This window comes from Agrococcus sp. BE272, from assembly GCF_031457935.1.
GTDB lineage: Bacteria > Actinomycetota > Actinomycetes > Actinomycetales > Microbacteriaceae > Agrococcus > Agrococcus sediminis.
This window is the reverse complement of sequence record NZ_JAVDXL010000001.1, coordinates 1226765-1283491: the sequence shown is the minus strand read 5'-3', so window position 1 is coordinate 1283491 and position 56727 is coordinate 1226765. Positions and strand designations below refer to the sequence as shown.

The window sequence follows — 56727 nt, the reverse complement described above, 5'->3', positions numbered from 1 at the left end:
GCTCGTCGCCGAAGCGGCCGAAGATCGAGGCGCCCGCGAGGTGCACGACCGCGTCGACGCCCTCGAGCAGGTCGGGCGCCGGCGCATCCGGATCCCACCGCCGCTCCCCCGCGCCCGGCTCGTGGCGCACGAGCCGCACGACCTCGTGGCCGCCGGTCGTGAGGAACGCGGTCAGCTGGGTGCCGATGAGGCCGGATGCGCCGGTGACGGCGACCGTCATGGGCGCGGCCGAGGCGGCGGCGTGGGCCGCGAGGTCGTCGGCGAGCTGGCGGTGGCGGTAGACGAACATCGGGCGCAGCGCGCGCGAGCCGATCTGGGTGTCGACGGCGTCGATCACGCGCGTGCCGGTGCCGGAGGCGGTCTCGACCGGCTCGAAGCGGTGCTCGTGGCGCCAGCGGATGGGCCCGAGCGGCATCGAGGCGAGCCCATCGGGCACGCGCTCGTCGACGAACGCGCGGCCGGGCACGAAGCCGGCAGGGTCGTGCTGCGCGACCCAGACCAGCCCGCCCGGGAGCGCGAGCTCGGCGCGCCCGTCGGCGAGCGACTCCGCCTCGCGCTGCACGCGGCCGGGCATCCACGGCGGCAGCATCCGCGGGAAGGCCCCGGGGCGCTCGTGCCAGGCGAAGACCTCGTCGACGCCCGCGTCGACCGTGCTGGAGTGCTCGATGCCCATGGCCGCACGGTACGCGTCGAGCCTGTGCATCCGCGCGGCGGAGCACAGGCTCGACGAGGTGGGCGCCGGGCGCCTGTGGGGCTAGAGGCCCGAGCTGTCGGCGGGGCGCTCGATGTCGCCCTCCCAGCCCTTCTCCGCGGCGTGACGGGCCGGGGCGGCCTCGGCGAGCTCCTTGAAGCGCTTGAGGTCGTGGCCGATCTGGATGTCGTCGACCTGGAGCAGCGCGCCGGCCTGCTCGACGATGCCCTGCGGCTTCCAGTCGATCTGCACGTTGACGCGCGTGGTGTCGTCGTCGATGCGGTGGAAGGTGACGACGCCCGCGTGCGTCTCGCCGTCGAGGCTGCGCCAAGCGACGCGCTCGTCCATGTGCTGCTCGGTGATCTCGGCGTCGAACTCGCGCTCGACCCCCGCGATCGACACGACCCAGTGGAGGCGGTCGTCGGTCTGCTGCGTGATGGACTCGACCCCGCTCATGAACTTCGGGAAGTCCTCGAACTGGGTCCAGAGGGCGTACACGGCGCTGATCGGCGCCTTGACGTCGATGCTGTCGGTGACCTGGGGCATGGTGATGCTCCTCTCGTTGGGTGGTGGAGGCAGGCTAGGCCGCCTTCTCGAACGCTTCCTGCACGAGCGTGCGGAAGCGCAGCAGATCGCAGCGGATGGTGCGCTCGTCGAGCGGCTTCGCATCCGCCGGCGCGCGGTCGTCGCCGCGCGGGGCCCAGACGACGCGCACCATCATGCAGGTGCGGCCGTCGTCGAGGTCGGTGAGGTCGACCCACCACCCCATCGTGGCGAGGTCGACGCTGACCCACGCGATGCGGCGGTCGGGCACCTGCTCGGTGATGAGCGCGTAGAAGCTCGGCTCGACGCCCTCGATCGAGACGCGCCAGCGCAGCCGCTCCTTCGTCTCGGCGAAGACCGAGTCGACGCCGGTCATGAAGCTCGGGAAGCGCTCGAAGTCCGTCCACATGCGGAAGACCTCGTGGCGCGGGGCGTCGATCTCCAGTCGTTCGTCGACCTGCAGCATCGCTTCCTCCAACCAGCCGCCCGTGGCGCTCGGCCCGGGAACGTCCGTTGTCCCCCAAGGCCCCACCATGGCACCGGATCCTGAACGTCACCAGAGGGCGCGTCCCGGCGTGTCCGTGAGCATCGCTCGACCGGGACGGGCATGTGGAGACCGGCGGCACCGCGCGCATCCGCCCCGAACGTAGGATTGAGGCATGTCCAAGGTCCTCTCCTCCCTGCCCGTCGGCGAGCGCGTCGGCATCGCCTTCTCGGGCGGCCTCGACACGTCGTGCGCCGTCGCGTGGATGCGCCACAACGGCGCCGTGCCCTTCACGTACACCGCCGACATCGGGCAGTACGACGAGCCCGACATCGACGCGGTGCCCGGCCGGGCCGGCGAGTACGGCGCCGAGGCCGCGCGCCTCGTCGACGCGAAGGCCGCGCTCGTCGAGGAGGGCCTCGTCGCGCTCGCGACCGGCGCGTTCCACATCCGCTCGGGCGGGCGCACCTACTTCAACACCACGCCGCTCGGCCGCGCCGTGACCGGCATGCTGCTCGTGCGCGCGATGAAGGAGGACGACGTCGAGATCTGGGGCGACGGCTCCACCTACAAGGGCAACGACATCGAGCGCTTCTACCGCTACGGACTGATGGCCAACCCGGCGCTGCGCATCTACAAGCCGTGGCTGGACGCGCGGTTCGTGCGCGAGCTCGGCGGCCGCAAGGAGATGTCGGAGTGGCTCGTCGCGCACGGCTACCCCTACCGCGACGCGACCGAGAAGGCCTACTCGACGGACGCGAACATCTGGGGCGCGACGCACGAGGCGAAGACGCTCGAGCACCTCGACACGTCGATGGAGATCGTCGAGCCCATCATGGGCGTGCGCTTCTGGGACGACGCGGTCGAGATCCCGACCGAGGACGTCGCGATCCGCTTCGAGGCCGGACGCCCCGTCGCGATCGACGGCCAGGAGTTCCCGGATGCGGTGGCGCTCGTGCAGGAGGCCAACGAGATCGGCGGTCGCCATGGCCTCGGCATGAGCGACCAGATCGAGAACCGCATCATCGAGGCGAAGAGCCGCGGCATCTACGAGGCGCCGGGCATGGCGCTGCTGCACATCGCCTACGAGCGCCTGCTGAACGCCATCCACAACGAGGACACCGTCGCCACGTACCACGAGCAGGGCCGCCGGCTCGGGCGCCTCATGTACGAGGGCCGCTGGCTCGACCCGCAGTCGCTCATGCTGCGCGAGTCGATCCAGCGCTGGGTCGGTTCGTCGGTGTCGGGCGAGGTCGTGCTGCGGCTGCGCCGCGGCGAGGACTACACGATCCTGGACACGCGCGGCGAGGGCTTCTCGTACCACCCGGACAAGCTGTCGATGGAGCGCGTCGGCGACGCGGCCTTCGGCCCGGAGGACCGCATCGGGCAGCTGACGATGCGCAACCTCGACATCGCCGACTCGCGCTCGCGGCTCGAGGGCTACGCCGCCGCGGGCCTCATCGAGGGCGAGACGAAGGCGCTGCTCGGCGCGCTCGAGGCGGGTCGTGCCGAGGAGATCATGGTCTCCCCCGACGCCGACCCCGAGGCGCTCGAGCAGTGGAACGACCGCGCCGCGATGGACCTCGGCACGGACTGAACCGACCGGGGCGAGCGGGCGGGGCGCGGGCATGAGGCTCCTGCTGGTCACCGCCGGCTCGCGGGGCGACGTCGAGCCGTTCGTCGCCCTCGGCCGGCGGGCCGTCGCGCGCGGGCACGAGGTGCTGCTCGTCGGCCCCCGGGGCACGGCGGCGCTCGCGTCGGAGGCGACCGGCGTCGAGGTGCGCGAGCTCGACGTCGACTACCGGCGCATGATCGAGGAGCAGGGTGGCTCGCCCGTGCGCGCCATGCGCGCCTTCCGTCGCGTGGTGCGTCCTGCGATGCGCGCGGTGATCGTCGACAGCGCCCGCATCGCCCTCGAGCACGCCCCGGATGCGATCGTGCACCACCCCAAGGTGCTGTCGGCGCCGCTCGCCGCCGCCCGCGTCGGAGCGGCGAGCGTGCTCGCCGAGCTCGTCCCGTCGGTCACCCCGACGTCGGCGTTCCCGGCCGCCGGCACGCTGCCGGCGGGCCCGGCCGCGCTCAACCGCGCGAGCTACCGGTTGACGGCCGCCGCGGGCGCGATGTTCCGCGGCGAGATGCGCGAAGCCTCCGCGCTGCTCGGCGACCCCGTCGCACCGCCGCGCACCGGCGCGACGCTCGTGCCCGTGAGCCCCACGCTGCTGCAGCGCCCCGCCGACTGGCCGCCGTCGGTGCACCTGACCGGGGCGTGGGCGGAGCTCGGCGGCAGCGCCCCGCTCGATCCGGAGCTCGAGCGCTTCCTCGAGGGCGGCGACGTGCTGTCGGTCGGCTTCGGCTCGATGGCGTCCGGCGACCCGCTCCGCCGCGGTGCCGCGTTCGTCGAGGCGGCGCGGGCGCTGGGCCTCCGCACGCTCGTCATGCGCGGCTGGGGCGGCGCCGACGTGCCGGCGCATCTGCTCGGCGCCGACGTGCTCGCGGTCGACGCCGCGCCGCACGAGCACGTGCTGCCGCAGGTGCTCGTCGCCGCGCACCACGGCGGCGCCGGCACCGCGCACGCGACCGTGCGGGCAGGCGCGCCCTCGGTCGTGATGCCGTTCCTCGCCGACCAGCCGTTCTGGGCCGCCGCGCTGCACCGCCGCGGCCTCGCCGCGGCGCCGGTGCGGCGCGGCGCCGACGCCCGTCGGCTCGACGCCGCGATCGAGGACGCCCTCCGCTGCCGCGACCGGGCCGCGGAGGCCGCGCGGCGGATGGCACGCGAGGACGGCACGGGCGCGGCGGTCGACGTGCTCGAGGCGCTCTCGCGCTGAGCGCGGCGAGCGACGCAGCCGCGCGCCGCAGGGCCGGTCAGGCGCAGGCCGGTCAGGCGCAGTCGGGCAGCGCGGCGAGGTAGCTCGCGAAGCCGCCCCGCACCCGGCTGCGGGTGCGGCCCGAGGTCACGACCGCGGCGCGCTCGACCGCGTCGGCGACGGCACCGGCCCCGCGGAGGCGCGCGACGAGGTCGACGTCCTCGTGCAGCCGGACCGGGGCGAACCCGCCGACGCGCGCCAGCGCATCCGCCCGCACCCCGAGGTTCGCCCCGTGCACCGACGCGCCCACCGGGAGGTGGTCATGCGCCGCGCGCCAGGCGGCGAGCGCACCGGGCGGCAGGTGCGCGGCGTCAGGCTCGACGCGACCGACGAGCAGGTCGGCGCCGGCATCGGCGGCGCCGGCGTGGTCGAGCAGCCACGAGCGCGGCACGACGCTGTCGGCGTCGGTCGTCGCGATCCAGTTGCGGCCGTCGGCGGGATCGGCGCCGAGGCCGTGCTCGACGCCGCGCTGCCGGGCGACGCCGACGGCGGCGGCGTCGATCTCGAGCACGTCGGCGCCCGCGGCGCGCGCCACGGCGGCCGTGGCGTCGGCGCACGCGTCGGCGACGACGACGAGGCGCACCTCGATCTCGGGCCGCGCCTCGGCGAGCGCCGCCGCGGCGGCGTGCACGCTCGCGACGCACGCGGCGACCGTCCCGGCCTCGTCGCGCGCCGGCACGACGACGAGCAGGCGGCGGATGCGCGGGGCGCTCACGCGGGCACCAGCACGTCGACGAGGAAGCGCTCGTCGCGGTGCTCGACGATGCGGCGGAGGCCCGGCACGCCGACGGCGAGCGCGTGCACCTCGTCGGCCGAGGCGAGGAGGTCGTCGCCCTCGCCGCGCCAGTGGCACAGCACCATGTGCGCGCCGCGGTCGCGCGCCTGCTCGACGAGCCCGCGGAGCACCCGCGGCTCGACGTAGGAGCCGATCTCGCTGAGCACGACGAGGTCGACGGCGGCCGCTGGGAGGCCGTGCTCGACCGCGCGGTGCTCGATCCAGGCGTTCGCCGCGCCGGCGATCGTGCGGCGCGCCTCGGCGAGCGCGGGGATCGAGGCGTCGACGCCGAGCGCGCCGTCGCAGCGGCCGGCGAGCTCGGCGGTGAGCGTCGCGGTGCCGCAGCCGACCTCGAGCGCCAGGCGGTAGCGCTCCTCGGGCAGCGCAGCGAGCACGACCTGCCGCTTGCGCCGCTCGTACCAGGAGTCGCGGGTCGACCAGGGGTCGCCCTCGCCCGCGTAGCGGTCGTCGAAGGCCGTCGCGGCGGCGGGCGGCGCGAGCAGCAGCCACTCGTCGCCCGCGAACCGCTCGAGCATCGTCGGCGTGAGCACGGCGCGGTCTGCCGGGTGCGGCGAGAGCGGCGCCACCTGCGAGCGGTGCGCGGCGATCGCCGTCGCCTTCGCCGCGCGCGCGGCGTCGTCGAGCGGCACGCGCCGCAGCGCAGCGCCGTCGAACAGCCCCGGCTCGCCCCACAGCCACGACCAGATGGGAGCCCAGGCGCACACGCGGCCGAGCTCGCGCGCGACCGCGGCCGACGCATCCCCCACCGCCTCGTGATCGGGATGCCCGTCGTGCGCCCAGGGCGCGATGACCAGGCCGTCCTCGGGCAGCGCCGCGACGAGCGGCGCGATCGCCGTCACGAGCTCGCGCCGCCGCTCCTGCAGCGCGCCGTCGGGCAGCCCGAGCCGCACGATGCGGGCGCCGAGCCCCGCGAGCGACGCCTCGTGCTCGGCGCGCCGGAGCCGCGCGAGCGCGGTCGGGTCGACGGTCGGCGAGCCCGGGTGCGAGCCCTCGCCGTCGGTCGCGACCACGACGGTGACGGCGGCGCCGCGGCGCGCGGCGGCGAGCATCGAGCCGTAGGCGCCGAGCACCTCGTCGTCGGGGTGCGCGGCGACGACGAGCAGCGCGCTCGGCTCGGCCTCGAGCACCGGCGCCTCGCGGAGCGCCGCGCTCGCGAGCCAGTCGGCGTGGGCGGTGCCGGCGTCGGCGCCGTCGAAGCGCGGCGGCCCGCCGGCGGGCCCGGTCGCGCTCACCACGGTCGCCCCGCGCGGTCGGCGACGAGCGCGGCGCCGAGCGACGCCTGGTCGCGCTCGGCGTGGTGCTGCCGCACGTAGAGCTGCAGGTCGGCCACGCGGCGGGCGTGCTCGGCGTCGAGCGCGAGCGGCCCGGGGCCGAGCGCCCTGCCGACGCGCGCGAGCACCTCCTCGACCGCGCGCGCGACGATCCCGCGGGCGCGGAGCGCGAGCATGCCTGGGTCGTCGACGTCGCCCGCGTCGATCCGGCGGGCGGCGTCGGCGAGCGCCAGGCGGGAGGCGGTGAGCGCCTCGTCGACCGCGCCCAGGTGCGCGAGCCGCAGCGGCGCATCCCCCGCGCCGTCGAGCAGCCGCCTCGCCACGGCCACCGCGCCGCCGTGCCAGCAGGCGGCGACGCCGATGCCGCCCCACGCGAAGCCGGGGCGGCGCAGGTACCAGCCGGGCTCGCCCACCGGCGTCGCCGCGGCGCCGTCGAAGCGCACGGGCCCGGAGGGGATGCCGGTGAGCCCGCGCGCGTGCCAGGCGCCGGCGACGGCCTCGACGCCGGGCTGCTGCAGGTCGACGTCGACGAGCACGCGCTCGTCGCCCTGCCACGCCGAGACGAGCGCGCGGTCGAGCCGGTCGGCGAGCGAGCACCACGGCTTCTCGCCCGTCAGCCGGCCGCCCTCGAGCTCGAGGCGCATGCCGGGGCCCTCGGCGGCGAAGACGCCGTAGGCGCCGGGTCGCGGCTCGACGCCCGCCTCCGCGAGGATCGCGATCGCGTCGAGGTGCGGCTCGACCGCCCGCGCGACCTCGAGGTCGTGGGCGCCGAGCGTCGCGAGCGCCTCGAGCCGCTCGGCGGTCGCGCCGGCCGCGGGCAGCGGCACGGCGGCGGCGAGCGCCGGCCCGGCCGCGAGCGCCGCCGCCACGTCGCTCGGGAGGGCACCCGACGCATCCGCCGCGAGCGCCGCGCCGGTGCCGCGATCGATCGTCACCGCCGCCGTGGGCGAGGGGTCGGCGCCGGCCGCCTCGACGGCGGCGGAGCGCGGGATCGGGGCCGGGTCGGCATGCGCGTGCATCCCCCCATCCTCCCCCGGTCGTCCCCCAAGGCGGCTGTGCTGTACTGAGCCGGTGGGCGACGCGCTCGAGCTGTTCTCCCCCGCGACCAGGGCGTGGTTCACGGGGGCCTTCGCCGCTCCCACCCCCGCGCAGCAGGAGGCGTGGACCTCGATCGCGCGCGGCGACCACACGCTCGTCGTCGCCCCGACCGGCTCCGGCAAGACGCTCGCCGCCTTCCTCTGGTCGATCGACCGGCTGCACCGCGAGGACGCCGAGCCGCACGCCGAGCGGGAGCCCGGCGTGCGGGTGCTCTACGTCTCGCCGCTCAAGGCGCTCGCCGTCGACGTCGACCGCAACCTTCGCGCGCCCCTCGCGGGCATCGCCGCGCAGGGCCGCGCCGACGGCGCCGAGCCGCCGCCCATCCGCATCGGCCTGCGCACCGGCGACACCCCGCAGGAGGAGCGCCGCGCCCAGGCGAAGCACCCGCCGGACATCCTCATCACGACCCCCGAGTCGCTGTTCCTGCTGCTCACGAGCCGCGCCCGCGAGACGCTGCGCACCGTCGAGACGGTGATCGTCGACGAGATCCACGCGGTCGTGCCGACGAAGCGCGGCTCGCACCTCGCGCTCAGCCTCGAGCGGCTCGACGCGCAGCTCGCGCGGCCGGCGCAGCGCATCGGGCTGTCGGCGACCGTGCGGCCCGTCGAGGAGGTCGCCGCGTTCCTCGGCGGGCCGGCGCCGGTGACCGTCGTCGCGCCCCCGAGCGACAAGCGCATCGAGCTCACGATCACCGTGCCCGTCGACGACATGACCGACCTGCGCGCGCCGCAGCAGCGCGAGCGCGCCGGCTCGCCGCCGACCGGCAGCGCCTTCGGGGCCGTCGACCAGCCCGAGCAGCAGTCGATCTGGCCGCACATCGAGCGCGAGGTGCTCGAGCTCGTCGACCGGCACCGCTCGACGATCGTCTTCGTCAACGCGCGCCGCGCGGCCGAGCGGCTCACCGCCAAGCTCAACGAGCTCGACGCCGAGCGCCTCGACGCGCTCGAGGCGGAGGCGGCGGATGCGCCGGAGGGCGCCGGGGACGGCGTCGTCCTGCGCGACGTGGCCGAGCACATCCGCCTCCGCCTCGCCGAGCGCGCCGCGGCGCGCGAGCACGGCGAGAGCGCCGAGGCGGAGGCGCCGCCGCTCGCGCGCGCCCACCACGGCTCGGTGTCGAAGGAGCAGCGGGCCGAGATCGAGGACCAGCTGAAGTCGGGGCGGCTGCGCTGCGTCGTCGCCACCTCGAGCCTCGAGCTCGGCATCGACATGGGCGAGGTCGACCTCGTCGTGCAGGTCGAGTCGCCGCCGAGCACCGCGAGCGGCCTGCAGCGCGTCGGGCGCGCCGGCCACTCGGTGGGCGACGCCTCGCGCGGCGTGATCATCCCGAAGCACCGCGCCGACCTGCTGCACGCGACGGTCGTCGCCGACCGGATGGCGCGCGGCGAGCTCGAGCCGATCCGCATGCCGCGGCACCCGCTCGACGTGCTCGCGCAGCAGACGGTCGCGGCGGCCGCCATGGACGAGCTCGACGTCGACGCGTGGTTCCAGACCGTTCGCCGGGCGGCGCCCTTCGCGCAGCTGCCGCGCGGCGCGTTCGACGCGACGCTCGACCTCGTCTCGGGCGTCTACCCGAGCGACGAGTTCGCCGAGCTGCGGCCGCGCGTCGTGTGGGATCGCGAGGCGGGCACCCTCACGGGGCGGCCGAGCGCGCAGCGGGTCGCCGTCTCCTCCGGCGGCACGATCCCCGACCGCGGCCTGTTCGGCGTGTTCCTCGCGGGCCAGGAGGGCAAGCCCGGCGCGCGCGTCGGCGAGCTCGACGAGGAGATGGTCTACGAGTCGCGCACCGGCGACGTCTTCGCGCTCGGCGCGACGAGCTGGCGGGTGGTCGACATCACCCACGACCGCGTGCTCGTCGTGCCCGCGTTCGGCGAGGTGGGCAAGCTGCCCTTCTGGCACGGCGACGCCGAGGGCAGGCCCGCCGACCTCGGCGCATCCATCGGCCGCGCCACCGCGGCGCTCGCCGCCGGCACGGGCATCGACCTGCCGCACTCCGACGAGCGGGCGATCCGCAACCTCGACGCCTACGTGCGCGACCAGCTGACCGCGACCGGCGCGGTGCCGACCGACGCGCAGCTCGTCGTCGAGCGCTCCCGCGACGAGCTCGGCGACTGGCGGCTCATCGTGCACTCCCCCTGGGGCCGCCGCGTGCACGCGCCGTGGGCGCTCGCCATCGACCGGCGGCTGCGCGAGGACCGCGACCTCGGCGCGGCCGCGATGGCCTCCGACGACGGCATCGTGATCCGCATCCCCGACTCCGACGCCGAGCCGCCCGGCGCCGACCTCATCCGCTTCGAGCCCGACGAGCTCGAGCGCATCGTCGAGACGGAGGCGGGCGGCACGGCGCTGTTCGCGAGCCGCTTCCGCGAGTGCGCGGCGCGGGCGCTGCTGCTGCCGAAGCGCGACCCCGCCCGGCGCGCGCCGCTGTGGCAGCAGCGGCAGCGGGCCGCGCAGCTGCTCGACGTCGCGAAGCGCTACCCCGACTTCCCCATCGTGCTCGAGGCGCTCCGCGAGGTGCTGCAGGACGCCTACGACCTGCCGGCGCTGCGGTCGATCGCCGAGCGGCTGCAGCACGGCGACATCCGCGTCATCGAGGTCGAGACGCCGAGCCCCTCCCCCTTCGCGCACCACCTGCTCTTCGGCTACGTCGGCGCGTTCCTCTACGAGGGCGACGCGCCGCTCGCCGAGCGCCGGGCCGCCGCGCTCACGCTCGACCCGGCGCTGCTCGCCGAGGTGCTCGGGCAGTCGGCGCTGCGCGAGCTGCTCGACCCCGCGATCGTCGAGCGCACCGAGCTCGAGCTGCAGCGCCTCGCGCCCGACCGGCGCGCGAAGGGCGCCGAGGGCGCGGCCGACCTGCTGCGGCTGCTCGGCCCGCTCACCGCCGCCGAGCTCGCCGAGCGCCTCGAGGGCGACGACGGGCCGCTCGACGAGGCCGCCGCGACGGCGCTCGCCGACGGACTCGTCGCCGCCCGCCGCGTCGTGCGCGTGCGCATCGGCGACCGCGAGCCGTACGCCGCGATCGAGGATGTCGCCAGGCTCCGGGACGCGCTCGGCGTGCCGCCGCCGCAAGGCGTGCCCTCGGCGCTGCTCGACACCGTCGCCGACCCGATCGGCGACGTCGTCGCCCGGCACGCACGCACGCACGGGCCGTTCACGGTGGAGGAGGCATCCGCCCGCCTGACGCTCGCGCCCGCCGTCGTGCGGTCGGCCCTGCGGGCGCTCGAGGTGCAGGGGCGCGTCGTGCCCGGCGCCTACCGCGCGCACGGCACCGGCGAGGAGTGGATCGACGCGCAGGTGCTCTCGCGCCTCAAGCGCCGCAGCCTGCAGGCACTGCGCAGCGACGTCGAGCCCGTCGACCACGCCGTCTTCGCCGACCACCTGCTCGCCCACCAGCGCGTCACGCGCCCGCTCACCGGCACCGACGGGGTGCTCGAGGCGATCGACCGGCTCGACGGGGTGCCGCTGCCGCTCAGCGCGCTCGAGACGCTCATCCTGCCCTCGCGCGTGAAGGACTACCGGCCGTCGATGCTCGACGAGCTCACGGCCGCCGGCCTCGTGACCTGGGCGGGCGCGGGGGCGCTCACGGGCCGCGACGGCCGCGTCGTGCTGCGCCCCGCCGACACCGTCGAGCAGCGCCTCGACACCGCGCACGACGACCCCGACGCATCCGCCCTGCTCGAGGCGCTCGGCGGCGGCGGCGCGCTCTTCGCCAAGCAGCTGAGCGACATCCTCGCCTTCGACCTCGCGAAGCTCGGCGAGGTGCTGTGGCCGCTCGTCTGGGCCGGGCGCATCACCAACGACACGATCGCGCCGCTGCGCGCGCACCTGCTCGGCGCCCGCGCGCGCACCGCGCCCGCGCCGAGCCGCCGTGCCGCGCCGGTGAGCCGCCGGCGGCTCGCGACTGCGCGGCCCATGCGCACCGAGGCGCTGCCGACGCTCGCGGGCCGCTGGCTGCTCGCCTCGGCGCCCGCCGGGTCGGCGACCGAGCGCGCCGCGCAGACGGCGGATGCGCTGCTCGCGCGCTACGGGGTCGTCACGCGCGGGAGCGTGGTCGCCGAGGACGTGCCGGGCGGGTTCCACGGCGTCTACCAGGTGCTCAAGGCGTTCGAGGAGGCCGGCCACACCCGCCGCGGCTACTTCGTCGACGGGCTCGGCGCCGCGCAGTTCGCCGACTCGCCGGTCGTCGACGCGCTGCGGGCGCGGCAGTCGAGCGGCCCGTCGGATGCGGTGGCGACCGTGCCGGCCGTCGACCCGGCCAACCCGTTCGGGGCGTCGCTCCCCTGGCCCGAGCCGCGCGGCGACCAGCGGCCCGCCCGGCGCGTCGGCGCGCTCACCACCATCGTCGGCGGTCGCGCCGTGCTGCACCTCGAGCGCGGCGGCCGCTCGCTCGTGACGTTCACCGACGACGAGGCGACGCTCGTGCGCGCGCTCGAGAGCCTCGTCGACGCCGTCGTGCGCGTGAGCCGCAAGCGGCGCGTGATCGAGGAGGTCGACGGCCGCTCGTCGCTCGACCACGACGTCGCCGCGCTGCTCGAGCGCGCGGGGCTGCGGCGCACGCCGCGCGGCTTCAGGATCGGGCCGTGAGCGCCGCTGCCGCTGCGGCCGGCGGGGGCCGCTGATGCCCGAGGGCGACACGATCCACCGCGCCGCCGTGCGGCTCGGCGCGGTGATGGCCGGCCGCGAGCTGACCAGCAGCGACTTCCGCGTGCCGGCGCTCGCGACCGCCGACCTCGCCGGCGAGCGCATCGAGGAGGTGCGCAGCGTCGGCAAGCACCTGCTCATGCGCGGCGAGCGGTGGACGATCCACTCGCACGCCGGCATGGACGGCCTCTGGCACGTGCTCGAGCCCGGACGCCGCGCGCCCGTCGCGACCCACACCATCCGCGTCGTGCTCGCGACCGCCGAGCACGAGATCGTCGGGTCGAGCCTGCCGGTGCTGGAGCTGCTGCCGAGGGAGCGGGACTGGGATGCGGTGGCGCACCTCGGGCCCGACCTGCTCGACCCCGCGTGGGACGACGCGATGGCCGCCGAGGCCGCACGCCGCCTGCGGGCCACGGGCGCGCCCGTCGGGGTGGCGCTGCTCGACCAGCGCGCGGTCGCCGGGCTCGGCAACGTCTACCGGGGCGAGCTGTGCTTCCTGCGCGGGCTGCACCCGACGACGCCCATCGCCGAGGTCGCGGTCGAGCCGCTCGTCGCGCTCGCGCGGCGGCTCATGGTCGCGAACCGCGACCGGGTCGAGCGCACCTTCACGGGCGACACGCGGAACGGCCGGCGCACGTGGGTGTACGGCCGCGGCGGGCGGCCGTGCCTGCGGTGCGGCACGCGCATCCGCGACGCGATGCTCGGCATGGAGGACGGCATGCTGCGGCAGGTGCAGTGGTGCCCGAGGTGCCAGCCGGAGGCGTAGCCGCACCTCGCCGGCCTCTCCGCCGCACCCTCCGCCGGTCGAGCCGTGCTGTCGCCGCACCCTCCGCTGGTCGAGCCGTGCCGTCGCCGCACCCCCTCCGCCGGTCGAGCCGTGCTGTCGCCGGAGGCGACTGCACGAGTCGAGACCACACCGTGGCCGGCCCCTCCGCCGGTCGAGCCGTGCTGTCGCCGGAGGCGACGGCACGAGTCGAGACCACACCGCCGCCGGACGCGGTGGTCTCGACTCGCTCAGCGCCCTGCGGGCGCCGAGCGGCTCGACCAGCGGGTGGGCGCCGAGCGGCTCGACCAGCGGGCTGGGAGGCCCCTACTCGGCCACCGGCGCGTGCACGCGGACCCACTCGTGCATCACGATCGCCGCCGCCGCGGCCGCGTTGATCGAGCGCGTCGAGCCGAACTGCCGGATCGCGACGTGCGCATCCGCCGCCGCGATCGCCGCCTCCGTCAGCCCCGGCCCCTCCTGCCCGAAGAGCAGCGCGCAGCGCTCCGGCAGCGGCGCCGCATCCACGGGCACGCTGCCGGGCGTGTTGTCGACGGCCACGACGACCAGGCCCTCCCCGTGCGCCCACGCCGCGAACGCATCCGCGCTCTCGTGGTGCTCGACGCGCTGGTAGCGGTCGGTGACCATCGCGCCGCGCCGGTTCCAGCGGCGCTTGCCGATGATGTGCACGGCGGATGCGGTGAAGGCGTTGGCGGTGCGCACGATCGACCCGATGTTGAGGTCGTGCTGCCAGTTCTCGATCGCCACGTGGAAGGGGTGCCGCCGGGTGTCGAGGTCGGCGACGATCGCCTCGAGCCGCCAGTAGCGGTAGGCGTCGACGACGTTGCGGCGGTCGCCTTGCTCGAGCAGCTCGGGGTCGTAGCGGTCGTCGGCCGGCCAGGGGCCGGCCCAGGGCCCGACGCCGACCTCGAGCTGGGGCTCGTCGAGGGGGTCCACGCTCCCAGGCTAGGCGTCAGACGATGATGTGGTCGTCGCGGTGGGAGCGGCGCGGCAGGCCCGGCAGCAGGCGGCGCGCGACCGACCCCGGCACGGGCCGCGCGGCGTGCGACCGGTACGCGGCGGCGACGCCCCACCCGCACGCGAGCGCGACCGCCCACCACGGCGGCGCGAGCGGGGCGACCGCCGCGGTCGCCGCGTCGGCCGGGGTGGGGATGCGCTCGCCGGTGACGATGATGCGGTGGCTGTTGACGCCCAGCGGCGTGCAGGTGACGAGGCTCACGAGGTCGCGGCCGCTCTCGGGCAGCAGCAGGTCGGTGTCGCCGGGCTCGATGACCTGCACCTCGCGCACCGCGTAGGAGAGCACCTCGCCGTAGACGTCGACCTCGAAGACGTCGCCGACGACGACCTCGTCGAGGTCGGTGAACAGCACCGACTCGGGCAGCCCGCGGTGCCCGGTGAGCACGCTGTGCGTGCCGGCGCCGCCGACCGGCAGCGCCGAGCCCAGCAGGTGGCCGATGCCGCGGCGCAGGGTCGCCTCGTCGGTGCCGTGGTGGATGGGCAGGTCGACACCGATCGAGGGCACGCGGATGCGCGCCATCACCTCGCCCGGGCCGAGGTCGAGCTGCTCCTCGTAGGCGGCGACGATCGCGCGCTGATCGGCGAGCGGCGTGCGGCCGTAGGGGTCGATGAGCGCGCCGCCGCGGAGCGACGCGTTGTAGTCGCGCGCGGCGGCGAGCTCCTCGAGGCGCCCCTCGGGCCCGAGCTGCTCCATGACGTCGGCGTAGGCGTCGACGCGGCCGCGCTGCTCGAGCTGCGAGAACCAGCTGGCCGCCGTGGGGTAGAGCAGCACCGCGACGCCCACCATCGCCATGACGGCGACGGCGAGCGTCGACCGCGGCGCCCGGCGACGCCCTCGGGCCCCTGACACGGGCACGGGATGCGCCGCGAGCGGGGAGGCGAGGGTCGTCACGGTGCTCCTGCGGTCGGGGCGGGATCCGCGCCGGGGTCCGGGCGCGGATGCGGTGCAGCCCCGCGGCGGAGGGGTGCCTCTGCCGCGGGGCCGCGAGAGGATCAGGCCTGCTGGTCGGCCGTGCGGCGGCGGCGCACGAGGGCGACGCCGAGGGCGAGCAGGAGCAGGCCCGCGCCGCCGATCAGGAACATCGTCTGGCCGTCGCCACCGGTGACGGGGAGCGCGTAGGCGGGCGCCTGCTCGTTCTCGACCGTGACCTCGATGGCGTCGGAGCTGCCCGTCGCGACCTGGAACGCGTGCACGCGGTCGGCCTCGGCGGCCGGCAGCAGGTAGCCGGCGGGCGCCTCGATCTCGACGAGCTGGTACTCGAGGGCGGTCGTGCCGTCGGTGCGGAGGCCGGGGATGCGGATGAAGCCGTGGGCGTCGGTCGTGTACCGGATCGGCTCGGTCGTGCCCTGCTGGAGCAGCGGCACGCCGTCGGCGTCACGCAGCTCGAAGACCGCGCCGGCGAGGCCGCGGCCCGGGAGCGCGCCGTCGGGGGTGGTGCCGTCGTGCTTGAAGAGCTCGACCGCGCCCCAGGCGTCGGTGCCGGCGGCGGCCGGGACCGTCGCGCCGTTCACGGAGACGGCGGCGTCGCCGACGAGGCGGCCGTCGCCGAGCGCCTGCACGGTCGTCTCGTAGGCGACGTCGACTGCGGCGCCCGGGCTGGCGATGAGGGCCTGGAGGCCGGGGGCGAGGAAGGTGACGGTCAGCGTGCCGCCGGCCTCGCCGGCCGCGGGGGCGGCGATCGTGTAGTCGACGCCCTCGACGAGGGTCGTGCTGCCGAGCGCGACGACGAGCGAGCCGTCGACGAGCGCGACGCGCGGGTCGAGCTCGGTCGTCACGGCGTAGGCGTCGAGGCCCGTGCCCTGCGTCGCCTTCGGCGCGCGCGTGGCGATGGTCCAGCCGATGCGGGTGCCGACGACCTGGTGATCGGCGTCACTCGCAGCGATGGTCGCGAGCGCCGTGGTGCTCTTGGGGTAGACGTGCACGTCGTAGAGCCAGTCGCTCGTCGCCTCGACCGCCTGCGGCAGGACGACGAGGAACGGCTCGGCGGGGATGACGACGGCGGGGGCGCCGGGCGTCGCGGCCGGGGCACCCGACTGCTGCACGACGTACAGCCCGAGGGGCAGGCCGGTGAAGGCGGTCTCGCCGGTCGCGCCGGTGGTCTGGGGCGGCAGCGCGTCGAGCGCGTAGGGCGACGCCGGGTCGGTGAGCCCGCTCGCGGTCAGCGTCGGCACGAGCTCCCAGAAGCCGTCGTCGCGCGGGTCGAGGCCCGCGACGCGGCTCACGGTGTACTCGACGCCGGCGATCGCCTCGAGGCCGTCGACGGCGGCGGCGTCGAGCGGCTCGCCGGTGCCGATCGAGCCGTCGGCTGCGGGCTGCTCGAAGGCGTGGACGACGATCGAGCCGGTCGCGGCCGGGTCGGCGTCGATGGTCGAGGCGGCCGACGCGGGTGCCGCGGCGCCGAGGACGGCGACGGTCGCGATCGCGACGGCGCCGACGCCGGCGGCGAGGCGCGCCGCTCGGCGGGTGGAGATGGTTGCCATGGTGGCGGTTCCTTCCTGGGGTGATGCAGAGGTCTGGGGTGATGCGGAGGTCTGGGGCTCGGGCCGGGCCTGGGGGTCGCGGATGCGCCAGCCGCGTCGCGCGCGGACGGCGAGGACGCCGGTGGCGAGCAGCAGCAGCGCGAGGCCGCCGATCCGGTAGGCGTCGGCGCCCAGACCGCCGGTGAGCGGCAGCACGAGCGGCAGGGGCGCGGCAGCGACGAAGCGGTAGATCGCGGTGCTGCGCGCGTCGACGACCGCCGTCGGCGAGGCGACCGCCTCCCACGCGCGCTCGTCGAGCTCGCCGGCGGCGCCGACGGCGCCCGTGTAGCGCTCGAGGCGCAGCGGCACGTGGAGCGCGTCGGAGGCGGCGGTGAGCTCGTAGGCCCGGCCGGGCCGCACCTCGATGGCGCTCGCCTCGGCGAGCGCGTCGGTGCCGGCGCGGGTCGCGGCCGGCAGCGACGGCGTGCCCGCGGCGGGGGTCGCCGTCAGCTGGAAGTCGGCCGGCTGCAGCGAGCCGCCGCCCTCGACGCGCTGCAGGAGCACGAGCTGCGCCGTGGAGTGCACGATCGTGCAGGTGACGCTCGCGCCCTCGGGCACGACGACGCTCGAGCCGGTCGCGGCGACGGCACTGCCGGCGGCGTCGGCGCAGCGCCATGCCTCGCCGTCGACGAGCTCCGGGGCGTAGGTCGCGGGGCCTCCGGTCGCGCTCAGCGCGTAGGCGATGCCCGGGGTGACGGCGGCCGACGCGCCCGTGGTCCCCGACGGGCCGGCGAGCGATCCTGCGGGGCCGGCGGCCCCGAGGGTCCAGCTCGAGGCCGCGGCGCCGCCGATCGCCTCGGTCACGAGCGTCAGCGTCGTCGGCATCGCCCGGTTCACGAACCGGCAGTCGACGGTCGAGCCGGCCGCGACGCCCGGGACGCTGCCGCCGGTCGCGCTCGCGAAGGCCACGGTCGAGGTCGCGCCGCCCGGCGCGGTCACCGTGCACGAGGCGCTCACGAGCGCGAAGCCCGGCTGCTGCACCTCGCCGACCGCGATCGAGGCGACCGAGGCGGCGGTGCTGTGGCGCACCGTCCAGCGGGCGGCGCCGTCGGTGCCGGTCAGCTGGCCGCTCGGGGAGGCGGCGGGGGCCTGCGCCACGGCGCCGGCGGTGGCCGAGGCGGAGGCGGTCACCGCCCAGCCGGCACGCGCCTGCCGCGCCCCGCCCGACGCATCCACCACGTCCTTCCGCACGATCACGGTCGTGACGAGCGGGGTGTTCGTGAAGGTGCAGACCACCTGCGCGCCCGTCGCCCCGGTGGTCGCGGGGATCGTGACGGCCTGCGATGCGCCGGAGCCCGAGGGGGCGGCTCCGGTGCACGCGAGCGAGGCGCCGTAGGCGGCGGCGTCGATGGCGGCGCCCGAGCCCATGAGCTCGCGCACGGTGTAGGTCTGGCCGGCGCGCACGGGCGCGGTCGCGATCGTCGCGGCCTGCACGCCGAGGGCGTCGCCCGCGGTCGTGGCGGTGCGGCGCACAGCGCCGTCGGCGGTGCGCAGCTCGAGGCGGAACTGGTCACCGGCCTGCGCCCGGCCCACGACGTCCTTGCGGATCGTGAGGCTCGGCGGCGTGCCGCAGCTGGCGAGGTCGGTGCTCGAGCCGCCGATGCTGAGGGGGGCCACGTCGAGCTGCGCGAACGTGAGCGGGTCGAACCGGGCCGCGGATGCGTCGTCCCCGAGCACGACCGAGCCGTCGGGCGTGAAGGCGACGCCGTTGACGCCCGTGAGCGCGCCGAGCGTGTGCGGGCCGCTCGCGGTCGCGGGCAGCGCGCCGCCGGTCGCGGCCGCGACGGATGCGGCGGGCACCGCATAGGTGGTCACGCTCGAGCCCGAGGCGGAGACGAGCACGAGGTTGCCCGCGGCGTCGAACGCCAGGTCGCCGTTGCTGCCGGAGGAGCTCACGACGCCGGTGTCGATCGTGCCGACCGTCGAGAACGCGGAGGTCGCGGGGTCGAAGCGGTGGATGGCGAAGGCGACCGTGCCGGTGGCCGCACCCGTGACGCCGAAGTAGTAGCGGCCGTCGTGGCCGACGGCGCCGGCGACGATCGTGCCCGTGCCCGGCGGGTCCCACGCGGTGCCCGGCAGCCGCTGGAAGCCGTCGGTCGTGCGGTAGCGCAGGATCTGCACGACCTGGTCGCCGCTGCGCTGGAGCGCGAACATCGCCTCGCCGTCGGCGCCGATGCCGAGCGCGTTGACGTCGCCCGCCAGCCCGCTCCAGCCGCCGAAGCCCGCGCTGGTGCCCGTGCTCGAGACGGAACGCACGTCACCGGTGCGCGAGACGGCGTAGGCGGTGCCGGCCGCGCAGGTGGCCGCGGGCCACGAGACGGGGCCGGTGCGGCGCACGACGACGTCGCCGAGGTCGCGGGTGCCGTCCCAGCTGTTGCTCGGCTGCGTCACGAGCGGCGTGGCCGAGACGAACTCGTACCCGGCGGGCGCCGAGACGGGGGTCACCCGGAACGAGCGGTTGCCGGTGCCGAAGGCGACGACCTGCAGCTCGCCGCCGTCGGGATCGCGGTCGCCCGAGCTGCATGAGGCGGCGCAGTCGGCGATCGTCGTCAGCCCGTCGGTCCAGGAGCTCGGGTTGCCGCCGTTCTCGGAGCCGACGGTGAAGGCGGCGCCGGGCACGCGCGCGCCCGCGGCGTCGACGACCTCCCAGTAGAGCGTGCCGCCGAGGCCCGACTCCGGCCCGGGCACGGCGCTCGCGGCCGTCGGCGCGAGCACGACCGCCAGCAGCACGGCGACGCAGGACGCCGCGAGCGCCGCGAGCGCGCGGCGGACGGCGGACATCCGTGCGGGCATGGCGAGGAGACCTTCGTGACAGGTTGGGTGCATCGGGATCGCGGCGTGCGCATGCGAGCGCGCTGCCTCGCGGACCCCGGCGCTGGGGTGCCATCAACGTATTGAGCAACCCTCAGCGCGAACGGGAGTTGGCTGGAGGATTCCTCAAGATCAGCCGATGCAACCTCAGGCTTCGCCCAGGATGATTCAAAACCGAACGAATTCGGATGTTCACGCCGCCGACACACGCCGCCGCGTAGCCTGATGCCATGCGCACCCGTGCCGACATCGAATGCTGGCTCACCGACATGGACGGCGTGCTCGTCCACGAGGAGCGGCCCCTCCCCGGCGCCAAGGAGCTCCTGCAGCAGTGGCAGGACCGCGGCGTCGAGTTCCTGGTGCTCACCAACAACTCGATCTTCACGCCCCGCGACCTCGCGGCGCGCCTCAAGGCATCCGGCCTCCACGTGCCCGAGGAGCGGCTGTGGACGAGCGCGCTCGCCACCGCCGACTTCCTGCACGACCAGATGCCGGGCGGCTCGGCCTTCGTGATCGGCGAGGCGGGCCTCATCACCGCGCTGCACGAGATCGGCTTCACGATGCGCGAGACCGACCCCGACTTCGTGGTGATCGGCGAGACGCGCTCGTACTCGTTCGAGGCGATCACGAAGGCGATCCGGCTCATCGCCGGCGGCGCGCGGTTCATCTCGACCAACCCCGACGCGACCGGCCCGAGCGCCAACGGCATCCTGCCCGCGACCGGCGCGATCAACGCGCTCATCACCAAGGCGACCGGCCGCGTGCCCTACATCGTCGGCAAGCCCAACCCGATGATGTTCCGCTCGGCGCTCAACAAGATCGGCGCCCACTCGGAGGTCACCGGCATGATCGGCGACCGCATGGACACCGACATCATCGCGGGCATGGAGGCGGGCCTGCACACGGTGCTCGTGATGACCGGCATCTCGGACCCGTCGCTCGTCGAGACCTACCCGTTCCGCCCCGACGAGATGCTCGAGGGCGTCTTCGAGCTCGTCGAGCCCGACGTGCCCGAGTCGGAGCTCGACGAGCCGCGCGCCGACGTCTGAGGCGCGATCCCCGTTCGCCGACCGGCCCTGTTCGCCGACCGGCCCGGTTCGCCGACCGGCTCTGTGCGCGGCCGGCCGGATAGTCCGGTCGGCGCCGCACAGAGCCGGTTGACGGACGACGAGTGGGCGGATGCGCGGGGGCGCGCGGGTGCTCAGGCCTCCGAGAGCAGGCGGATGACGAGCGCCCCGAAGGCACCGGCCGCCACGGCGACCGCGAGCGCCGCGGGCGCGACCAGCTGGTCGACGGGGCGGTGCGGCACCTCCCGCGCGTCGAGGCCGTCGAGGCGGATCCAGCCGAACAGCGCCGCGCGGCCGCGCCGCACGACCATGCCGCCGAGCGCGAGCGCGAGCAGCGCGGCGACGCCCGCGACGAGCAGCCACGCCCACGCGATCGTCGCACCCGGAGCCGCCTGGAACGGCGCGAGCGCGAGCGCGCCGAGCATCACCGGCAGCACCCACCACATGGTGGGCGGGCCGAAGCCGCGCGCGACGACGATGCCGAGCAGCGCGCCGACGGCGAGCACGACGACGCCCATGAGCAGCCCGCCCCAGCCGGCCACCTGGCATACGGTCTCGGAGTGCACGCCGCACGCGCCGTCGTCGAACGAGATGAGCAGCCCGCCGGCCTTGGCGGCCGCGGCCGCGCCGAAGCCGACCGCCGCCCACGACGTCACGAGCCCGAGCCATCCGGTGCCGGGCTCGCCCGCGACGATCCGCGGGGGCGGCTTGAGGAGGCGCTCGGCGAAGCTCACGCCTCCACGCTACGCCGCCTGCCGCGGCGCGGCCTCGCCCGAGGCGGCCCCCGCGTTCCGGTACCGATCCGCGGGTGCCGGGCTCGCGCATCCGCAGATCGGTACCGGAGACGGTCGGCCAGCGCCTAGGGTCGGGGGCGTGATCCCCAGCGACTGGATGCCGCACCGCCGCGCCGACGGCGAGGTGGTCGGCTACGTGCGCGAGGCCGGCGACGGCTTCCAGCCGATCGACCTGCTCGGCAGGCCGCTCGCCGAGCCGGGCGACTGGCTCGCCGCTGAGGAGCTGCTCGACGCGCACAGCCTCGCGTGGCTGACGGATGCCTTCCTGCTGTCGGTCGACGGAGCCGACGTGCGGGTGCGGGTCACCGAGCTCACCCCCGAGCTCGTGCGCGTGAAGCTCGACGACTTCGGCGCAGTCGGGCCGGGCGAGCCGCAGCGCTGGGAGCTGCCGGTGCCGACCGACGCGCTGCGCACCGCGCCGCCGCTCGCCGAGTGGCCGGGTGCCTAGGCGGGCTTCAGCAGCCAGGCGATGAGCAGCATCACCGGCAGCGACAGCAGCGTCGTCATGAGCACGATGTCGCGGGTGATGACGGTGCCGCGGTCGTAGCGCAGCGCGTACTGGTACATGTTCTGCGCGGTCGGCAGCGCCGCCATCACGGTGCACGCGTAGACGAGCTGCTCGTCGAGGCCGAACGCGAAGCGCGCGAGCAGGTAGGCGATCACCGGCATCGCGGCCGACTTCAGCGCGACGGCGAGCCACACCTCGCGGCGGCCCGTGCCCGGCTGCAGCGGCCGGTCGCCGCCGAGCGAGATGCCGAAGGCGAGCAGCATGAGCGGCACCGCGGCGCCGCCGAGGATCTCGAGCGGGGCGAGCACCGGCTCCGGCAGCTCGATGCCGAGCGCCGAGACGGCGGCGCCGAGCGCGGCGGCGATGAGCATCGGGTTGCGCAGCGGCTGCGTGACGATCGACATGAACGACGCGCGCCCGGCGGTGAGGATGTCGAGCGTCGCGAGCAGCAGCGGCGCGAGCACGAGCAGCTGCAGCAGCAGCATCGGCCCGACGAACCCGGCGTCGCCGATGACGTAGATCGCCACAGGCAGGCCGATGTTGTTGACGTTGGAGTACCCGGATGCGGTGGCGGCGAGTGCGATGCGGCTCGGGTCCTTCGTGAGCCACAGGCGCGCGACGAGCGTGTAGACGAGGGCGACGGCGACGAAGGCGAGCAGCGCCACGGCGAGCACGCTCGAGAAGAGCAGGCCGACGTCGGCCTCGCTCAGCACCATGAACAGCAGCGCGGGGCTCGCGGCGAAGAAGGAGGTGCGGTTGAGCACCAGCCGGCCCTCCTGGTCGACGACCTTCAGGCGCGCGAGCAGCCAGCCGACGAAGATGACGAAGCCGATGGTGGCGAAGCCGATGAGCACTCCGCCCACGTGACCTCCCGCATCCGCCTGTCAGACATCAAGTGTGGCACGGCGGATGCGCCCGCCGATCACTGCGGAGAGAGTCCGAGGTCGTCGAGCGCGATGGCCGCGCGGTACTCGACGCCCGCCGCCTCGATCGCCGCCTGCGCGCCGGTGGCGCGGTCGACGATCACCGCGACGGCGACCACCTCGGCGCCGACCTTCCGCAGCGCCTCGATCGCCTTCAGCGGGCTGCCGCCGGTGGTGGAGGTGTCCTCGAGCACGACCACGCGCTTGCCGGCGAGGTCGGGGCCCTCGATCTGGCGGCCGCGGCCGTGGTCCTTCGGCTCCTTGCGCACGACGAAGGCGTCGACCTCGAGCCCGCGGGCGAGGCCGCGGTGCAGCACGGCGTTCGCGAGCGGGTCGGCGCCCATCGTGAGCCCGCCGACCGCGGCGACGTCGGGGATGTCGGCGATGAGGTCGAGCAGCACGTCGCCGATGAGGGGCGCGGCGCGGTGGTCGAGCGAGAGCTTGCGCAGGTCGATGTAGTAGTTCGCCCGCTTGCCGCTCGTGAGGGTGAAGTCGCCGTGGAAGACGGCTTCGTCACGGATGAGCTGGATGAGCTGGTCGCGCGCGGTCACGTCCCTAGGCTACGGCCGCCCGCGTGCGGCGGCGGTCAGGAGGCGCGGGTGGGCGCCGGCATGAGGTCGCGGCGCGGCTCGCAGCCCGTGCGGGGCTCGCGGCCCGTCCAGGCGGCGAAGCGCTCGGAGCGCGTGGCGTCGGCGGGCGGCTCGATGGCCGGCTCGAAGATGCCCGGGCCGCGGATGGCGTCCTCGTCGGCGCCGTCGCGGTACGCCTCCATCCACTCGAGGAGCTCGGCCGGGAACTCGAGGTTGTGCGCGAGGCCGACCCGCGCCGCGCCCCAGCGGATGTCCCACGCGTGGAGGGCCATGTCGAGCGTCGGCATCGGCAGCGCCGCGAAGCGCTCCTCGTCGGCGTCGTGCGCGGCGGAACGGAGCCGCATCGCGAGCTCCTCCCACTGCTCGACCGCCTCGAAGTCGCTGCCGCCCGCCATCACCGCGTCGTGCGGCGTCTCCGGGCTGTGCTCGCCGCGGGCTGCGCCGAGCAGCGCGGAGCCCGCGTGCTCGGCCTGCACGCCGGTCACGTGGCGGATGACGTCGGCGATCGACCAGGCGCTGCAGGCCGACGGGAGGCCCAAGCGGTCGGCGCCGGCTCTGGCCTCTGCCGAGAACAGATCGAGAGCCTGCAGGTAGCGGTCGCGCGCGATGCCCATCCCTCCATGATGCCCTGTCCCCCGCGCTGCGCCCCGATCCGCGCCCCGGCCCGCGCGATCCCGGGCGACCGGAGCGCCCGCGCGTGACGACGCATCCGCCGCGCCCGTAGGCTCGATCCCATGCGCATCGCCACCTGGAACGTGAACTCCGTGCGCGCCCGCACGGCCCGCATCGTCGACTGGCTCGAGCGCAGCGACGTCGACGTGCTCGCCATGCAGGAGATCAAGTGCAAGACGGAGCAGTTCCCCTACGAGGCGTTCGAGGCGGCCGGCTACGAGGTGCAGGCGCACGGCTTCAGCCAGTGGAACGGCGTGGCGATCGCCTCGCGGCTGCCGATGAGCGACGTCGAGCGCGACTTCCCCGGCCAGCCCGGCTACGCGAACACGGGCGACCCGGTGGTCGAGGCGCGCGCCATGGCCGCGACGGTCGAGGGCGTGCGGCTGTGGAGCCTCTACGTGCCGAACGGCCGTGAGCTCACCCACGCGCACTACGGCTACAAGCTCGAGTGGCTGCGGGTGCTCACGGGCCTGCTCGACGAGTGGCGCGGCCAGCCGCTCGCGCTCATGGGCGACTTCAACATCGCCCCGCTCGACACCGACGTGTGGGACATCGGCGTCTTCGACGGCGCGACGCACGTGTCGGAGCCCGAGCGCGCGGCGTTCGGGGCGCTGCTCGAGGCGGGCCTCGTCGACGTGGTGCGCGACCGTGCCCCCGGCTACACCTACTGGGACTACAAGGCGGGCCGTTGGAACAAGGACGAGGGCATGCGCATCGACTTCGTGCTCGGCAGCCCCGAGCTCGCCGAGCTCGTCTCGCGCGCCCGCATCGACCGCGACGAGCGCTCCGGCGACGCGCCGAGCGACCACGTGCCGGTGGTCGTCGACCTCGACCTCGAGACCGAGCTCGACGACGACCGGCCGATGATCTTCTGATGGCGGATGCGTCGGGGGTCGCCGCGTCGTCGGCGATGGCGGGTGCCGCGTGAGCGCCGAGGAGTGGGACGAGCTCGAGCCGGAGCGCGAGTGGACGCCCGCCGACCGGCTGCGGCTCGCGGCGTGGGTGCTGATCTTCGCGAACCTGCTGGGCGTGCTGCTGCTGTCGCCGGTCGGCGACAGCGCGATCGTGCAGGCCGCGGAGGCGGCCGGCACGGATGACGGCCCCGGGCGGCTGACGTTCTGGGTGTCGGTGCTGGGCGTGACGCTCGTCGGCAACGCGATCGGCGCCGCGGCCGCCGCGACCCGGCAGCGCTGGGCGCTCGTGCCGCCGCTGCTCGCGGCAGCCGGGTGCTGGGTGGGCTTCGCCGCCGCATCCGCCCTGGTCTGAGCGCGGCGCTCCTCGCGGGAGGCCATGCGTCGAGCGACCTCTGCGTCGGCGCAGGGTCTGCTGATGATTGCCTCAAGCGGCCGGTGCCGGGCCGTGTGGGCCGCCGACGGAATGGGAGAGTGGACCCAGTTCGAGTTCCGCTCACAGGACAAGAGCTGGGCGAACGCCCCGACCGTGATGCAGCACGCCGGTCGGGGCGTCTTCGTGTCGGGGTGGTGCTGCGCTACGCGACGCTCGGCGGCTGCGGCTGCTGGGCCGGCCGGCCGTCCTCGGCGAGCGACGCCTCGAGCTCGGCGAGGCTGTCGCCCGAGATGCGCGCGAACCGGCTCGCCACGGCGACCACGAAGGCGCACACGAGCAGGATCCACGACGAGACCATCGCGCCCGTGCCGATGCCGGACAGGTCGATGCCCGAGACGCGCGTGGTGAACGTCATCAGGAACATGAGCATCCCCACGAGCGTCGCGGCGCCGGGGAGCCAGAAGGCCGAGACCACGCGCCAGTGGGCAGATCTGGCGATGACGAGCGCCGCCCACACGAGCGACGGCAGCCACGTGACCGCGCCCCACAGCAGCGTGGCCGATCCGAGGCGATCCGAGGGCAGGACGGCGTTCCACACGAGTGCGGCCGTCGCGGAGGCGTGCAGCACCAGCGTCACGGCGACCAGCGCACCGGTGACCGCGACCGGCCTCGTGGCGCGCGTCGTCTGCATGGGCCTCCCCTCCCTGGCAGCGACAGTAGGCGGGGCCGCCCACTCGGCGCCACCTTCCGATGCCGCAATCTTCCGAATTCGAACGAATCCGGCGCGTGAGGGATGCTCACGCAAAGGAATTGCGGCCGACGGCTGGCATCCGCGCCGCGCTCGAAACGGGCAGGAAAGCCGGGGCTGGCCACAAGATACGTGCGCGAAGGCGCCCATACGCTGGATTCACGCACCGATCCCGCGCCCCCAGCGCTCCGATCGCACCGCCGGATCACCGGCGCCGACACCGCCCAGGAGGCTCCCATGACGATGACCCAGGCCACCGCCGCCGACCTCCGCCAGCACCCCGCCTGGCTCCGCATCAAGGCGGCCGCGACGGCGCTGCAGCCGCTGCAGTCGAAGAACGGCTCCATCGAGGACGCCGCCCACCACGACGCCGCCCGCGCCCACGTCGCCGAGCTGGCCCAGGGCATCCGCGACATCGCCCCCGAGTTCCCGCACGACGCCGACTACCTCGCGCAGGCAGCGCTCGACTTCGAGCGCTGGGCGGCCGAGGGCTTCAGCGAGCCCGACTTCTTCGACGCCCTCGTGCGCTTCCAGCCGCAGCAGCACCGCGTCGACGGGCTGCAGCACCTCGTCATCTTCCCCATGTATACGCAGAACGGCTCGAGCGACCGGCTCGTCGAGGCCGTGCTCGTCGAGGTGATCTGGCCCGAGTTCATCGCCGAGCTCGAGGCCGGCGACTACGGCAACGCGCTCTTCGTGCCGCTGCGCTTCATCGACTTCACCGCCGGCTACGACACCAACTCGGCCGTGCTCTTCCCCGAGACGGTCGCGATGCGCGAGATCCCCGCCTTCACGTGGGGCGCGATCTTCCAGGACCGCGAGGCCGCCCGCTTCCGCCGCGTCGTCGAGGCCGCGTGCGAGGTCACGAAGCTCGAGCTGCCGGCCGACGCCGCCGAGATGCTCGCCGACCAGCGCCTCGCCGAGGAGACGTTCGTCATGTGGGACCTCATCCACGACCGCACCCACATGCGCGGCGACCTCCCGTTCGACCCGTTCATGATCAAGCAGCGCATGCCCTTCTTCCTCTACTCGCTCGAGGAGCTGCGCTGCGACCTCACGGCCTTCCGCGAGTCGGTCGCGATCGAGCGGCGCATCGCCGCCGACGAGCAGGCCACCGACGCCGACCGCGACCTCGCCAAGCACGCGAAGCTCGTGCAGTACGCCGTCATCTTCGACCGCATCTTCCGCTTCGCGATCACCGGCAGCCGCACCCGCAACTACGACGGCCTCGGCGGCCAGCTGCTCTTCGCGTGGCTGCACCAGCACCGCGTGCTGCACTGGACCGACACGCAGCTCGCCTTCGACTGGGACGAGGTGCCCGACGTCGTCAACAAGCTGGGCGAGGCGATCGAGCACCTCTACTGGCGCTCGATCGACCGGCCGAAGGTCGCGCACTGGCTCGCCGCCTACGAGCTCGTCTCCTCCGTCGTGGAGCCGCACCCCGCATCCGCCTGGAAGGCCGGCGAGCTGCCGCTCGACGGCACGCCCCGGCAGCTGACCGACCTCGTGATGGACGACGAGTTCCCGCTGTCGATGTTCTACGAGGCGTTCGAGAAGAAGATGCGCGACGTCATCACCTCGACGAAGGGCATCACGGCCGAGACGGTCTGAGCCGAGCCCGCCGATGCGGCCCGTCCCCGAACGCGAGGACGGCCCGCATCCGCTGTACCCCGACTGCCCCTTCCGCGCGTGGGCGCCGCGTCGTACGCTCAGCACGATCGCACAGGGCGACGCGAGGAGTCACGGGATGGCGACGATCGCCGCCTACACGAGCCCTGCGATCGGGCACCTGTTCCCGATCGCAGGCATGCTGCTGGAGCTGCAGCGACGCGGGCACCGCATCCGCCTCCGCACGCTCTCGAGCCAGGTGCGCGCCATGCGGCAGCTCGGCTTCGACGCCGACGCGATCGATCCGGCCATCGAGCAGATCGAGTTCGACGACTGGCACGCGCGCACCCTGCTCGAGGGCCTGAAGCGCACCGCCGAGATCTTCTGCAGCCGCGGCGAGCTCGACGGGCCCGACGTGCAGCAGCTGCTCGACGAGGCGCAGCCCGATCTCGTCATCACCGACATCAACACGTGGGGCGCCGCCGCCGTCGCCGAGCGCGCACGCCTGCCCTGGGTGGCGTTCTCGCCCTACACGCCGGCGATCGTCTCACGTGGCTGCCCGCCGTACGGCGCGGGCCTGCGCCCCGCGGTCGACACGGCCGGGCGCCTGCGCGACGCGCTGCTCGAGCGCACCGTCACGGGTGTCGCCGTGCGGCTCGTCATGCCGCGCATCAACGGCATGCGCGCGAAGGTCGCGGGGCTGCCGCACGTGCGCTCGGTCGACGAGATGCAGCGGCTGCCGCCGCTCACCCTCGTGACGACGGCCGAGCCGCTCGAGTACCCGCACGACGACTGGGAGCCGCGGCTGCGCATGGTCGGCCCGACCTCCTGGGAGCCGCCCACCGCGCCGCCCGGGTGGCTCGCGGGCGTCGAGGGTCCGCTCGTGCTCGTGACCACCTCGAGCGAGTACCAGGGCGACACCGAGATCGTGAGGGCGGCCGTGCACGGGCTGCGCGACGAGCCCGTGACGGTCGTCGTGACGATGCCCGCGCGCGTGCGGCTCGGCATCGACCTGCCCAGCAACGCGCGCATCGTCGACTTCGTGCCGCACTCGGCGGTGCTCGAGCGGGCCGTCTGCGCCGTCACGCACGGCGGGATGGGCGTGACGCAGAAGGCGCTCGGGCTCGGCGTGCCGGTCGTGGTCGTGCCGTGGGGGCGCGACCAGCACGAGGTCGCCGCCCGCGTCGAGCACGCCGGCTGCGGCGTGCGCGTCAACCGCGGGCAGCTGACCCCGGAGCGGGTGCGGGATGCGGTGCGCCGCGCCACGCGGATGCGCGCGGGCGCCGAGGCGGTCGCCGCGGGCTTCGAGGCGGCCGGCGGCGCCGCCCGCGCCGCCGAGCTGGTCGAGGAGCAGCTGGCGCTGCAGCGGCGATGAGGCAGGCGCGCTCGCGGATGCCGCCGGCGCCCCATGCCCCGGCTGTCAGCGCCTGCGGCTAGCGTGGAGCGCACGCGGAGGCCACCGGCGCCGCCGCGATCCCCGATGTCGGGCTCCCGCGCTGGCGCGGCGAGGCCCCCGGTGCGCCAGGAGGTGCTGCGTGGCGCTGATCGCCGCCTACACGAGCCCCGCCATCGCGCACGCGTTCCCGTTCGCCGGCATCCTGCTCGAGCTGCAGGGGCGCGGGCACCGGATCCGGATGCGCACGCTCGCCTCCGAGGTCGACCGCATGCGCATGCTCGGCTTCGACGCCGACGAGATCGACCCCGCGATCGACCGCATCGAGTTCGACGACTGGCGGGCGCGCAGCCCCCTCGACGCCCTGCTCCGCCTGAGCGAGCTCTACTGCGCCCGCGGCGCGCTCGACGGCCCCGACCTGCAGCGCCTCATCGACGACTCGTGCCCCGACATCGTGCTCACCGACGTGAACACGTGGGGCGCCGCCGCGGTCGCCGAGCGGTCGGGGCTGCCGTGGATCGCGATCTCGCCCTACACGCCGGTGCTGCGCTCCCGCGGCCTGCCGGCGTTCGGCCCGGGCCTGCGGCCCGCGCGCGGCCTGTTCGAGCGCATGCGGAACGCCGCCATCGGGCGCGCGGTGCTCGACGTCGCGACCGCCCGGGCGATGCCGGCGATCAACGCGCTGCGCGCGAAGGTGGCCGGCCTGCCGCCGCGCGCCGACTTCGACGAGGTGCTGCGCCGGGCGCCGCAGATGCTCGTGACGACCGCCGAGCCGCTCGAGTACGCGCACGTCGACTGGGAGCCGCGCATCCGCATGGTCGGGCCCACGAGCTGGGAGCCGCAGGCGCCCACGCCGGCGTGGCTCGACGAGCTCGAGGGGCCGATCGTGCTCGTCACGACCTCGGGCGACTACCAGGGCGACACCGACATCGCGCGCGTCGCGCTCATGGCGCTCGCCGACGAGCCCGTCTCCGTCGTCGCGACCATCCCCGGCGACGCCCCGCTCGGCTTCGAGCCGCCCGCGAACGCGCGCATCACCCGGTTCCTGCCGCACTCCGCGGTGCTCGAGCGCGCGGTCTGCGCGGTCACGCACGGCGGGATGGGCGTGACGCAGAAGGCGCTCGGCCTCGGCGTGCCCGTCGTCGTCGTGCCGTGGGGGCGCGACCAGCACGAGGTCGCCGCCCGGGTGGAGCACGCCGGCTGCGGCGTGCGGGTCAACCGCGGGCAGCTGACGCCGGAGCGGGTGCGGGATGCGGTGCGCCGCGCCCGGGAGATGGGTGCCGGCGCGGCGGCGGTCGCGCGCGGCTTCGCGGCGGCAGGCGGCCCAGCCCGCGCCGCCGACCTCGTCGAGGAGCAGCTGGGGCTGCAGGCGCGGCGCTGACGCCGGAATGCCCGGGCCCCGGAATGCCCTGGCCGCCCGCCGGGTTGCCCCAAGCATCCGCTGCTCGACCTCCGAGAGGAACCCCATGGCGCAGATCACCGTCCTCGGCGCGACCGGCTTCGCCGGCGGCCACATCGCCCGCGAGGCCGCCGCGCGCGGCCACGAGCTGACCCTCGTCTCGCGCTCGACCCCGCAGGACGCCCCCGAGGGCGCCCGCGTCGTGCGCGGCTCGGTGCTCGACGGCGACGTGCTCGCGCAGGCGCTCGACGGCGCCGAGGTGGTCGTCGGAGCCCTCTCGCCCCGCGGCGACATGGAGGGCAGGGTGGCGGATGCGTACGCCGACGTGGCCGCGCGGCTCGCGGGCACCGGTGCGCGGTTCCTCATCGTCGGCGGCTACGGCTCGCTGCGCGACGCCTCGGGCCGCCGCATCGTCGAGACCGACGCGTTCGCGCCCGAGTACCGCCCGGAGTCGCTCGAGCTCCTCGACGCGTACGAGCGGGTCGCCGCGACCGCCGTCGACTGGACGTACATCTCCCCCGCCGGCACCTTCGGCGCGTTCGTGCCCGACCAGTCGCGGCGCGGCGAGTACCGCACGGGCGGCGACACGGCGATCGTCGACGCCGACGGCGTCTCGGCGATCTCGGGCCCCGACTTCGCGCTCGCGGTCGTCGACGAGATCGAGTCGGGCGCGCACCGGCGCGAGCACATCTCCTTCGCGTACTGAGTCGCGCGAGGGCCACGCATCGCGCACCTGGGCGAGCGCGGCCGCGGCGCGTATCGTCGGGGCATGAGCCTCATGGCGCGGGTGCCGAAGCGCACCCGGGTGCGCGAGGCGGCGCTCGGCCTCGCCACGCTCGCCCTGCTGCCGCTGCTGCTCGACCTGCCGCGCTGGATGCTCGCGGGCGTCGGCCCGATCACGACGCAGAGCGCGTGCCCGGCCGTGCCCGGGCCGGGCGGCTGCACGCCGGTCTACGCCGCGCGGGTCTCGGCCGTGATCGACGCGCTCGCGATCGCCGCGCCCGTGCTCGCGCTCGCGACGGCGGTGACGGTGCTCGTGCTCGTCGTGCAGGGGCGGCGCGCGTGGATGCTGGGGCTCATCGGGGCGGCGCTCACCGCCGCCGCGGTGCTCGTGCGAGTCGACCTCGCGACGGTCAACGCCGGCTCGGCGTGACGGGGCAGACTGTCTGCATGCGCATCCTCATCGCCGGCGCCACGAGCGCGCTCGGGCACGCCACCGCATCCGCCCTCATCGAGGCGGGGCACCACGTGATCGCGGTCGGCTCCGACGCGGGGCGCCTCGGCATGGTCGACGCGAGCGAGCGCTTCGCGTGCGACCTGACCGACCTCGAGGCGGTGCGGTCGCTCGCCGAGGAGGTGGGCGAGCTCGACGGGCTCGTGCACCTCGTGGGCGGCTGGCGAGGCGGCGGCGGGCTCGCCGGCCAGTCCGACGAGGACTGGGCGTGGCTCGAGGCGCGGGTCGTGGGCACGCTGCGCAACACGACGCGGGCGTTCGCCGACGCGATCGGGCGGTCGGATGCGGGGGTCGTCGCGATCGTGTCGTCGACGGGCGTCGAGCACCCCACAGCCGGGAACGCGAACTACGCGGCGCTCAAGGCCGCCGCCGAGGCGTGGGTCGCGGCGGTCGGGCACGCGCTGCGCGCGACGCCGGCGCGCGTCGTCGTCAAGCGCGTGAAGGCGCTCGTGTCGGATGCCGACCGGGCGGCGCAGCCCGACCGCGACTTCGCGGGCTCGACCGACGTCGCCGACCTCGCGGCCGAGCTGGTCGCGGAGTTCGGGCCGCAGCCCTCGTTCGACTGACGCCCGCCGCGCGCGCCGCGCATCCGCGCTCCCCGTTCGTCGACCGGCCAGGTGCGCGCCCGACCGGATAGTCCGGCCGGCAGCGCACGGAGCCGGTCGACGAACGGCGGCGCCGCGGCTCAGGCGTCGGTGCGCGTGAGCACGAAGACCGGGATGAGGCGCTCGGTCTTCTGCTGGTAGTCGGCGTACGGCGGCCACGCCTCGCACGCGCGCGCCCACCAGGCGTCGCGCTCGGCGCCCGGCTCGAGCTCGCGCGCGAGGTAGTCGTGCTTCTCGGCGCCGTCCTGCAGCTCGACGTGCGGGTGCTTCGTGAGGTTCCAGTACCAGACGGGATGCGTCGGGGCACCGCCCTGCGACGCGACGACCGCGTACTCGCCGTCGTGCTCGACGCGCATGAGCGCCGTCTTGCGCAGCTTGCCGGTCTTCGCGCCGACGCTCGTCAGCACGATGATCGGCCGGTCGCGCAGGAGGTTGCCCTCGGTGCCTCCCGAGGCCTCGTACGTCTCGGCCTGCGTGCGCGCCCACTCGGAGGTGCTCGGTGCGTACTCGCCCTGCAGCGGCATGGTGCTCCTTCGCTCGATGTCCGTCGGGAGAACGCGACTGCGCCGGCCGCCATTCCCGGCGACCGGCGCAGCGTGCAGTGCACGGCTCAGGCGGAGTGCACCAGCTCCTTGTCCTTCACCCGCAGGCGCTCGCCGAAGAAGCCGCCCGCTGCGGTGATGAGCGCGACGATCGCGAGGATCACGACGGCCGGCCACGACACGGCGTCCTCGCTGAGGCTGATCATCCAGGTCGCGATGAAGGGCAGGAAGCCCGAGAGCGCACCGGCGATGTTGTAGCCGAGCGAGACGCCGCTGTAGCGCAGCTCCGGCGGGAAGAGCTCGGTCAGCAGCGCGCCGGTGACGGCGTAGGTGATCGTGAGCAGCGAGATGCCGGCGGTCACGGCGAGCGTGATCGCGAGCGGCGAGCCGGTGTCGATGAGCCAGAACAGCGGCGCGGCGGCTGCCGCGGTCGCGAGGCCGCCCCAGAAGGTGACGCGGCCGGGGCCGACGCGCTCGGCGAGCCGGCCGCAGAGCAGGATGACGACGATCTGGGCGACGGCGGCGATGAGCGTCGCGTTGACCGCGATCTGCCGGTCGATGCCGAGCGTGTTCGCGGCGTAGCTGACGACGAACGTGTTCATCACGTAGAAGCCGCCGACGCCGAGGAACGCGGCCGCCACGGCGACGATGAGGCGTCCCCAGGCCTTGGTGAAGACCTGCAGCGCCGGCACCTTGGCGCGCTGGTCGAGGCGCACGAGGTCCTCGAAGATCGGCGACTCCTCGACCTTCAGGCGGATCCAGAGCGCGACGGCGAGCAGCGGGAAGGCCGCGAGGAACGGCAGGCGCCACGCCCAGGCGTCGAACTCGCTCGGCGGGAAGAGCAGCACGAGTGCGATCGCGCCCGAGGAGAGCAGCGTGCCGACCGGCGAGCCGACCTGCACGAGCGCCGCGTAGCGGGCGCGCTGCTTGACGGGTGCGTGCTCGATGGCGATGGTCGTCGCGCCGCCCCACTCGCCGCCGACGGCGAGGCCCTGCAGCAGGCGCAGCACGACGAGCAGCACCGGGGCCATGATGCCGATGTCGGCGTAGGTGGGCAGCACGCCGATCACGCCGGTGGCGACGCCGATGAGCACGATCGTGAGGATGAGCGTCGGGCGGCGGCCCACGCGGTCGCCGAGCACGCCGAAGAAGAAGGCGCCGATGGGGCGCGCGGCGAAGCCGACGCCGAAGGTGGCGAGCGACGCGAGCACGGCGGCGGTCGGGTCGAGCTCGGTGAAGAAGAGCCGGTTGAACACCAGCGCGGCCGCGGTGCCGAACAGGAAGTAGTCGTACCACTCGAGCGCGGTGCCGACGAACGCGGCGGTCGCGATGCGGCGGACGTCTCTGGGCTTGACGACGATCTCGTCGCCCGGGGGCGTGGCGTCGTGCGCTGCCTGGTTCATGCTGCTCTCCTCCTCGAGACCGGGGGCGGGAGCCTCACCGGGTGCCGGGTGCTGGGACGGCGGTGCCCGCAGGGTGCGTCCTGCGGCCGTCGACACTCGTGCGGGACGCGCGCGGCGACGTCCTGCCATCGTGTCGGAGCGGTTTGCACATCCTCAATGGCGGTGCGACGCGGATTCCCGCGGACCGATTGTGCGGATGCCCAGTCGAGCGGAAGGGCGACTCCTCATCGCGGAGCGCCGTCCGCCGCGAGCAGCACGTGCGCGAGGGCCGAGTCGACGGGCACCTGCACATCGAGCCCCGTGCGGTCGCGGAACGCGGCGAGCCGGTTGAGCACGGTGTTGCGGTGGCAGAAGACGCGCTTGGAGGTGGCGTGCACCGAGCCGGTCTCGAGGAAGGCGCGCACGGTCTCGACGATCGCGTCGCGCTGGTAGTCGGTCAGCTCCAGCAGCGGCGCGAGCCGCAGCTCGACGAAGCCGGGCACGAGCTCGGTGAGCCGGCCGGCCGCGACGACGGGCCACAGCTCGTCGACGCCGACGAGCCGCTGGGGGGCGGGCGTCGTCGTCAGCAGCGCGAGCGCGGTGCGCGCACCGCCGGCCACCGCGGAGAGCCCCGCGAGGCGCTGCAGGTGCACGCCGGGCAGCGCGGCGAGCTCGTCGGTCAGCCGCTCCTCGCCGCGCACCCAGAACAGGCAGTAGGCGTCGCCGTGGCTGTGGCCGAAGACGGCGCCGGCCGCGAGCGCCGCGGCTGCCGCGCGCTGCGCGAGCTCGATGCGGTCGACGGGCACGGCGATGAGGTCGAACTCGGCGTCGGCCGCGACGCCGAGGCCCTGCGCGATGCCCTCGACCGCGGTCGCGCTCGGCGCGTCGCCGCTCAGCAGCCGCGCGAGGTGCCGCTCGGTCGCGAGCCTCGCGTCGCGCTGCATCGCGGCCGTCTCGCGCAGGAACGACTGCTGCACCTCGCCGACGTACTGCTCGACGACGGTGAGCACCCACTCGACCTGGTCGACGAGCGCCGCCCGCTGCGCGTCGCCCGCGAGGCGCTGCAGCCAGCGCCACAGCACCCGGAAGTCGAGCCGCACCGCCTCGAGCAGCGCGTCGAGCGGCACGCCCTGCCGCGCCCGGCGCACGCCGAGCGTGGTCGCGAGCGCCGCCTCGTCCTCGGTGGGCGTGCGGCCGGCCATGCGTGCGACGAGCATGCGCAAGGTCGCGTCGGCGGTGTCGCGCAGGTCCTGCGCCGGCACGGCGTCCCGGTCGTAGAGCGAGCGCTCGCCGAACGCCTGCACGAAGTCGTCGACGATCCCGTCCATCTCGTCGTCGAGCCGGTCGACCAGCGCCACCCACTCCGGCGAGCGCGCCGCCCCTGCGTCCTCCACGATGCCTCCCCGATCCGGCCGTCCTCGCGGCGCTGTGCGCTTGCACACTCCAGGCGGCCGTTCCCGTGCCGCGCTCCCATTGTCGCTGTAGCGATGCCCAGATTGAATGGAGATTCCGAGCAGCAGCAGGAGGCAGCGCGTGCGCATCGACGCGATCATCGACAACGCCCGAGTGCTCACCGGCGACGACGCGCGGCCGACGGCGAGCCGCGTCGGCATCTGGGCGGGCCGCATCGTGGGCCTCGACGAGCAGCTCGACGGCGTGCACGCCGACCGGCGCCTCGACGCCGACGGCGCCGTGCTCCTGCCCGGCTTCAACGACGCCCACGCGCACAGCGTCTGGTTCGGCCAGACGCTCGCCGAGCTCGACCTCGCCGGGGCGACGACGCCCGACGAGGTCTACCGGCGCATCGAGCAGCGCGTCGCGACCGACCCGCACGACTGGGTCGTCGCATCCGGCTTCAACCCCCTCGGCCTCGCCGGCGGCCTCGACCGCGACGCGCTCGACCGCGCCTCGGGCGGGCGGCCCGTGTGGATCAAGCACGCCTCGGGGCACGCGGCGACGATGAGCGGCGAGGGGCTGCGGCGCATCGGCATCGACGACGGCCCGCGCGCCGACCCCGACGGCGGCGTCATCGGGCGCGACGAGCGCGGGCGCCCGACCGGGCTGCTCGAGGAGAACGCGATGCGGATCGTGCAGGACGTCCTGCTGCCCGACCCGCTCACCGCGATCGAGGATGCGCTGGGCCGGGCGAGCGCGCAGTACGCGCGGGAGGGCATCACGTCGGTCACCGACGCGGGCATCGCCGGCGGCTGGATCGGCCACAGCCCGCGCGAGTTCGCCGCCTACCAGCGGGCGCGCGAGCGCGGGCTGCTGCGCACCCGCACGCAGGCGATGGTGACGCTCGACGCGCTCGTCGAGCTCGCCGGCCACGACGACGACCCGCGCGCGATCGGGCTCACCGCCGGCATCCGCAGCGGCGCCGGCGACGACCGGCTGCAGCTCGGCCCCGTCAAGGTCTTCACCGACGGCTCGCTGCTCGGCTCGACCGCGGCGATGAGCGAGGACTACGCGCACGACCACGGCAACCACGGCTACCTGCAGGGCGATCCCGAGGCGATGCGCGCTCAGGTGCTCGCGGCCGCCGCCGGCGACTGGGCGCTGGCGCTGCACGCCATCGGCGACGCGGCGGTCGACTTCGCGCTCGACCTCATCGACGAGGCGCAGCGGCTGCACGGCCCGCGCCCGCTGCCGAGCCGCATCGAGCACGGCGGCGTCGTGCGCCCCGACCAGATCGCCCGCATGGCGCAGCTCGGCGTCGCGCTCGTGCCGCAGCCGCGCTTCATCGCCGAGTACGGCGACGGCATGGCCGAGCGGCTGGGCCCCGAGCGCACGCTCCGCTCCTATCCGGCCGCGAGCGTGCTGCGCGCGGGCGGCATGCTCGCGGGCAGCTCCGACCGGCCAGTCGCGCCCGGCGAGCCGCTGCGCATCGTGCAGGCCTTCGTCGAGCGCCGCACCGAGAGCGGCGCGCCCTACGGCCCCGACGAGCGGCTGACCGTCGACGAGGCGCTGCGCGCCTGCACCGCGGGCTCCGCCGCCGCGACCGGCTGGGGCGACCGCAAGGGCGTGCTCGCGCCGGGCATGCTCGCCGACGTCGTCGTGCTCGCCGACGACCCGCACGACGTGCCGACCGAGCGCATCGGCGCGATCGACGTCGTCGCGACCCTCGTCGGCGGCGAGGTCGTGCACGGCACGCTCGCCGAGCGCTGATCGCGACCCGGCGCATCCGACCCACCACGAGCGCCGACGACGGCGCGCAGCAAGGAGCACCCATGCAGCAGCACGAGCAGGCCGAGGACTTCCTCGAGGACTTCGCGACCATGTCGGGCTTCGGCGCGACCCCCGGCGGCGGCGTCGAGCGGCAGGCCGGCAGCGCCGCCGACCACGAGACGCGCGCGTGGTTCGCCGGATGGCTCGAGCGCGCCGGCTTCGAGGTGCGGCACGACGCGATCTCGAACCAGTTCGGGCTGCTCGAGCTCGTGCCGGGCGCACCCTACGTGCTCGTCGGCTCGCACCTCGACTCGCAGCCGCTCGCCGGCCGCTTCGACGGCGCCTACGGCGTGCTGGCGGCGGCCCACGCCGCCCGCGAGGTCGCGCGGCGCGTGCGGGGGGGATCGCTGCAGCCCGCGTGCAACCTCGCGGTCGTCAACTGGTTCAACGAGGAGGGCAGCCGCTTCACGCCGAGCATGATGGGCAGCTCGGTGCTCACCGGCAAGCTGCCGCTCGAGACCGCGCTCGCGGCGACCGACCGCGCGGGCGTCTCGGTCGCGCAGGCGATCGCCGAGCCGGGCGACGCGCTTGACCTCACGCCGCCGCCCGTCGCGGCCTACGCCGAGATCCACATCGAGCAGGGCCGCGGGCTCGAGGAGTCGGGCACGACCATCGGGCTCGTCGACCGCACGTGGGCGGCGAGCAAGTACCGCATCGTCGTGCACGGCGAGCAGAGCCACACGGGCTCGACGGTGATGGCCGACCGGCGCGACGCGCTCTACGGCGCGGCGCTCGTCATCGTCGCCGCGCGCGAGCTCACCGACGAGCTGCCGGAGGGGATGCTGCACTCGTCGGTCTCCGAGCTCGAGCTCGCACCCAACTCCCCCGTCACGGTCGCGCGGCTCGTCGAGATCAACCTCGACCTACGCTCCCCCGACGAGGCCGTGCTCGAGCGCGCCAACGCGCTGCTCGAGGAGCGGCTCGCCGCCATCGAGGAGCGCGCCCGCGTCACGATCGAGCGCCGGCTCACGCACCAGTGGGGCCTGCTCGCCTACCAGCCGGAGGGCGTCGAGCTCGCGCGCTCGGCCGCGGCCGCGCTCGGCCTCACGCACGCGCCGACGATGACGGTCGCCGGCCACGACTCGACCAACATGAAGGATGTCGCGCCGACCGTCATGCTCTTCGTGCCGAGCATCGAGGGCATCTCGCACAACGAGGGCGAGCGCACGAGCGACGAGGACAGCGTCGCGGGCGTCGCGCTGCTGACCGAGGTGACCGCGCGCCTCGTGGCGGGCGAGCTGGGCTCGACGGCCGCGTTCACGCCCGGCGGCTGACGCAGCGTCGCCCGCGCGCCCTGTGCGCGCCGCGCCGCCCGCGCCCCGCACGCCCCGCGCATCCGTCGTTCGTCGACCGGCCCAGTGCGTTGCCGACCGGACTATCCGGTCGGACGCGCACGGAGCCGGTTGACGAACGGTGCCTGCAGTCGTGCGAGGCGGGCTGCTGCGACGAGGCGAGCGCTGGCGAGCGAGGAGGTGGGCTGGCGAGCGAGCGGCCGGCGCCTACAGCCGCCCGACGCGCGTCACGCGCACGACCGCGGCGCCCGCATCCGCCGACGCCTGCAGGTCGATCGTCGCCCAGATGCGCCAGTCGTGGTCGCCCGCCGGGTCGGCGAGGATCTGCTGCGCCTGCCACTCGTGCGGCCCCTCGTCGATGACGAGCATGCGCGAGCTGCGCGCGTCGGCGCCGGTGCCGATCGCGCCGTGCTCGTCGAAGTAGGCGTCGAGCGCGTCGGCCCACGCGTCGGCGTCGAAGCCGGAGGCCGCGTCGAGCTCGCCGAGCTCGTCGACCTTGTCGAGCGCCGCGAGCTGCACGCGCCGGAACAGCTCGTTGCGCACGAGCACCCGGAACGCGCGCGGGTTCGCCACGACCGACGGCGGTGGAGGCGGCGCGATGGGCGCCTCGCCCGGCTCGGTCGGGTGCATGAGCTGCTCCCACTCGTCGAGCAGGCTCGAGTCGACCTGCCGCACGACCTCGCCGAGCCACTCGATGAGGTCGAGCAGCTCGTCGGTCTTCGCCTCGTCGGGCACCGTCTGGCGAATGGCCCGGTAGGCGTCCGACAGGTAGCGCAGGACGAGCCCCTCGCTGCGCGCGAGCCCGTAGTGCTGCACGTAGTCGGCGAAGGTCATCGCCCGCTCCCACATGTCGCGCACGACCGACTTCGGCGAGAGCGCGAAGTCCGACACCCACGGCTGCGACGACGCGAACACCGCGAGCGCCTCGGTGAGCAGCTCCTCGAGCGGCTTCGGGTGCGTGACCGCCTCGAGCAGCTCCATGCGCTGCTCGTACTCGATCCCCTCGGCCTTCATCGCCGCGACGGCCTCGCCGCGGGCGAGGAACTGCTGCTGCGACAGGATCGGCCGCGGGTCGTCGAGCGTCGACTCGATGACCGAGATGACGTCGAGCGGATGCGTCGGGTCGGCGGGGTCGAGCATGTCGATGACCGCGAGCGCGAACGGCGACAGCGGCTGGTTGAGCGCGAAGTTCGGCTGCAGGTCGACGGTGAGGCGGATGCGCGGGGGCGCGTCGGGGTCGTCGGGATCTGCGTGCTGCTCCACGACGCCGGCGGTGCGGAGGGTGCGGTAGATCGCGAGCGCGCGACGCTGCAGCGCGAGCTGCGAGGCGCGTGGCTCGTGGGTGGCCTCGATGAGCTCGCGCACCTCGGTGAAGGCGTCGCCGCCGCGGCCGATGATGTTGAGCAGCATCGAGTGGCTGATCTGCATGTGCGACACGAGCGGCTCGGGGTCGGCGTCGATGAGCTTCTCGAACGACGGCTGTCCCCAGGAGACGAAGCCCTCGGGCGCCTTCTTGCGCACGAGCTTGCGGCGCTTCTTCGCGTCGTCGCCAAGCTTGGCGAGCTGCTTCGCGTTCTCGGCCTCGTGCTCGGGCGCCTGCGCCACCACCGTGCCGGCGGTGTCGTAGCCGGCCCTGCCGGCACGACCCGCGATCTGGTGGAACTCCCGCGCCGTGAGCTGACGCATCCGCTGCCCGTCGAACTTCGTGAGCCCCGTGAGGAGCACGGTGCGGATGGGCACGTTGATGCCGACGCCGAGGGTGTCGGTGCCGCAGATGACGCGCAGCAGGCCCTGCTGCGCGAGCTGCTCGACGAGGCGGCGGTACTTCGGCAGCATGCCGGCGTGGTGCACGCCGATGCCGCTGCGCACGAGGCGCGAGAGCGTCTGCCCGAAGCGCGTGGTGAAGCGGAACTCGCCGATCGCCTCGGCGATGCGGTCGCGCTGCTCGCGGTCGATGATCTTCACCGACGTGAGCGCCTGCGCCCGCTCGAGCGCCGCGGCCTGCGCGAAGTGCACGATGTAGACGGGGGCGCGCTGGGTGGCGAGCAGCTCCTCGATGGTCTCGTGCACGGGCGTCATCGCGTACTCGAAGCTGAGCGGCACGGGCCGCTCGACGCCGGTGACGAGGGCGGTCTCGCGGCCGGTGCGCTCGGTCAGGTCGCGGGCGATGCGCGTGACGTCGCCGAGCGTGGCCGACATGAGGATGAACTGCACGTGCGGCAGCGTGAGCAGCGGCACCTGCCATGCCCAGCCGCGCTGCGGGTCGCCGTAGAAGTGGAACTCGTCCATCACGACCTGGTCGACCTCGGTGCGGTCGCCGTTGCGGAGCGCCAGGTTGGCGAGGATCTCGGCGGTGCAGCAGATGATCGGGGCGTCGGCGTTGACGGATGAGTCACCCGTCACCATCCCGACGTTCTCGGCGCCGAACACCTCGACGAGGGCGAAGAACTTCTCGCTCACGAGCGCCTTGATCGGCGCGGTGTAGAAGGTGCGCTTCCCCTGCGCGAGCGCGGCGAAGTGCGCGCCGGTGGCGACGAGCGACTTGCCGGTGCCGGTGGGGGTCGAGAGGATGACGTTCGCGCCGCTGACGACCTCCATGAGCGCCTCCTCCTGCGCCGGGTAGAGCGGCAGGCCGCGCTCGGCCGACCAGGCGGCGAACGCCTCGAACGCGGCGTCGGGATCCCAGGTCGCTGGGGCGTGGTCGAGGAGGGGCATCGCCTCGAGTCTGTCGCACTTCGGCGCGGTGCCCTCGGTGCGGATGCTGATCCGGCCCTGAGCCGCCGCTGTCGGCGGCGGGAGTACCGTTCGGCCATGGTCACCGCCGAGCAGCAGCATGCCGCGCTCGTGCCCGCCTGGATCGCGGCCGTCGGCGCCGCGCTGGCCGCGGTGCTGCTGCCGCTCGCGTCGCTCGCGATGCAGGCGCCGGAGGGTGCCGCAGAGCTGCTGTGGGTGCTGGGCTGGACGTGCGCCACCGGCGCCGCGGTCGCAGCGGTCAGTGCGGTCGTGGTGCTGGGACGCGAGCGCGCCGAGCCGACCCGACGCCCCGCAGGACGGAGCGCCCTGCTCGTCGCTCTGGCAGTCGCCCTGCTCATGGGCACGGCATGGCTGTATCCGTTCGCCGGCTCCGGTGGCGGCTCCGGCTAGTGCCTGGATACCCGGGCTCGGAGGAGCGGGGCCTACGAACGCCACATCTCCTCCGGCTTGCAGTGTCCGTACTCGACTTCGGTGTGGGTGGATCTCAATACGCTGAGCCCGGCATCGAGGAGGTGCGACATTGACGTCATCGTGAGCACATTCAACGCGCTGGTAGGCGCCTGGACTGAGAATGTCCTGGCCGGCTCTCGACAACGACGGCGCGAGCGGAGAACTGAAACACGTCGGGCAATCGCAGGCCTTCGCGAGGGATTGACGCCTCTTCGGGATCTACTTCACGAGGCGCGGAGAGACCCGGGCACCGTCTCGGCCGAAGGCGTCCTCTATGCCGCCACTCAATGGGGACGTGCGTACGAACGCTGGGAAGTATGGCTTCCTCACGAGTGTCGACACGTGCACCGCAGCGTTTGCGCCGCAGTAGGTGAGTATGCAGGCGCGCGAGCGCAGGGTTACCGCGTGCCCGAGTTCGCCTCGCATCCGCTCGCCCTTGGCTGCCCCGAAGGCGCCGCAGAGTGGCGCGAAAAGGCGGCCGAATACGTCGGCTACGTAGCAGCTTGGCTGGACCGCTCCGATCGGGATGGCCGGTGGGAGCGCAAGGTTGATCACTTCGATGCATGGCTGAGGCTGCGTGCGAAGAGACAAGAGCAGCTCGAACGCGGCGAGTTCAGCCGATGGGATCGAGTACTCGGACGCCTGCTTCCGGGCTAGCGATCCAGGCGGTGCGCTCCGGTCAAGCCGGTTAACCTCCGGATCGAGGAAGGAGCCAGTTTCCTACCTGTGAGGGAACATGCGCGCGACCGGCAGAGCGTCGCGGACCCCGGGGCCGCCGGCCGGCGTGAGGGATGGAGAATCTGCGGCGCATCATCCGTCGGCGGTAGAATCGCCTGTGCTCCCCCACCACTCGGCCCCCTCCGGCGCGCCCGAAGACGCCGCCGCAGACGCGCCCGCGACGCTCTCGCCCGACGACGTCGCCACGACACTGCGCGTGCTCGAGACGCTCCACCGCATGGATCGCGACGACCCCGCCTACGTGGCCGTGCGGCAGGCGACGGCCAACATGTTCAAGGAGGTCAAGCTCGCGAGCCGCAAGGCGAAGCACGCGCGCATCCAGGCCGCCGACCGCGCCGTCGTCGCCGCGACCGCCACCGGAGCGCCCGATCGCATCGACGACGAGACGCGGGGCATCCCCCTCGCCACGCGGGCCGCCGCGCCCACCGCCGGCACGCTCATCCGCTCGCGCGGCTGCTACATCTGCAAGCAGCAGTACACGCTCGTCGACGCGTTCTACCACCAGCTCTGCCCGACGTGCGCGGCCATGAGCCACGCCAAGCGCGACGCCCGCACCGACCTCACCGGCAAGCGCGCGCTGCTCACGGGCGGCCGGGCGAAGATCGGCATGCACATCGCGCTGCGGCTGCTGCGCGACGGCGCCCACACGACCATCACCACGCGGTTCCCGAGGGATGCGGTGCGGCGGTTCTCGTCGCTGCCCGACTCGGGCGAGTGGCTCGACCGGCTCAAGGTGGTCGGCATCGACCTGCGCGACCCGGCGCAGGTGGTCGGGCTCGCCGAGGAGGTCGCCGCGGCCGGGCCGCTCGACATCCTCATCAACAACGCGGCGCAGACCGTGCGGCGCTCCCCCGGCGCCTACGCGCCGCTCGTCGAGGCGGAGCTCGCGCCGCTGCCCGACGACGGCCCGCTCCCCGAGCTCGTGACCTTCGGGCACACGAACGACGCGCATCCGCTCGCCCTCGCCGCCTCGGTCGCGGCGCACCCGATCCTCGCGAGCGCCGCCCGCACGGCCGACGAGCTCACGCAGCAGGCGATGGCCGCGGGCTCGTCGTCGCTCGAGCGGCTGGCCGCCGGCACGGCGATCGACGCGGGCGGGCTCGTGCCCGACGAGGAGCACATCAACAGCTGGACGCAGCACGTCGACCAGGTCGAGCCGCTCGAGATGCTCGAGGTGCAGCTGGCCAACATGACGGCGCCGTTCCTGCTGGTGTCGAAGCTGCGGCCGGCGCTCGCCGCCTCGACCGCGCGCCGCACCTACATCGTGAACGTCTCGGCGATGGAGGGCGTCTTCGGCCGCGGCTACAAGGGCCCCGGCCACCCGCACACGAACATGGCGAAGGCGGCGCTCAACATGCTCACGCGCACGAGCGCGCGCGAGATGTTCGAGCGCGACGGCATCCTCATGACCGCCGTCGACACCGGCTGGATCACCGACGAGCGGCCGCACTTCACGAAGGTGCGGCTCGCGGAGGAGGGCTTCCACGCGCCCCTCGACCTCGTCGACGGCGCCGCCCGCGTCTACGACCCGATCGTGCGCGGCGAGGCCGGCGAGGACCTCTTCGGTGTCTTCCTGAAGGACTACGCGCCGGGGTCGTGGTGACCGCTCCCTCCAGCCCCCGCTGGTCGAGGAGCGGCCGCAGGCCGCGTCTCGAGACCACCCCGTGACGAGCGCCGCCGACTCCCTCGCCGCCCTCCCCCTCGGCACCCGCATCGTCGTGCGCTACCGCCTCCACGGCGACACGCACCGGGCGACGGATGCGCTCGGCGACCTGGTCGCGCTCGACGCGGTGACGTGCACGGTCGCCACCCGTCGCGGCGAGGTCGAGATCGCCCTGGCCGACGTGCTGCTGGCGAAGCCGGTGCCGCCGCCGCCCGCACCGCGCCCGCGATAGCCGTCGGGGGCGCTGCCCGCTGGCGTCCAGCGTGCAGGCGTACGCTCCGAGCAGAGAGACCCGCAGCACCGCCGCGACTTGAGGAGAGCAGCCGCATGGACGCCACGTCCGACGCCGACGACCGAGACATCCGCCGCACCGACGGCACCCGCTCGCCCGCCGAGCCGACCCGCACGACGGCCGCGATGCCCGCCTCCGGTGCCACGACGGGCACGACCGCCGACACCACGGCGAGCACGACCCCGGTGCACGACGACCGGCCGCGCGTGGTGCTCGACTCCTCGCTCGACGGGCACCAGAAGCAGGGCGTGAGCGGCGGCACGTGGATCGCGCTCATCCTCGGCGCGCTCATCCTCGTCCTGCTGCTCATCTTCATCCTGCAGAACAACGTGCCGGCCGACTTCGCGTACCTCGGCTTCGAATTCAGCCTGCCGCTGGGCGTGGCGATGCTCTTCGCGGCGATCGCGGGCGTGCTCGTCGCGGCACTGCTGGGCTCGATCCGGCTCATCAAGCTGAGCCGCCGCGTGCGCAAGCTCGAGGCGGAGCGAGAGTCGATCAAGCGCGCGCTGCGCTGACCCTCAGCGCAGGGTCGCCGGCAGATGTGTGAGCATCGGCTGTCATCCGCCGAGGTTGCGAGCCCTTGCCCGCACATCTGTCTGCCGTGGGGCATGGGAGCACGCGGATAGCGTGGGGGCGTGGCGATCGACAAGACCGAGACCGGGGTGACCGTGCGCCCGGCGGTGATCGCCCTGCTCACCGACGCCGCGCTCGTCACCCTCTTCGCCGGGGTCGGCTTCGCGACGCACAGCCCCGACGCGATCAGCGCCTGGGGCATCGCGATGACGGCGTGGCCGTTCCTCGTCGCGCTCGCCGTCGGCTGGGTCGTGAGCGTCGCGTGGCGGGCACCGCTCGCTCCGTTGCGCACCGGCGTGCCGGTGTGGCTCGTCACCGTCGGCGGCGGCATGCTGCTGCGCGTGCTGCTCGGCCAGGGCACGGCGCCGCCGTTCGTGATCGTCGCGACCGTCACGCTGCTGGCGCTGCTCGTCGGCTGGCGGCTGATCGCGGCGGCCGTGCGGCGCGCACGCGCCCGCGCGCGCTGACCCGGCCGAGCCGGCCACCGCATCCGCCCGGCTCTCCCTTCGTCCGTCAACCGGCCTGGTGCGCGCCCGGCCGGATAATCCGGTCAGACACCCAGGGAGCCGGTTGAACAACGGCGGGCGGCAGCGGCACCGAGCCGCGCGCCCGTCACGCGCCAACGCGAGCTCCGTTCGTCAACCGGTCAGATGCGAGCCCAGCCGGATAATCCGGTCGGCGGCGCACTGAGCCGGTCGACGAACGGCGCGGCTAGGCTCGGAAGCCCCGTCACCCTGGAGGACACCGCCGTGCCCGCAGCGCCCACGCCCGAGACCGCCCGCACCCACGCCGAGGATCTCGCCGACTTCGTCGCCGCATCCCCCTCGAGCTTCCACGCCGCGGCCGAGGTCGCGCGCCGCCTCGAGGGCGCCGGCTTCGCCGCGCTGCACGAGACGGATGCGTGGCCGGAGCAGGCGGGCAAGTACCTGGTGGTGCGCGACGGCGCCGTGATCGCGTGGGTCGTGCCGCAGGGCGCGACGGCCACCACGCCCGTGCGCGTCTTCGGCGCCCACAGCGACTCCCCCGGCTTCAAGCTGAAGCCCAAGCCCACGACCGGCCGCCTCGGCTGGCTGCAGGCGGGCGTCGAGGTCTACGGCGGCCCGCTGCTCAACTCGTGGCTTGACCGCGAGCTGCGGCTCGCAGGCCGGCTCGTGCTCGACGACGGCTCCGAGGTGCTCGCGGCGACCGGCCCGCTGCTGCGCCTGCCTCAGCTGGCGATCCACCTCGACCGCACCGCCAACGAGGGCTTCGCGCTCGACAAGCAGGTGCACACGCAGCCCGTCTGGGGCCTCGGCGCGCCCGACTCGGCCGACCTGCTCGCCGAGCTCGCCGCATCCGTCGACGGCGCGAAGGTCGATGCGGCGCGCATCCGCGGCTTCGACGTGGTCGTCGCCGACGCGGCGCGCGGGGCGGTCTTCGGGCACGACGACGCGTTCCTCGCGGCCGGCCGGCTCGACGACCTCGCGAGCGTGCACGCCGGCGTCGTGGGGTTGACGGCCGCAGCTGACGGCTTCGACGGCGACCACATCCCGATGCTCGCGGTCTTCGACCACGAGGAGATCGGCTCGGCGACCCGCTCGGGCGCGGCCGGCCCGTTCCTCGAGGACGTGCTCGAGCGCATCGGCCTCGCGCTGGGCGCCGACCGGGCAGAGCGGATGCGCGCGGTCGCGTCGTCGTGGTGCGTCTCGAGCGACGTCGGGCACTCGGTGCACCCGAACTACGCCGAGAAGCACGACCCGGCCGTGCGACCCGTGCTCGGCTCTGGACCGATCCTGAAGATCAACGCCAACCAGCGCTACGCGACCGACGGCGCGGGCGCCGCTGCCTGGCACGGCTGGTGCGACGCGGCGGGCGTGACGAGCCAGGAGTTCGTCTCGAACAACCAGGTGCCGTGCGGCTCGACGATCGGCCCGATCACGGCGACGCGGCTCGGGATCCGCACGGTCGACGTGGGCATCCCGATCCTGTCGATGCACTCGGCGCGCGAGCTCGCGGGCGTGAGCGACCTGCATGACCTGACGCGGGTGGCGGGGGCGTTCTTCGGGGGCTGACCGCCACCGCGGCTCCGCTGGTCGAGCCGCGCGCGAAGCGCGCGAGTCGAGACCATTGCCGCGGTGCAGCGGAGTGGTCTCGACTCGGACGGCCGCCTTCGGCGGTCGTCCGGCTCGACCACCGAAGGGGCGGCGGCGGTCGTCCGGCTCGACCAGCGAGAAGCGCCTACCCCTCCTGCCGCCGCACGATCTCGGCGATCCAGATCGGCGCGAAGGGCGAGGTGCAGTTCGGCGGCGTCGGGTAGTCCTTCAGCACCTCGAGCCGCTCGCCGATCGCGATCGCGCGGGCCCGCAGCGCCGGGTGCGCGATGCCGATGTGCGCGAGGCACTCGTTCATCGCCCACTGCAGCCGCGCCGGCGCATCCCGCATCTCGGCCTCGATCGTGTCGAGCAGCCCGGGCAGGTCGAGCCCGTCGGGGGCCTTGCGGACCCGCTCGGAGGTCAGGGCCCATCCAGCGCTCGCGACCACCGCATCCGCGTCGTCGAACCACCGCTGCCGCAGCGCCTCGGCGTGCGGCGACTTCTTGACGACGTAGTTGACGAGCCAGTCGTGCACCTTGGGCGCGCGCGCCTCGCGCAGCATCGCGTCGAGCTCGTCGGCGGTGAACGCCTTCGGCCGGCAGACGAGCAGCGCGAGCAGCCGCGCCGGGGTGTCGCCCGTCGCCCAGAGCTCGACCGCGAGCTCGTGCTGCGCCCGCAGCCGCTTGGCGATCGCGCGCAGCTTCGACAGGTTGACGCCGTGGTCGTCGCCGTGCCGCTCGTTGACCTCGCGCATGCGCGGATCCTCGAGCGCCGCGAGCTCTGCCCGCAGGTCTTCGACCGACTCCTCAGCCACCGCATCCCCCGTTCCCGTGTGGGGCTCAGCGTAGCCAGGCCGGCAGGCAGCAACACGTCAAGCCCGCTTGACAGTCAAAGAGACTTGACTGTACGGTCTCCTTGACACCCCGAGGAGAGAGACGCCATGACCGACGCCCCCGCCACCCGCACCACCAGCCGCTTCGGCCGCGCCCGCTTCGGCGGCGGCACGCCGGCGCTCGTCGCCGCGACCCTGCTCGGCGGCGCCGCGATCGCGAGCGCCCTCGGCGCGCTCTACGCCGCGCTCGGCGGCCAGGGCGACCAGGGCGACGCGTGGCTGCGCTTCATCGTGATGGCCGTCGTCACGCTCCCGGTCGCGGCCGCGCTCGTCTGGGCGGCGTCGGTCGATCGCTCGAGCCTGACGGATGCGACGGAGCGCCCCGAGGACTCGGTCGAGTCGGCGTGGTTCGACCGGGCCGCCCGCGGCGCCTTCGGCGACACGTTCATGACGGTCGGGCTCGCGGCCGCCGCCTTCTCGATCACCGGCCTGCAGGTCGACACCGGGCTCCTGCTGCTCGGCCTCGCCACGCTCATCGGCATCGACGTGGCCGTGCGCTACCTGCTCGCGAAGCGGGCGGACGCCTGATGCGCAACTCGCTGCCCGAGCGGCGGCAGGAGCGCGGCTGGTCGCAGCAGCGGCTCGCCGACGAGCTGGGCGTCTCGCGCCAGACGGTCATCTCGATCGAGAAGGGCCGCTTCGACCCGTCACTGCCGGTCGCCTTCCGGCTCGCGGCCGTCTTCGAGTGCCCCATCGAGGAGCTCTTCTCGCCCGAGTGACGCCCGGGCAGCGGCGCTACTTCAGCTGCCCGCGGATCTCGCCCGGAGGATTCGTCGGGGTGTGCACGTTGACGTAGTAGCCGCGCGGGTTCGCCTCGATGGCCGCGAGCAGCATCGGGTCTGCCGTCGTGCACGCCTCCACCGCGAAGCTCGTCGCAGACTCCACGGAGAGCGGCACGACCACGGGCCCGGGGGCGTTGCGCGGTGCGACGTGGATGTGCGCCGCGGCCGCGGGAGCCGACAGGCCGTCGACCTGGAGCGAGTAGCAGAGCTGGTCGCCGTCGATCTCGTAGCTGAACCATCCGTGGGCGCCGAAGGCGTTCGGCGCGGGAACCTCCTGCCCGCCGTTCAGCGGGATCGCGGGGGCGGCGTTCGCGGCGGCGGTGCCGGCGAAAGTGAAGGCGGCGACCGCCGCGATGGCGACGGCGGCGGTGCGGGTGTGTCGGGTCGTGCGCATGATCGTGCTCGCTTCTGTGGAGCCGGAGGTGGATGTGCTCGGGACGCTACGCCCGGCCGCCGACCCCCACAAGGCCCCGAAAACCCGAGCCGCGCAGCCCGCGTCCGCCGGGCATCCAGCGGCCGACCCGACCCGCGCCGGGCCTCAGCCCTCCCCGCCCAGCTGCCGCGTCATTCGCCCGTGCATCTGCACCGACGAGGCGTTGAGCCCGTGCAGCTCGACGCGCTTGCCGAGCCGCTCGTACTTCGTCTCGATCGCGTCGAGGGCGGCGACGGTGGATGCGTCCCAGATGTGGGAGCGCGAGAGGTCGATGACGACGTGGTCGGGGTCGTCGGTGTACTCGAACTGCGTCGTGAGGTCGTTGGAGGAGGCGAAGAACAGCTCGCCCTCGACCGTGTAGTGCGCGGCGGCACCGCCGTCGGACTCGCGCACCTCCCGCGTCACCGACTGGAAGTGCGCAACCCGGCGGGCGAAGAGCACCATCGCGGCGACGACGCCGACGATGACGCCGATCGCGAGGTTGTGGGTCAGCACGACGACCACGACGGTGATCACCATCACGAGCGTCTCCGACAGCGGCAGGCGCCGCAGCGTCGCCGGCTGGATCGAGTGCCAGTCGAAGGTGCCGACCGAGACCATGATCATCACGGCCACGAGCGCCGCCATCGGCACGAGCCCGACGATGTCGCCGAGCGCGACGATCAGCACGAGCAGGAAGACGCCGGCGAGGAAGGTCGACACGCGCGAGCGGGCGCCGGAGGCCTTCACGTTGATCATCGTCTGACCGATCATGGCGCAGCCGCCCATGCCGCCGAAGAGGCCTGAGAGCACGTTGGCGACGCCCTGGCCCCACGACTCGCGCGTCTTGTCGGAGTGCGTGTCGGTCACGTCGTCGACGAGCTTCGCCGTCATGAGCGACTCCATGAGGCCGACGAGCGCCATCGCGATGGCGGTCGGGCCGATGATCCCGAGCGTCTCGAGCGTGAGCGGCACGTCGGGGAGGAAGAGCGACGGCAGGCTGCGCGGCAGCTCGCCCTGGCTGCCGACGTTGGGCACCTGCCAGCCGAAGAGCAGCACGGCGCCGGTGAGCAGGATGATCGCGAACAGCGGCGCCGGCACGACCTTCGTCAGCCGCGGCATGACGACGAGGATCACGAGCCCGACGGCGACGAGCGGGTAGACGAGCCACGGCACATCCACCAGCTGCGGGATCTGCGCCATGAAGATGAGGATCGCGAGCGCGTTGACGAAGCCGACCATGACGCTGCGCGGGATGAAGCGCATGAGCTTCGCGACGCCGACGAGCCCGAGCACGATCTGCAGGATGCCGGCGAGCAGCACGGTGGCGATGAAGTAGTCGAAGCCGTGGTCGCGCATGATCGGCGCGATGACGAGCGCGATGGCGCCGGTGGCCGCGGTGATCATGGCGGGCCGCCCGCCGAGGAAGGCGATCGAGATCGCCATCACGGCCGACGAGAAGAGGCCGACGGCCGGGTCGACGCCGGCGATGATCGAGAACGAGATGGCCTCGGGGATGAGCGCGAGCGCCACGACGAGGCCGGCGAGGGCCTCGCGGGTGAGCATGCGCGGGTTGCGCAGCACGGTCGTGACGGATGGGTTGTCGCGGTAGCGGGCGCGGTCGCGCGTCGCGGTGGTGGTCATGGGGCTCCTTCGAGAGCGAGTGGATGCGCGGGCATGCCGCAGCGAGGTCAGAGTCTGTGAGCGCGTCGTCGCGCGGGGCCGATCCAGCCGACAGGCGAGAATGGATGGCGTGGTCGAAGAGCTCGACCAGGAATGACTCTACCCTAACGTGAGGGGAGAGTTGCCGAAGGAATGGTGCGATGACCGACGAGACGATGCACATCGGTGAGCTCGCGGAGCGCACCGGCCTCTCGCTGCGCTCGCTCCGCCACTGGGACGAGGTGGGGCTCGTGCGCGCCTCGGGGCGCACCGAGGGCGGCTTCCGCCTCTACACGGCCGCAGACGAGGAGCGCGTGCGGCTCATCATGCGCATGAAGCCGTTCGGCTTGACGCTCGACGAGATCGGCGAGCTCGCCGACGCCATCGACGCCTCCCCCGCCGATCCGCTGGCGGCGCTGCCCGCCGAGCGCGCCGACTTCTTCCGCACCGAGATGCGCGCGCGGCGCGACAAGCTCGCCCGGCAGCTGGCCGACGCCGACGAGCTGCTGCGCCGCGTCGAGCGGTAGGCAGTAAAGACGCTGTCGCTCGGCAGGCTTTCTATGGGCAAGCTGCGGTAGCGCCAGTGCACCTCCCGCCATGGCTACGGCACCTCCGTAGCGATCGAGACAAGGCCAGTAGGTTCTCTTGCCCGTTGGAGCGCATGACCAGCATCCGGGCTTTGAGGACGTTGCGTTCGATCAATGCGGCGGGAGCGGATGTCCGCGAAGCGCGCGAGTCGGCACCTTCCTCGCGGCTACTATCGACATAAGTAGGGTCGCCCGCGGGGACTACGGATCGCCCGGCGCCTCCTGAGAGGACAGCATGTACGTGAACCGCGTCAGCCTGCGCAACATCAAGGGATTCATAGAAGCAGACCTGGACTTCGCAACCTCAGATGATGTGCATGAAGGTTGGGCCGTAATTACGGGAGACAACGGCTCGGGTAAGACCGCTCTTCTCCGTGCCATAGCCCTTGCGATTCTCGGACCCGAACAGTCGCGGGGCCTGGTACAAGATTTGCGCGGATGGGTGACCGAGGGCCACGACGAGGGAACAATCTCTGTCGAGGTCACACCGGACCACCTTATCGACCGGACGGCTAAGGGCGGCCAGCCCGTTCAGTCGACCTTCTGGGCAGAAGTCGCTATTTCACGGACAGAGGTCACGGGTGGCCGACCGGATCAAGCTTGGGTAATTTCTGCGACGGACGTGTTCCGAAACAAGAGGAAGAGCGCAACCAACGGCCCTTGGGCGCCGAGTACTAACGGATGGTTCACCCTCGGATACGGTCCTTTCCGCAGGATGTACGGCAGTTCGCCGGACGCCCAGCGCCTGATGGTGATACCTGGCCGAATCCCCCACTTTGCGACTCTGTTCAAAGAGGACGCAACACTAAGCGAAGGTGAAGAGTGGGCGAAGCAGCTTAACTATCAGCGCCTCGAGCACAATGCCGAATCGGCTGAGGCCCTCGATGGGCTGATCAGGCTAGTTGCTCACGACTTCCTACGTGAGGGTGTGCACATTCGGGGAGTCACATCGGACGGAATCTCACTTGAGGACTCGGCTGGCCGAGTAGTCCCGCTGTCCGACATGAGTGACGGCTACAGATCGGCCCTCGCGATGCTTATGGACATCTATCGACACATGCTCACTGCTTACGGGGCTAAGGGCCTGGTCGAACAGACCTCGAACGGACCAGTGGTAGCACGGCCGGGAGTAGTGCTTATCGATGAGATCGATGCGCACCTACACCCGGCATGGCAGCGCGAGATCGGCTTCTGGCTTAAGTCGCACTTCCCGAACATTCAGTTTATTGTGACCACTCACAGCCCCATAGTGTGCCAAGCCGCGGACGGGGGAAGAATTTACAACATTCCTTCCGCTTCGGCCCAACGGGGGCCTTTCCAACTATCGAAGAGCGATTTCGACGCAGTCATTGCAGGCAAGCCGGATGAGATCTTGCTTTCCCCTGCCTTCGCACTCGAGCACACGCGCTCGCCGAGAGCCGTTCGAGCACGCAACCGCCGCGCATCTCTTAAAGCGAAGAGAGCCGCAGGCGGCGAGTGGACCACGACGGAGAGGGCGGAGTTTGAAGAGCTGGCTCTCTTTTCCGCCGACTTCGATGCCCAAGCAGATTTTGGTCCGGGCGATTGAGGCAAATCCCGCGCGGGCAACTGCCGCTCGCGTCGCGCGTGGCACTCCGCGCGCTGCAAACTCAAGTCGACAGTTCGGACTCCGCTCGCTTGGCCTGGCGGAGCTTTCGAACGTCGGCCGCTAGCCGCCCCTTGATTACTGAACTGCGGCGCATGGCCGGACCGAGAGAGCGATGTGCCTATTGCTCAGATTCCCTTGGCTCCGCGATCGACCACCTAATACCCATATCACCGCACTTTGAGCACACTTTTGACTGGCGTAATCTTTATTGGATCTGCGACAACTGCAATCGACGCAAGGGGTCTAAGTTTGTGCGAGATCCAGAGACAGGCGACGCACTCGTGCTCAGGCCCGATCGCGATCGCCCCTGGACTTATTTGTTCTTGGACACTGAGACGGGTGTCATCACACCACGTCTGCATGCTCCAACTTACGAACCCGACGAACGCGGCTTGGAGACCCTCCGAGTCCTGCCTGTTTTGGCTCTTGAGCCGGTGGTTGAGGGCAGGCGACGAGCGATTCGGGCACTCGAGAGCGCTGCGCGACGACTACTGAAGCAGCAGGGCCACCACGAACTTCGCGTGCTAGTCCAGACGTTTAAGGACGAGCATTACGGGGTGAAATCTTGGATTGTTCAGTACGAAGGGCGCGAGGCGAATCCTTGGACCGATCTTCGCGCTCAGCACCCCCAGCACTGGAAGCGCCTGATCGGCACGTCAATGCCTGCATGACGAGGAGGCCACTTTGCGCGGGGCGAGCATGGTGTGGGAACCATCATCTTCCACAGGTTCTGACTCAGCTGTTGCCAGGGCTATGCGGCTCTTGCGCGTGTGGCCTGCAGGTGGCGACAGGAGCGGGCCGCCCCCGCGCGGTTCGCACAAGTCCGCCCCAGACGGATCACCCCCTGCGCCGTAAGCCCCGGCTCAAGCTCGGTTGAACCTGCTGCCGCTCGCTCGAGTCCTGCGCCCGCCGCTCCGTGCTGCGATGCTCAGGCGGCGAGAGGGAGCACTGCTCGCTACACACTGCTCCCGGACGAGCGCCTCAGCCCACCGCCACCGACGCATCCTCGAGCTCGCCGGCCGCCCGGGCCCGCTGCAGCTTCTTCCGCACGATCGGCCAGAAGAGCGCGAGCGCCCCGGCCGCGATGAGGCTCGTGAGCACCTGCGCGCGCCCGCCCTCGGAGCCGAGCATGATGACGACGATGCCGATGGCCGCCGCGATGAGCACGATGTTGAGCACCGGGAACAGCCAGACCTTGAGCTTCAGCTGCGCCTGCTCCTCCGGCGTCATGCGCGCGCGCAGGCGCCACTGGGTGACGGCGATGAAGACGAAGACGAAGAGCGCCACGAGACCGGTGGAGTTCATGATGAACTCGTAGATGCCCGAGCTCGGCGCGATGAAGTTGACGAGCGTCGCGACGAGGCCGCCGGCGGTCGACGCGATCACGGCCGCGACCGGCACGCCGCGCTTCGAGCGCTTCGACATGATCGCCGGCGCCAGCTTCTGCTCCGACAGGGCCGCGAACATCCGCGAGGCCGAGTACGTGCCGGAGTTCAGCACCGAGATGACCGCGGTGAAGATGACGAGCGTCATGATCTCCTCGGCGAACGGGATGCCGAGCAGGCTGAAGACGTAGGCGAAGGGCGGGATCTCGTCGGGCGAGGGCAGCTGGTTCCACGGCACGACCATGACGATCACGAGCACGGCGCCGACGTAGAAGAGCATCACGCGCCAGATGACGGTGTTGGCGGCCTGGCGGATGCCCTTGGCAGGGTCCTCAGACTCGGCCGCCGCCATGACGGCGATCTCGGCGCCGAAGTAGGCGAAGAGCACGAGCGCGATCGACGAGACGACGACGCCGAAGCCGTTGGGCATGAAGCCGCCGTGCTGCCAGAGGTTGGCGACCGACAGGGTCGAGTCGGGCCAGAGGCCGAACGCGAACAGCAGACCGGCGCCGAGGAAGACGACGATCGCGACGACCTTGATGCTGGCGAGCCAGAACTCCGTCTCACCGAACGCGCGCAGCGAGATGAGGTTGGTGGTGACGAAGATCGCGAGGAGGATCAGCGAGCCGGCCCACGCGGGCAGCGCCGGGAACCAGGCGTTCAGCATGCCGCCTCCGACGACGGCCTCGTAGGCGATGACGCCCACCCAGAAGTACCAGTACAGCCAGCCCACGATGTAGGCGGCCCAGTCGCCGAGGCCGACGCGGGCGTACTCCATGAAGGAGCCGACGGCCGGGCGCACCGCGGCCATCTCGCCGAGCATGCGCATGGCGAGGAAGACGATGAGGCCGCCTCCGAGGTACGACAGGATCGCGGCGGGACCGGCCGAGAGGATCACGTTGGCCGAGCCAACGAAGAGGCTCGCGCCGATGATGCCGCCGAGGGCGATCATCGTCACGTGCCGCGACTTCAGCTTCCTGCTGGGCATCGGCGCGACGGCGTCGGATGCGACGGCCTCGATCTGCTCGGAGTGCGGGTTGGGTGCCACGAGGGACGCCTTCCTGTCAGGTCGCGCCGAGGCGGACGACCCGCGGCACCCGCCCATCGTAGTTATCAGACAGCGCGCCGCGAGCATGCGGCACCCGCTCCCCCGTCTCCGCTGCCCGCTCCCCCGGCCCCACTCGCTGGTCGAGTAGCCGACGGGCTCAGCCCGTCGGCGTATCGAGACCACGCGACCCGCTGGTCGAGCCGGTCGCCGCGCGCAGCGCGCCGACCGAGTCGAGACCACCTACTCCTTCGAGAAGTGCTTCCGAATCCGGTCAGCCTGCTCACGCGTCAGGTACCAGTCGGTCCCGATCTCATGCCCCTCGAACGGCCCGCCCCCATCCGTAGGGTTCCGCAGGAACCCACGGATCTGCCGTCCCTTGCGGTCCATGCCGAGCTCGCGCGAGAGCTCCACCGGCGTGATCGTCTGCTCGTCCATGGTGCGAGGCTATCCGCCATCGCCGGCGCGGGCGGCGGCAGCAGTCGACATCCGCTCACTTCCGACTACCGTGATCGCATGGCGACGATGATCCCTCCGGAGCCGCGACGAGGCGCTCCAACGGGCGAGCTGCAGGTCTTCGAGGCGCTGCGCGAGCACCCCGACACCGACGACTGGGTCGTCTGGCACGGGCTACCCATCCGTCACCACCAGACGCAGGTCGAGGGCGAGGCCGACTTCGTCGTGATGGTGCCGGGCGAGGGGATGCTCGTCATCGAGGTGAAGTCGCACGAGCGCATCGAGGTGGGCGACGACGGACTGTGGCGCCTCGCCAGCCAGCCGCCGACAGACCGCTCGCCGTACGACCAGGCGGCCGAGAACCGGCACAGCATCCTCGAGTGGTTCCGCCGCAAGGCGTTCGAGCCCAACTATCCCGTGTGGCACTCGGCTTGGTTCCCAAACCGGGGCGGTGAGCTCGTGCGGCAGCTCGAGGCGCGCATCGACGTGCCGAAGAATGCGACGCTGACGCGAGCTGACCTCGATCCCTCGAGGATCACGAAGAGCATCGA

General features: G+C 73.6%; 52 protein-coding genes (2 of these 52 only partly in view). 29 read left to right on the top strand and 23 right to left on the bottom strand.

Translation table 11 applies throughout. The features are described 5' to 3' along the window. From J2X49_RS06215 to J2X49_RS06205, 3 genes are all read right to left on the bottom strand, one after another. Positions 1-673, bottom strand: the 5' end (the start) of a protein-coding gene (locus J2X49_RS06215) for a TIGR01777 family oxidoreductase (RefSeq protein WP_310123836.1). It extends 683 nt beyond the left edge of the window; 673 of the gene's 1356 nt are visible here — the first part of the coding sequence; the start codon lies at positions 671-673; its stop codon lies beyond the left edge, outside the window. An 81-nt stretch (positions 674-754) separates the two neighbouring features. Further along, a complete protein-coding gene (locus tag J2X49_RS06210) occupies positions 755-1237 on the bottom strand; it encodes an SRPBCC family protein (protein WP_128190126.1) in 483 nt (160 codons plus the stop codon). A gap of 34 nt (positions 1238-1271) precedes the next feature. Continuing rightward, positions 1272-1700 (bottom strand): SRPBCC family protein, encoded by a 429-nt coding sequence (locus tag J2X49_RS06205; RefSeq protein ID WP_164877154.1) that lies wholly within the window; start codon positions 1698-1700, stop codon positions 1272-1274. Between the two features lie 193 nt (positions 1701-1893). Here J2X49_RS06205 and argG point away from each other — a divergent pair, with 193 nt between their 5' ends. Beyond that, positions 1894-3315, top strand: a complete 1422-nt coding sequence (gene argG / locus J2X49_RS06200) for an argininosuccinate synthase (RefSeq protein WP_246992476.1) — start codon at positions 1894-1896, stop codon at positions 3313-3315. 31 nt (positions 3316-3346) lie between these two features. Beyond that, positions 3347-4543 carry a glycosyltransferase gene (locus J2X49_RS06195; RefSeq protein ID WP_310123826.1) on the top strand — a complete coding sequence of 399 codons (1197 nt, stop codon included), beginning with the start codon at positions 3347-3349 and terminating at the stop codon, positions 4541-4543. A gap of 52 nt (positions 4544-4595) precedes the next feature. Here J2X49_RS06195 and J2X49_RS06190 read toward each other — a convergent pair whose 3' ends face one another. Genes J2X49_RS06190 through J2X49_RS06180 form a run of 3 tightly spaced genes read right to left on the bottom strand, consistent with a single transcriptional unit; the run spans position 4596 to position 7668 of the window. Beyond that, on the bottom strand, positions 4596-5297 hold the full coding sequence (locus J2X49_RS06190) for a glycosyltransferase (protein WP_310123823.1): 702 nt from the start codon (positions 5295-5297) through the stop codon (positions 4596-4598). Then, positions 5294-6610 (bottom strand): bifunctional PIG-L family deacetylase/class I SAM-dependent methyltransferase, encoded by a 1317-nt coding sequence (locus J2X49_RS06185; RefSeq protein ID WP_310123821.1) that lies wholly within the window; start codon positions 6608-6610, stop codon positions 5294-5296. The genes J2X49_RS06190 and J2X49_RS06185 overlap by 4 nt, the downstream gene beginning before the upstream one ends. Next, the gene (locus tag J2X49_RS06180) at positions 6607-7668 is read right to left on the bottom strand and encodes an acyl-CoA dehydrogenase (RefSeq protein ID WP_310123819.1); all 1062 of its coding nucleotides are present in this window, start codon (positions 7666-7668) and stop codon (positions 6607-6609) included. The genes J2X49_RS06185 and J2X49_RS06180 overlap by 4 nt, the downstream gene beginning before the upstream one ends. A gap of 52 nt (positions 7669-7720) precedes the next feature. Between J2X49_RS06180 and J2X49_RS06175 the strand changes: the two genes are divergently transcribed. Further along, positions 7721-12328 (top strand): ATP-dependent helicase, encoded by a 4608-nt coding sequence (locus tag J2X49_RS06175; protein WP_310123817.1) that lies wholly within the window; start codon positions 7721-7723, stop codon positions 12326-12328. Positions 12329-12362: 34 nt separating this feature from the next. After that, entirely contained in the window at positions 12363-13151 is a 789-nt protein-coding gene (locus tag J2X49_RS06170; protein ID WP_310123814.1) for a DNA-formamidopyrimidine glycosylase family protein, read from the top strand. A gap of 324 nt (positions 13152-13475) precedes the next feature. On the opposite strand, the gene J2X49_RS06165 is transcribed toward J2X49_RS06170, so the two are convergent. The 3 genes from J2X49_RS06165 to J2X49_RS06155 form a co-directional block, all read right to left on the bottom strand. Then, positions 13476-14105, bottom strand: a complete 630-nt coding sequence (locus J2X49_RS06165) for a TrmH family RNA methyltransferase (RefSeq protein ID WP_246992488.1) — start codon at positions 14103-14105, stop codon at positions 13476-13478. 16 nt (positions 14106-14121) lie between these two features. Then, positions 14122-15078, bottom strand: a complete 957-nt coding sequence (locus tag J2X49_RS06160) for a class C sortase (RefSeq protein WP_310123810.1) — start codon at positions 15076-15078, stop codon at positions 14122-14124. Between the two features lie 101 nt (positions 15079-15179). After that, positions 15180-19487, bottom strand: coding sequence for a SpaH/EbpB family LPXTG-anchored major pilin (locus J2X49_RS06155; RefSeq protein WP_310123807.1), 4308 nt, complete (start codon positions 19485-19487; stop codon positions 15180-15182). Between the two features lie 260 nt (positions 19488-19747). Here J2X49_RS06155 and J2X49_RS06150 point away from each other — a divergent pair, with 260 nt between their 5' ends. Next, a complete protein-coding gene (locus J2X49_RS06150; RefSeq protein WP_128189493.1) occupies positions 19748-20566 on the top strand; it encodes an HAD-IIA family hydrolase in 819 nt (272 codons plus the stop codon). Positions 20567-20718: 152 nt separating this feature from the next. Here the strand turns inward: J2X49_RS06150 and J2X49_RS06145 are convergent, their stop codons facing one another. Beyond that, a complete protein-coding gene (locus J2X49_RS06145; protein ID WP_128189494.1) occupies positions 20719-21318 on the bottom strand; it encodes a hypothetical protein in 600 nt (199 codons plus the stop codon). Between the two features lie 139 nt (positions 21319-21457). On the opposite strand from J2X49_RS06145, the gene J2X49_RS06140 reads away from it, so the two are divergent. Next, on the top strand, positions 21458-21826 hold the full coding sequence (locus tag J2X49_RS06140; protein ID WP_246992490.1) for a hypothetical protein: 369 nt from the start codon (positions 21458-21460) through the stop codon (positions 21824-21826). Here J2X49_RS06140 and J2X49_RS06135 read toward each other — a convergent pair. The 3 genes from J2X49_RS06135 to J2X49_RS06125 are packed head-to-tail and all read right to left on the bottom strand — an operon-like array spanning position 21823 to position 24013. Then, entirely contained in the window at positions 21823-22749 is a 927-nt protein-coding gene (locus J2X49_RS06135; RefSeq protein ID WP_246992491.1) for an AEC family transporter, read from the bottom strand. The genes J2X49_RS06140 and J2X49_RS06135 overlap by 4 nt on opposite strands. 59 nt (positions 22750-22808) lie before the next feature. Continuing rightward, positions 22809-23360, bottom strand: a complete 552-nt coding sequence (pyrE, locus tag J2X49_RS06130; RefSeq protein WP_246992493.1) for an orotate phosphoribosyltransferase — start codon at positions 23358-23360, stop codon at positions 22809-22811. 35 nt (positions 23361-23395) lie between these two features. Beyond that, the gene (locus J2X49_RS06125) at positions 23396-24013 is read right to left on the bottom strand and encodes a hypothetical protein (protein ID WP_246992495.1); all 618 of its coding nucleotides are present in this window, start codon (positions 24011-24013) and stop codon (positions 23396-23398) included. 120 nt (positions 24014-24133) lie between these two features. Here J2X49_RS06125 and J2X49_RS06120 point away from each other — a divergent pair, with 120 nt between their 5' ends. Together J2X49_RS06120 and J2X49_RS06115 are read left to right on the top strand one after the other, a co-directional pair. Continuing rightward, positions 24134-24946, top strand: a complete 813-nt coding sequence (locus J2X49_RS06120) for an exodeoxyribonuclease III (protein ID WP_128189498.1) — start codon at positions 24134-24136, stop codon at positions 24944-24946. Between the two features lie 49 nt (positions 24947-24995). Further along, the gene (locus J2X49_RS06115; RefSeq protein WP_310123796.1) at positions 24996-25337 is read left to right on the top strand and encodes a hypothetical protein; all 342 of its coding nucleotides are present in this window, start codon (positions 24996-24998) and stop codon (positions 25335-25337) included. 223 nt (positions 25338-25560) lie between these two features. On the opposite strand, the gene J2X49_RS06110 is transcribed toward J2X49_RS06115, so the two are convergent. Further along, positions 25561-26049 (bottom strand): hypothetical protein, encoded by a 489-nt coding sequence (locus tag J2X49_RS06110; RefSeq protein ID WP_310123793.1) that lies wholly within the window; start codon positions 26047-26049, stop codon positions 25561-25563. Between the two features lie 294 nt (positions 26050-26343). Between J2X49_RS06110 and J2X49_RS06105 the strand changes: the two genes are divergently transcribed. From J2X49_RS06105 to J2X49_RS06080, 6 genes are all read left to right on the top strand, one after another. Next, complete coding sequence (locus tag J2X49_RS06105; protein WP_310123790.1) at positions 26344-27717, top strand: DUF6421 family protein; 1374 nt, start codon at positions 26344-26346, stop codon at positions 27715-27717. A gap of 136 nt (positions 27718-27853) precedes the next feature. Further along, positions 27854-29089, top strand: a complete 1236-nt coding sequence (locus tag J2X49_RS06100) for a nucleotide disphospho-sugar-binding domain-containing protein (protein WP_310123788.1) — start codon at positions 27854-27856, stop codon at positions 29087-29089. Between the two features lie 160 nt (positions 29090-29249). Then, a complete protein-coding gene (locus tag J2X49_RS06095) occupies positions 29250-30488 on the top strand; it encodes a glycosyltransferase (protein WP_310123785.1) in 1239 nt (412 codons plus the stop codon). 85 nt (positions 30489-30573) lie between these two features. Further along, positions 30574-31212 carry an NAD(P)H-binding protein gene (locus J2X49_RS06090; protein WP_310123782.1) on the top strand — a complete coding sequence of 213 codons (639 nt, stop codon included), beginning with the start codon at positions 30574-30576 and terminating at the stop codon, positions 31210-31212. 63 nt (positions 31213-31275) lie between these two features. Continuing rightward, complete coding sequence (locus J2X49_RS06085; RefSeq protein WP_310123780.1) at positions 31276-31659, top strand: hypothetical protein; 384 nt, start codon at positions 31276-31278, stop codon at positions 31657-31659. 17 nt (positions 31660-31676) lie between these two features. Next, positions 31677-32306 carry an SDR family NAD(P)-dependent oxidoreductase gene (locus J2X49_RS06080; RefSeq protein WP_310123779.1) on the top strand — a complete coding sequence of 210 codons (630 nt, stop codon included), beginning with the start codon at positions 31677-31679 and terminating at the stop codon, positions 32304-32306. A 119-nt stretch (positions 32307-32425) separates the two neighbouring features. Here J2X49_RS06080 and J2X49_RS06075 read toward each other — a convergent pair whose 3' ends face one another. The 3 genes from J2X49_RS06075 to J2X49_RS06065 form a co-directional block, all read right to left on the bottom strand. Next, complete coding sequence (locus J2X49_RS06075; protein ID WP_146354963.1) at positions 32426-32869, bottom strand: nitroreductase family deazaflavin-dependent oxidoreductase; 444 nt, start codon at positions 32867-32869, stop codon at positions 32426-32428. Between the two features lie 86 nt (positions 32870-32955). Continuing rightward, on the bottom strand, positions 32956-34290 hold the full coding sequence (locus J2X49_RS06070) for an MFS transporter (RefSeq protein WP_310123773.1): 1335 nt from the start codon (positions 34288-34290) through the stop codon (positions 32956-32958). Between the two features lie 224 nt (positions 34291-34514). After that, positions 34515-35663: a helix-turn-helix domain-containing protein gene (locus J2X49_RS06065; protein ID WP_310123771.1), complete on the bottom strand. Its 1149-nt coding sequence runs from the start codon at positions 35661-35663 to the stop codon at positions 34515-34517. Between the two features lie 139 nt (positions 35664-35802). Between J2X49_RS06065 and J2X49_RS06060 the strand changes: the two genes are divergently transcribed. Then, complete coding sequence (locus tag J2X49_RS06060) at positions 35803-37434, top strand: amidohydrolase (RefSeq protein ID WP_310123769.1); 1632 nt, start codon at positions 35803-35805, stop codon at positions 37432-37434. 62 nt (positions 37435-37496) lie between these two features. Continuing rightward, entirely contained in the window at positions 37497-38768 is a 1272-nt protein-coding gene (locus tag J2X49_RS06055) for a M20 family metallo-hydrolase (protein WP_310123766.1), read from the top strand. Positions 38769-38993: 225 nt separating this feature from the next. On the opposite strand, the gene J2X49_RS06050 is transcribed toward J2X49_RS06055, so the two are convergent. Further along, a complete protein-coding gene (locus tag J2X49_RS06050) occupies positions 38994-41501 on the bottom strand; it encodes a DUF3516 domain-containing protein (RefSeq protein WP_310123764.1) in 2508 nt (835 codons plus the stop codon). A 96-nt stretch (positions 41502-41597) separates the two neighbouring features. Between J2X49_RS06050 and J2X49_RS06045 the strand changes: the two genes are divergently transcribed. The 7 genes from J2X49_RS06045 to J2X49_RS06015 all read left to right on the top strand — a co-directional run bounded on the left by J2X49_RS06045 (position 41598) and on the right by J2X49_RS06015 (position 47307). Beyond that, positions 41598-41930 carry a hypothetical protein gene (locus J2X49_RS06045; protein WP_310123761.1) on the top strand — a complete coding sequence of 111 codons (333 nt, stop codon included), beginning with the start codon at positions 41598-41600 and terminating at the stop codon, positions 41928-41930. Between the two features lie 465 nt (positions 41931-42395). Next, positions 42396-42647, top strand: a complete 252-nt coding sequence (locus tag J2X49_RS06040; RefSeq protein ID WP_310123759.1) for a hypothetical protein — start codon at positions 42396-42398, stop codon at positions 42645-42647. A 178-nt stretch (positions 42648-42825) separates the two neighbouring features. Further along, positions 42826-44331: an SDR family NAD(P)-dependent oxidoreductase gene (locus J2X49_RS06035; protein WP_310123757.1), complete on the top strand. Its 1506-nt coding sequence runs from the start codon at positions 42826-42828 to the stop codon at positions 44329-44331. A 61-nt stretch (positions 44332-44392) separates the two neighbouring features. Further along, entirely contained in the window at positions 44393-44623 is a 231-nt protein-coding gene (locus tag J2X49_RS06030) for a ferrous iron transport protein A (RefSeq protein ID WP_310123755.1), read from the top strand. Positions 44624-44718: 95 nt separating this feature from the next. Continuing rightward, positions 44719-45198 (top strand): lipopolysaccharide assembly LapA domain-containing protein, encoded by a 480-nt coding sequence (locus J2X49_RS06025; RefSeq protein WP_246992518.1) that lies wholly within the window; start codon positions 44719-44721, stop codon positions 45196-45198. Positions 45199-45318: 120 nt separating this feature from the next. After that, positions 45319-45723, top strand: coding sequence for a DUF3054 domain-containing protein (locus J2X49_RS06020; RefSeq protein WP_396130965.1), 405 nt, complete (start codon positions 45319-45321; stop codon positions 45721-45723). 282 nt (positions 45724-46005) lie between these two features. Next, the gene (locus tag J2X49_RS06015; protein ID WP_310123750.1) at positions 46006-47307 is read left to right on the top strand and encodes a M18 family aminopeptidase; all 1302 of its coding nucleotides are present in this window, start codon (positions 46006-46008) and stop codon (positions 47305-47307) included. A gap of 166 nt (positions 47308-47473) precedes the next feature. Here the strand turns inward: J2X49_RS06015 and J2X49_RS06010 are convergent, their stop codons facing one another. Then, positions 47474-48142, bottom strand: coding sequence for a DNA alkylation repair protein (locus J2X49_RS06010; protein ID WP_246992522.1), 669 nt, complete (start codon positions 48140-48142; stop codon positions 47474-47476). Between the two features lie 126 nt (positions 48143-48268). Here J2X49_RS06010 and J2X49_RS06005 point away from each other — a divergent pair, with 126 nt between their 5' ends. Beyond that, positions 48269-48748: a hypothetical protein gene (locus J2X49_RS06005; protein WP_310123746.1), complete on the top strand. Its 480-nt coding sequence runs from the start codon at positions 48269-48271 to the stop codon at positions 48746-48748. After that, the gene (locus J2X49_RS06000) at positions 48748-48939 is read left to right on the top strand and encodes a helix-turn-helix transcriptional regulator (RefSeq protein ID WP_246992527.1); all 192 of its coding nucleotides are present in this window, start codon (positions 48748-48750) and stop codon (positions 48937-48939) included. The genes J2X49_RS06005 and J2X49_RS06000 overlap by 1 nt, the downstream gene beginning before the upstream one ends. 16 nt (positions 48940-48955) lie before the next feature. On the opposite strand, the gene J2X49_RS05995 is transcribed toward J2X49_RS06000, so the two are convergent. Beyond that, complete coding sequence (locus tag J2X49_RS05995) at positions 48956-49396, bottom strand: CHRD domain-containing protein (RefSeq protein WP_246992529.1); 441 nt, start codon at positions 49394-49396, stop codon at positions 48956-48958. Positions 49397-49540: 144 nt separating this feature from the next. Further along, entirely contained in the window at positions 49541-51058 is a 1518-nt protein-coding gene (locus J2X49_RS05990) for a SulP family inorganic anion transporter (RefSeq protein ID WP_310123735.1), read from the bottom strand. A 179-nt stretch (positions 51059-51237) separates the two neighbouring features. Between J2X49_RS05990 and J2X49_RS05985 the strand changes: the two genes are divergently transcribed. The 3 genes from J2X49_RS05985 (at position 51238) to J2X49_RS12940 (ending at position 53961) form a co-directional block, all read left to right on the top strand. Next, complete coding sequence (locus J2X49_RS05985) at positions 51238-51603, top strand: MerR family transcriptional regulator (RefSeq protein WP_310123732.1); 366 nt, start codon at positions 51238-51240, stop codon at positions 51601-51603. Positions 51604-51898: 295 nt separating this feature from the next. Further along, positions 51899-53230 (top strand): AAA family ATPase, encoded by a 1332-nt coding sequence (locus J2X49_RS05980; RefSeq protein WP_310123728.1) that lies wholly within the window; start codon positions 51899-51901, stop codon positions 53228-53230. Between the two features lie 152 nt (positions 53231-53382). Next, on the top strand, positions 53383-53961 hold the full coding sequence (locus J2X49_RS12940) for an HNH endonuclease (RefSeq protein WP_396130962.1): 579 nt from the start codon (positions 53383-53385) through the stop codon (positions 53959-53961). Positions 53962-54271: 310 nt separating this feature from the next. Here J2X49_RS12940 and J2X49_RS05975 read toward each other — a convergent pair whose 3' ends face one another. Next, positions 54272-55723, bottom strand: a complete 1452-nt coding sequence (locus J2X49_RS05975) for an amino acid permease (RefSeq protein WP_310123725.1) — start codon at positions 55721-55723, stop codon at positions 54272-54274. A 240-nt stretch (positions 55724-55963) separates the two neighbouring features. Further along, entirely contained in the window at positions 55964-56158 is a 195-nt protein-coding gene (locus J2X49_RS05970; RefSeq protein WP_310123723.1) for a hypothetical protein, read from the bottom strand. 78 nt (positions 56159-56236) lie between these two features. Here J2X49_RS05970 and J2X49_RS05965 point away from each other — a divergent pair, with 78 nt between their 5' ends. Beyond that, positions 56237-56727: the beginning of an NERD domain-containing protein gene (locus J2X49_RS05965; RefSeq protein WP_310123720.1), read on the top strand. It continues 1252 nt past the right edge of the window; 491 of the gene's 1743 nt are visible here — the first part of the coding sequence; it begins with the start codon at positions 56237-56239; the stop codon falls past the right edge of the window.

Excerpts from the sequence above, each read along its gene's own strand:
- J2X49_RS06210 (WP_128190126.1), bottom strand. The coding sequence starts at position 1,237 with ATGCCCCAGGTCACCGACAGCATCGACGTCAAGGCGCCGATCAGCGCC.
- J2X49_RS06205 (WP_164877154.1), bottom strand. The coding sequence starts at position 1,700 with ATGCTGCAGGTCGACGAACGACTGGAGATCGACGCCCCGCGCCACGAG.
- argG (WP_246992476.1), top strand. The coding sequence starts at position 1,894 with ATGTCCAAGGTCCTCTCCTCCCTGCCCGTCGGCGAGCGCGTCGGCATC.
- J2X49_RS06195 (WP_310123826.1), top strand. The coding sequence starts at position 3,347 with ATGAGGCTCCTGCTGGTCACCGCCGGCTCGCGGGGCGACGTCGAGCCG.
- J2X49_RS06180 (WP_310123819.1), bottom strand. The coding sequence starts at position 7,668 with ATGCACGCGCATGCCGACCCGGCCCCGATCCCGCGCTCCGCCGCCGTC.
- J2X49_RS06170 (WP_310123814.1), top strand. The coding sequence starts at position 12,363 with ATGCCCGAGGGCGACACGATCCACCGCGCCGCCGTGCGGCTCGGCGCG.
- J2X49_RS06155 (WP_310123807.1), bottom strand. The coding sequence starts at position 19,487 with ATGTCCGCCGTCCGCCGCGCGCTCGCGGCGCTCGCGGCGTCCTGCGTC.
- J2X49_RS06150 (WP_128189493.1), top strand. The coding sequence starts at position 19,748 with ATGCGCACCCGTGCCGACATCGAATGCTGGCTCACCGACATGGACGGC.
- J2X49_RS06125 (WP_246992495.1), bottom strand. The coding sequence starts at position 24,013 with ATGGGCATCGCGCGCGACCGCTACCTGCAGGCTCTCGATCTGTTCTCG.
- J2X49_RS06120 (WP_128189498.1), top strand. The coding sequence starts at position 24,134 with ATGCGCATCGCCACCTGGAACGTGAACTCCGTGCGCGCCCGCACGGCC.
- J2X49_RS06110 (WP_310123793.1), bottom strand. The coding sequence starts at position 26,049 with ATGCAGACGACGCGCGCCACGAGGCCGGTCGCGGTCACCGGTGCGCTG.
- J2X49_RS06105 (WP_310123790.1), top strand. The coding sequence starts at position 26,344 with ATGACGATGACCCAGGCCACCGCCGCCGACCTCCGCCAGCACCCCGCC.
- J2X49_RS06100 (WP_310123788.1), top strand. The coding sequence starts at position 27,854 with ATGGCGACGATCGCCGCCTACACGAGCCCTGCGATCGGGCACCTGTTC.
- J2X49_RS06090 (WP_310123782.1), top strand. The coding sequence starts at position 30,574 with ATGGCGCAGATCACCGTCCTCGGCGCGACCGGCTTCGCCGGCGGCCAC.
- J2X49_RS06085 (WP_310123780.1), top strand. The coding sequence starts at position 31,276 with ATGAGCCTCATGGCGCGGGTGCCGAAGCGCACCCGGGTGCGCGAGGCG.
- J2X49_RS06080 (WP_310123779.1), top strand. The coding sequence starts at position 31,677 with ATGCGCATCCTCATCGCCGGCGCCACGAGCGCGCTCGGGCACGCCACC.
- J2X49_RS06075 (WP_146354963.1), bottom strand. The coding sequence starts at position 32,869 with ATGCCGCTGCAGGGCGAGTACGCACCGAGCACCTCCGAGTGGGCGCGC.
- J2X49_RS06070 (WP_310123773.1), bottom strand. The coding sequence starts at position 34,290 with ATGAACCAGGCAGCGCACGACGCCACGCCCCCGGGCGACGAGATCGTC.
- J2X49_RS06055 (WP_310123766.1), top strand. The coding sequence starts at position 37,497 with ATGCAGCAGCACGAGCAGGCCGAGGACTTCCTCGAGGACTTCGCGACC.
- J2X49_RS06050 (WP_310123764.1), bottom strand. The coding sequence starts at position 41,501 with ATGCCCCTCCTCGACCACGCCCCAGCGACCTGGGATCCCGACGCCGCG.
- J2X49_RS06045 (WP_310123761.1), top strand. The coding sequence starts at position 41,598 with ATGGTCACCGCCGAGCAGCAGCATGCCGCGCTCGTGCCCGCCTGGATC.
- J2X49_RS06025 (WP_246992518.1), top strand. The coding sequence starts at position 44,719 with ATGGACGCCACGTCCGACGCCGACGACCGAGACATCCGCCGCACCGAC.
- J2X49_RS06005 (WP_310123746.1), top strand. The coding sequence starts at position 48,269 with ATGACCGACGCCCCCGCCACCCGCACCACCAGCCGCTTCGGCCGCGCC.
- J2X49_RS06000 (WP_246992527.1), top strand. The coding sequence starts at position 48,748 with ATGCGCAACTCGCTGCCCGAGCGGCGGCAGGAGCGCGGCTGGTCGCAG.
- J2X49_RS05995 (WP_246992529.1), bottom strand. The coding sequence starts at position 49,396 with ATGCGCACGACCCGACACACCCGCACCGCCGCCGTCGCCATCGCGGCG.
- J2X49_RS05990 (WP_310123735.1), bottom strand. The coding sequence starts at position 51,058 with ATGACCACCACCGCGACGCGCGACCGCGCCCGCTACCGCGACAACCCA.
- J2X49_RS05985 (WP_310123732.1), top strand. The coding sequence starts at position 51,238 with ATGACCGACGAGACGATGCACATCGGTGAGCTCGCGGAGCGCACCGGC.
- J2X49_RS05980 (WP_310123728.1), top strand. The coding sequence starts at position 51,899 with ATGTACGTGAACCGCGTCAGCCTGCGCAACATCAAGGGATTCATAGAA.
- J2X49_RS12940 (WP_396130962.1), top strand. The coding sequence starts at position 53,383 with ATGGCCGGACCGAGAGAGCGATGTGCCTATTGCTCAGATTCCCTTGGC.
- J2X49_RS05970 (WP_310123723.1), bottom strand. The coding sequence starts at position 56,158 with ATGGACGAGCAGACGATCACGCCGGTGGAGCTCTCGCGCGAGCTCGGC.